The 57,671-nt window shown below is 32.7% G+C and carries 63 protein-coding genes and 1 pseudogene; 17 read left to right on the top strand and 47 right to left on the bottom strand.

Annotated features, from left to right (window positions below):
- Positions 1-194: 194 nt before the first annotated feature.
- The 17 genes from ABEY15_RS21365 to ABEY15_RS21285 all read right to left on the bottom strand — a co-directional run bounded on the left by ABEY15_RS21365 (position 195) and on the right by ABEY15_RS21285 (position 15,892).
- Complete coding sequence (locus ABEY15_RS21365) at positions 195-617, bottom strand: RrF2 family transcriptional regulator (RefSeq protein WP_084006839.1); 423 nt, start codon at positions 615-617, stop codon at positions 195-197.
- Between the two features lie 170 nt (positions 618-787).
- On the bottom strand, positions 788-1,414 hold the full coding sequence (locus ABEY15_RS21360) for a class I SAM-dependent methyltransferase (protein WP_429892072.1): 627 nt from the start codon (positions 1,412-1,414) through the stop codon (positions 788-790).
- A gap of 81 nt (positions 1,415-1,495) precedes the next feature.
- Positions 1,496-3,007, bottom strand: a complete 1,512-nt coding sequence (locus tag ABEY15_RS21355) for an MDR family MFS transporter (RefSeq protein WP_429892071.1) — start codon at positions 3,005-3,007, stop codon at positions 1,496-1,498.
- Between the two features lie 159 nt (positions 3,008-3,166).
- Positions 3,167-3,346 carry a hypothetical protein gene (locus ABEY15_RS21350; protein WP_069033425.1) on the bottom strand — a complete coding sequence of 60 codons (180 nt, stop codon included), beginning with the start codon at positions 3,344-3,346 and terminating at the stop codon, positions 3,167-3,169.
- 288 nt (positions 3,347-3,634) lie between these two features.
- Positions 3,635-4,177, bottom strand: coding sequence for a hypothetical protein (locus ABEY15_RS21345; RefSeq protein ID WP_429892070.1), 543 nt, complete (start codon positions 4,175-4,177; stop codon positions 3,635-3,637).
- Between the two features lie 4 nt (positions 4,178-4,181).
- Positions 4,182-5,618 (bottom strand): FAD-binding oxidoreductase, encoded by a 1,437-nt coding sequence (locus ABEY15_RS21340; protein ID WP_429892069.1) that lies wholly within the window; start codon positions 5,616-5,618, stop codon positions 4,182-4,184.
- A 108-nt stretch (positions 5,619-5,726) separates the two neighbouring features.
- Positions 5,727-7,142, bottom strand: coding sequence for a PH domain-containing protein (locus ABEY15_RS21335; RefSeq protein ID WP_429892068.1), 1,416 nt, complete (start codon positions 7,140-7,142; stop codon positions 5,727-5,729).
- Positions 7,135-7,614, bottom strand: coding sequence for a PH domain-containing protein (locus tag ABEY15_RS21330; RefSeq protein WP_429892066.1), 480 nt, complete (start codon positions 7,612-7,614; stop codon positions 7,135-7,137). The genes ABEY15_RS21335 and ABEY15_RS21330 overlap by 8 nt, the downstream gene beginning before the upstream one ends.
- A 221-nt stretch (positions 7,615-7,835) precedes the next feature.
- Complete coding sequence (locus tag ABEY15_RS21325) at positions 7,836-8,621, bottom strand: polysaccharide deacetylase family protein (RefSeq protein ID WP_429892065.1); 786 nt, start codon at positions 8,619-8,621, stop codon at positions 7,836-7,838.
- A 187-nt stretch (positions 8,622-8,808) separates the two neighbouring features.
- The gene (locus ABEY15_RS21320) at positions 8,809-9,303 is read right to left on the bottom strand and encodes a HugZ family protein (protein WP_429892064.1); all 495 of its coding nucleotides are present in this window, start codon (positions 9,301-9,303) and stop codon (positions 8,809-8,811) included.
- 337 nt (positions 9,304-9,640) lie between these two features.
- Positions 9,641-10,909, bottom strand: coding sequence for a peptidase (locus ABEY15_RS21315; RefSeq protein ID WP_429892063.1), 1,269 nt, complete (start codon positions 10,907-10,909; stop codon positions 9,641-9,643).
- A 6-nt stretch (positions 10,910-10,915) separates the two neighbouring features.
- Positions 10,916-11,563, bottom strand: a complete 648-nt coding sequence (locus ABEY15_RS21310; protein WP_420488139.1) for a 3-oxoacid CoA-transferase subunit B — start codon at positions 11,561-11,563, stop codon at positions 10,916-10,918.
- A gap of 11 nt (positions 11,564-11,574) precedes the next feature.
- Positions 11,575-12,204, bottom strand: a complete 630-nt coding sequence (locus ABEY15_RS21305; RefSeq protein WP_286133816.1) for a CoA transferase subunit A — start codon at positions 12,202-12,204, stop codon at positions 11,575-11,577.
- A 65-nt stretch (positions 12,205-12,269) separates the two neighbouring features.
- Entirely contained in the window at positions 12,270-13,598 is a 1,329-nt protein-coding gene (locus ABEY15_RS21300) for an aspartate aminotransferase family protein (protein WP_429892062.1), read from the bottom strand.
- Between the two features lie 230 nt (positions 13,599-13,828).
- Positions 13,829-14,002, bottom strand: coding sequence for a hypothetical protein (locus ABEY15_RS21295; protein ID WP_429892061.1), 174 nt, complete (start codon positions 14,000-14,002; stop codon positions 13,829-13,831).
- 105 nt (positions 14,003-14,107) lie between these two features.
- Positions 14,108-14,896, bottom strand: a complete 789-nt coding sequence (locus ABEY15_RS21290) for an SDR family NAD(P)-dependent oxidoreductase (protein WP_069033437.1) — start codon at positions 14,894-14,896, stop codon at positions 14,108-14,110.
- Between the two features lie 15 nt (positions 14,897-14,911).
- Complete coding sequence (locus ABEY15_RS21285; protein WP_429892060.1) at positions 14,912-15,892, bottom strand: MBL fold metallo-hydrolase; 981 nt, start codon at positions 15,890-15,892, stop codon at positions 14,912-14,914.
- A 324-nt stretch (positions 15,893-16,216) separates the two neighbouring features.
- Here ABEY15_RS21285 and proC point away from each other — a divergent pair, with 324 nt between their 5' ends.
- Together proC and ABEY15_RS21275 are read left to right on the top strand one after the other, a co-directional pair.
- On the top strand, positions 16,217-17,056 hold the full coding sequence (proC, locus tag ABEY15_RS21280) for a pyrroline-5-carboxylate reductase (protein ID WP_429892058.1): 840 nt from the start codon (positions 16,217-16,219) through the stop codon (positions 17,054-17,056).
- A gap of 78 nt (positions 17,057-17,134) precedes the next feature.
- On the top strand, positions 17,135-17,386 hold the full coding sequence (locus tag ABEY15_RS21275) for a hypothetical protein (RefSeq protein WP_097974601.1): 252 nt from the start codon (positions 17,135-17,137) through the stop codon (positions 17,384-17,386).
- 94 nt (positions 17,387-17,480) lie between these two features.
- On the opposite strand, the gene cbpA is transcribed toward ABEY15_RS21275, so the two are convergent.
- The 5 genes from cbpA to rnz form a co-directional block, all read right to left on the bottom strand.
- Positions 17,481-18,128, bottom strand: a complete 648-nt coding sequence (gene cbpA / locus ABEY15_RS21270) for a cyclic di-AMP binding protein CbpA (RefSeq protein ID WP_429892057.1) — start codon at positions 18,126-18,128, stop codon at positions 17,481-17,483.
- A 917-nt stretch (positions 18,129-19,045) separates the two neighbouring features.
- Positions 19,046-19,687, bottom strand: a complete 642-nt coding sequence (locus ABEY15_RS21265) for a PspA/IM30 family protein (protein WP_429892056.1) — start codon at positions 19,685-19,687, stop codon at positions 19,046-19,048.
- A 15-nt stretch (positions 19,688-19,702) separates the two neighbouring features.
- Positions 19,703-20,032 carry a flagellar basal body rod protein gene (locus ABEY15_RS21260; protein WP_429892055.1) on the bottom strand — a complete coding sequence of 110 codons (330 nt, stop codon included), beginning with the start codon at positions 20,030-20,032 and terminating at the stop codon, positions 19,703-19,705.
- Positions 20,033-20,190: 158 nt separating this feature from the next.
- Positions 20,191-20,943 carry a polysaccharide deacetylase family protein gene (locus ABEY15_RS21255; protein ID WP_429892054.1) on the bottom strand — a complete coding sequence of 251 codons (753 nt, stop codon included), beginning with the start codon at positions 20,941-20,943 and terminating at the stop codon, positions 20,191-20,193.
- A 113-nt stretch (positions 20,944-21,056) separates the two neighbouring features.
- On the bottom strand, positions 21,057-21,983 hold the full coding sequence (gene rnz / locus ABEY15_RS21250; RefSeq protein WP_429892053.1) for a ribonuclease Z: 927 nt from the start codon (positions 21,981-21,983) through the stop codon (positions 21,057-21,059).
- A 147-nt stretch (positions 21,984-22,130) separates the two neighbouring features.
- Between rnz and ABEY15_RS21245 the strand changes: the two genes are divergently transcribed.
- The 3 genes from ABEY15_RS21245 to ABEY15_RS21235 all read left to right on the top strand — a co-directional run bounded on the left by ABEY15_RS21245 (position 22,131) and on the right by ABEY15_RS21235 (position 24,449).
- Complete coding sequence (locus ABEY15_RS21245) at positions 22,131-23,246, top strand: BMP family lipoprotein (RefSeq protein WP_429892052.1); 1,116 nt, start codon at positions 22,131-22,133, stop codon at positions 23,244-23,246.
- A 72-nt stretch (positions 23,247-23,318) separates the two neighbouring features.
- Complete coding sequence (locus ABEY15_RS21240) at positions 23,319-23,702, top strand: hypothetical protein (protein ID WP_429892051.1); 384 nt, start codon at positions 23,319-23,321, stop codon at positions 23,700-23,702.
- A 135-nt stretch (positions 23,703-23,837) separates the two neighbouring features.
- Positions 23,838-24,449 carry a DsbA family oxidoreductase gene (locus ABEY15_RS21235; RefSeq protein ID WP_429892050.1) on the top strand — a complete coding sequence of 204 codons (612 nt, stop codon included), beginning with the start codon at positions 23,838-23,840 and terminating at the stop codon, positions 24,447-24,449.
- A 170-nt stretch (positions 24,450-24,619) separates the two neighbouring features.
- Here the strand turns inward: ABEY15_RS21235 and ABEY15_RS21230 are convergent, their stop codons facing one another.
- A complete protein-coding gene (locus tag ABEY15_RS21230) occupies positions 24,620-24,784 on the bottom strand; it encodes a hypothetical protein (RefSeq protein WP_429892049.1) in 165 nt (54 codons plus the stop codon).
- A gap of 226 nt (positions 24,785-25,010) precedes the next feature.
- Between ABEY15_RS21230 and ABEY15_RS21225 the strand changes: the two genes are divergently transcribed.
- Positions 25,011-25,952, top strand: coding sequence for a Gfo/Idh/MocA family protein (locus ABEY15_RS21225; RefSeq protein WP_429892048.1), 942 nt, complete (start codon positions 25,011-25,013; stop codon positions 25,950-25,952).
- Positions 25,953-26,012: 60 nt separating this feature from the next.
- On the opposite strand, the gene ABEY15_RS21220 is transcribed toward ABEY15_RS21225, so the two are convergent.
- The 3 genes and pseudogenes from ABEY15_RS21220 to ABEY15_RS21210 form a co-directional block, all read right to left on the bottom strand.
- Positions 26,013-26,876 carry an AraC family transcriptional regulator gene (locus ABEY15_RS21220; protein WP_429892047.1) on the bottom strand — a complete coding sequence of 288 codons (864 nt, stop codon included), beginning with the start codon at positions 26,874-26,876 and terminating at the stop codon, positions 26,013-26,015.
- Between the two features lie 265 nt (positions 26,877-27,141).
- Positions 27,142-28,257: pseudogene (locus tag ABEY15_RS21215) on the bottom strand (RNA-guided endonuclease InsQ/TnpB family protein).
- Between the two features lie 138 nt (positions 28,258-28,395).
- Positions 28,396-29,325 carry a DMT family transporter gene (locus ABEY15_RS21210; protein ID WP_429892046.1) on the bottom strand — a complete coding sequence of 310 codons (930 nt, stop codon included), beginning with the start codon at positions 29,323-29,325 and terminating at the stop codon, positions 28,396-28,398.
- 195 nt (positions 29,326-29,520) lie between these two features.
- Between ABEY15_RS21210 and ABEY15_RS21205 the strand changes: the two genes are divergently transcribed.
- Positions 29,521-30,441, top strand: coding sequence for an NAD(P)/FAD-dependent oxidoreductase (locus tag ABEY15_RS21205; protein WP_429892045.1), 921 nt, complete (start codon positions 29,521-29,523; stop codon positions 30,439-30,441).
- A gap of 156 nt (positions 30,442-30,597) precedes the next feature.
- Here the strand turns inward: ABEY15_RS21205 and ABEY15_RS21200 are convergent, their stop codons facing one another.
- From ABEY15_RS21200 to ABEY15_RS21190, 3 genes are all read right to left on the bottom strand, one after another.
- Entirely contained in the window at positions 30,598-30,975 is a 378-nt protein-coding gene (locus ABEY15_RS21200; RefSeq protein ID WP_429892044.1) for a hypothetical protein, read from the bottom strand.
- A gap of 535 nt (positions 30,976-31,510) precedes the next feature.
- Complete coding sequence (locus ABEY15_RS21195; protein ID WP_429892043.1) at positions 31,511-32,275, bottom strand: MerR family transcriptional regulator; 765 nt, start codon at positions 32,273-32,275, stop codon at positions 31,511-31,513.
- A 252-nt stretch (positions 32,276-32,527) separates the two neighbouring features.
- Complete coding sequence (locus tag ABEY15_RS21190) at positions 32,528-33,028, bottom strand: hypothetical protein (protein WP_429892042.1); 501 nt, start codon at positions 33,026-33,028, stop codon at positions 32,528-32,530.
- Positions 33,029-33,277: 249 nt separating this feature from the next.
- Here ABEY15_RS21190 and ABEY15_RS21185 point away from each other — a divergent pair, with 249 nt between their 5' ends.
- Entirely contained in the window at positions 33,278-33,703 is a 426-nt protein-coding gene (locus tag ABEY15_RS21185; protein ID WP_056475314.1) for an SET domain-containing protein, read from the top strand.
- An 18-nt stretch (positions 33,704-33,721) separates the two neighbouring features.
- Here the strand turns inward: ABEY15_RS21185 and ABEY15_RS21180 are convergent, their stop codons facing one another.
- Genes ABEY15_RS21180 through ggt form a run of 3 tightly spaced genes read right to left on the bottom strand, consistent with a single transcriptional unit; the run spans position 33,722 to position 36,465 of the window.
- On the bottom strand, positions 33,722-34,249 hold the full coding sequence (locus tag ABEY15_RS21180; RefSeq protein ID WP_429892041.1) for a chromate transporter: 528 nt from the start codon (positions 34,247-34,249) through the stop codon (positions 33,722-33,724).
- The gene (locus ABEY15_RS21175; protein ID WP_429892040.1) at positions 34,246-34,827 is read right to left on the bottom strand and encodes a chromate transporter; all 582 of its coding nucleotides are present in this window, start codon (positions 34,825-34,827) and stop codon (positions 34,246-34,248) included. The genes ABEY15_RS21180 and ABEY15_RS21175 overlap by 4 nt, the downstream gene beginning before the upstream one ends.
- Before the next feature lie 21 nt (positions 34,828-34,848).
- Positions 34,849-36,465, bottom strand: coding sequence for a gamma-glutamyltransferase (gene ggt / locus ABEY15_RS21170; protein WP_429892039.1), 1,617 nt, complete (start codon positions 36,463-36,465; stop codon positions 34,849-34,851).
- A gap of 231 nt (positions 36,466-36,696) precedes the next feature.
- On the opposite strand from ggt, the gene ABEY15_RS21165 reads away from it, so the two are divergent.
- Positions 36,697-37,377 (top strand): N-acetylmuramoyl-L-alanine amidase family protein, encoded by a 681-nt coding sequence (locus tag ABEY15_RS21165; protein WP_429892038.1) that lies wholly within the window; start codon positions 36,697-36,699, stop codon positions 37,375-37,377.
- 106 nt (positions 37,378-37,483) lie between these two features.
- On the opposite strand, the gene ABEY15_RS21160 is transcribed toward ABEY15_RS21165, so the two are convergent.
- Entirely contained in the window at positions 37,484-38,722 is a 1,239-nt protein-coding gene (locus ABEY15_RS21160; protein ID WP_429892037.1) for a DNA polymerase IV, read from the bottom strand.
- A gap of 152 nt (positions 38,723-38,874) precedes the next feature.
- On the opposite strand from ABEY15_RS21160, the gene ABEY15_RS21155 reads away from it, so the two are divergent.
- From ABEY15_RS21155 to ABEY15_RS21145, 3 genes are all read left to right on the top strand, one after another.
- Positions 38,875-39,393, top strand: a complete 519-nt coding sequence (locus ABEY15_RS21155; RefSeq protein ID WP_429892036.1) for a VOC family protein — start codon at positions 38,875-38,877, stop codon at positions 39,391-39,393.
- Between the two features lie 124 nt (positions 39,394-39,517).
- A complete protein-coding gene (locus ABEY15_RS21150; protein WP_025672250.1) occupies positions 39,518-39,895 on the top strand; it encodes a hypothetical protein in 378 nt (125 codons plus the stop codon).
- Between the two features lie 17 nt (positions 39,896-39,912).
- On the top strand, positions 39,913-40,311 hold the full coding sequence (locus tag ABEY15_RS21145; RefSeq protein WP_429892035.1) for a thiol-disulfide oxidoreductase DCC family protein: 399 nt from the start codon (positions 39,913-39,915) through the stop codon (positions 40,309-40,311).
- Positions 40,312-40,379: 68 nt separating this feature from the next.
- On the opposite strand, the gene ABEY15_RS21140 is transcribed toward ABEY15_RS21145, so the two are convergent.
- The gene (locus ABEY15_RS21140) at positions 40,380-40,544 is read right to left on the bottom strand and encodes a hypothetical protein (RefSeq protein WP_175403474.1); all 165 of its coding nucleotides are present in this window, start codon (positions 40,542-40,544) and stop codon (positions 40,380-40,382) included.
- A 271-nt stretch (positions 40,545-40,815) separates the two neighbouring features.
- On the opposite strand from ABEY15_RS21140, the gene ABEY15_RS21135 reads away from it, so the two are divergent.
- The gene (locus ABEY15_RS21135) at positions 40,816-41,100 is read left to right on the top strand and encodes a YiaA/YiaB family inner membrane protein (RefSeq protein WP_098847085.1); all 285 of its coding nucleotides are present in this window, start codon (positions 40,816-40,818) and stop codon (positions 41,098-41,100) included.
- A gap of 61 nt (positions 41,101-41,161) precedes the next feature.
- Here ABEY15_RS21135 and ABEY15_RS21130 read toward each other — a convergent pair whose 3' ends face one another.
- From ABEY15_RS21130 to ABEY15_RS21120, 3 genes are all read right to left on the bottom strand, one after another.
- Complete coding sequence (locus ABEY15_RS21130) at positions 41,162-42,502, bottom strand: glycosyltransferase family 2 protein (protein WP_429892034.1); 1,341 nt, start codon at positions 42,500-42,502, stop codon at positions 41,162-41,164.
- Positions 42,503-42,685: 183 nt separating this feature from the next.
- On the bottom strand, positions 42,686-42,880 hold the full coding sequence (locus ABEY15_RS21125) for a DNA-binding protein (protein WP_429892033.1): 195 nt from the start codon (positions 42,878-42,880) through the stop codon (positions 42,686-42,688).
- A complete protein-coding gene (locus ABEY15_RS21120) occupies positions 42,873-43,580 on the bottom strand; it encodes an alpha/beta hydrolase family protein (RefSeq protein ID WP_429892032.1) in 708 nt (235 codons plus the stop codon). Before ABEY15_RS21120 ends, ABEY15_RS21125 begins: the two co-directional genes overlap by 8 nt.
- A gap of 195 nt (positions 43,581-43,775) precedes the next feature.
- Between ABEY15_RS21120 and ABEY15_RS21115 the strand changes: the two genes are divergently transcribed.
- On the top strand, positions 43,776-44,372 hold the full coding sequence (locus ABEY15_RS21115) for a DedA family protein (RefSeq protein WP_429892031.1): 597 nt from the start codon (positions 43,776-43,778) through the stop codon (positions 44,370-44,372).
- A 368-nt stretch (positions 44,373-44,740) separates the two neighbouring features.
- Here the strand turns inward: ABEY15_RS21115 and ABEY15_RS21110 are convergent, their stop codons facing one another.
- From ABEY15_RS21110 to mce, 3 genes are read right to left on the bottom strand one after another with little or no spacing between them, the layout of a single operon-like run.
- Complete coding sequence (locus tag ABEY15_RS21110) at positions 44,741-45,859, bottom strand: M20/M25/M40 family metallo-hydrolase (protein ID WP_129688525.1); 1,119 nt, start codon at positions 45,857-45,859, stop codon at positions 44,741-44,743.
- A gap of 38 nt (positions 45,860-45,897) precedes the next feature.
- Positions 45,898-47,439, bottom strand: coding sequence for an acyl-CoA carboxylase subunit beta (locus ABEY15_RS21105; protein ID WP_429892030.1), 1,542 nt, complete (start codon positions 47,437-47,439; stop codon positions 45,898-45,900).
- Positions 47,426-47,845: a methylmalonyl-CoA epimerase gene (mce, locus tag ABEY15_RS21100; RefSeq protein WP_429892029.1), complete on the bottom strand. Its 420-nt coding sequence runs from the start codon at positions 47,843-47,845 to the stop codon at positions 47,426-47,428. Before mce ends, ABEY15_RS21105 begins: the two co-directional genes overlap by 14 nt.
- A gap of 444 nt (positions 47,846-48,289) precedes the next feature.
- Here mce and ABEY15_RS21095 point away from each other — a divergent pair, with 444 nt between their 5' ends.
- Positions 48,290-49,951 carry a M4 family metallopeptidase gene (locus ABEY15_RS21095; protein WP_429892028.1) on the top strand — a complete coding sequence of 554 codons (1,662 nt, stop codon included), beginning with the start codon at positions 48,290-48,292 and terminating at the stop codon, positions 49,949-49,951.
- A 228-nt stretch (positions 49,952-50,179) separates the two neighbouring features.
- On the top strand, positions 50,180-50,272 hold the full coding sequence (gene prli42, locus ABEY15_RS21090) for a stressosome-associated protein Prli42 (protein ID WP_156339731.1): 93 nt from the start codon (positions 50,180-50,182) through the stop codon (positions 50,270-50,272).
- A gap of 69 nt (positions 50,273-50,341) precedes the next feature.
- Here the strand turns inward: prli42 and ABEY15_RS21085 are convergent, their stop codons facing one another.
- Both ABEY15_RS21085 and ABEY15_RS21080 read right to left on the bottom strand, forming a co-directional pair.
- Positions 50,342-50,857, bottom strand: a complete 516-nt coding sequence (locus tag ABEY15_RS21085; protein WP_025671086.1) for a L,D-transpeptidase — start codon at positions 50,855-50,857, stop codon at positions 50,342-50,344.
- 7 nt (positions 50,858-50,864) lie between these two features.
- Entirely contained in the window at positions 50,865-51,830 is a 966-nt protein-coding gene (locus ABEY15_RS21080) for an aromatic acid exporter family protein (RefSeq protein ID WP_429892027.1), read from the bottom strand.
- Positions 51,831-51,978: 148 nt separating this feature from the next.
- Between ABEY15_RS21080 and ABEY15_RS21075 the strand changes: the two genes are divergently transcribed.
- Positions 51,979-52,503 (top strand): acyl-CoA thioesterase, encoded by a 525-nt coding sequence (locus ABEY15_RS21075; RefSeq protein ID WP_429892026.1) that lies wholly within the window; start codon positions 51,979-51,981, stop codon positions 52,501-52,503.
- 67 nt (positions 52,504-52,570) lie between these two features.
- Here the strand turns inward: ABEY15_RS21075 and ABEY15_RS21070 are convergent, their stop codons facing one another.
- The 5 genes from ABEY15_RS21070 to ABEY15_RS21050 form a co-directional block, all read right to left on the bottom strand.
- A complete protein-coding gene (locus ABEY15_RS21070) occupies positions 52,571-54,121 on the bottom strand; it encodes a solute symporter family protein (protein ID WP_429892025.1) in 1,551 nt (516 codons plus the stop codon).
- Positions 54,118-54,462 (bottom strand): DUF485 domain-containing protein, encoded by a 345-nt coding sequence (locus tag ABEY15_RS21065; RefSeq protein ID WP_429892024.1) that lies wholly within the window; start codon positions 54,460-54,462, stop codon positions 54,118-54,120. The genes ABEY15_RS21070 and ABEY15_RS21065 overlap by 4 nt, the downstream gene beginning before the upstream one ends.
- Before the next feature lie 342 nt (positions 54,463-54,804).
- Positions 54,805-55,527, bottom strand: a complete 723-nt coding sequence (locus tag ABEY15_RS21060) for an amino acid ABC transporter ATP-binding protein (protein WP_056475255.1) — start codon at positions 55,525-55,527, stop codon at positions 54,805-54,807.
- Positions 55,520-56,179, bottom strand: a complete 660-nt coding sequence (locus ABEY15_RS21055; protein WP_429892023.1) for an amino acid ABC transporter permease — start codon at positions 56,177-56,179, stop codon at positions 55,520-55,522. Before ABEY15_RS21055 ends, ABEY15_RS21060 begins: the two co-directional genes overlap by 8 nt.
- 79 nt (positions 56,180-56,258) lie before the next feature.
- Positions 56,259-57,599, bottom strand: a complete 1,341-nt coding sequence (locus ABEY15_RS21050) for an aspartate aminotransferase family protein (protein WP_429892022.1) — start codon at positions 57,597-57,599, stop codon at positions 56,259-56,261.
- Positions 57,600-57,671 lie beyond the last annotated feature (72 nt).

The following is a 57,671-nucleotide window of genomic DNA, read 5'->3' as shown; positions in this document are numbered from 1 at the left end:
ATCTCTCCTTAATTAACTGTATTAATCACAAATACAGTATATGACTTTAACTGTATAAAAGTCAACTACAGTTTATAAAAAAATAAAATCGAAACATTTTAGTTTCGACTAAATTAGAAAAAATACTAATAATTTGATTTTCAAACTGATTGCTAGCGTTTGGCAGACAGTCTGAAACTAGTTTCGATTTTATTTTACCCATTTTCCTTTGGTAATAAGTCTGAAATTGTTTTCTTTGCAAGACCTTCAACAAGCCAGCTTTCCATCTCATCTTTTAAATCATATAAAGCAGATCGTGTAGATGGCGTAAAACATTCCTTACTATTTACATCTAAGAAGCCTTTTGAATATGGATCTGATCTCATCGCATCATAAACATCTTTTAAAGTAATTTCATTAGCACCTCTGGCTAAATAATATCCACCATCTCGTCCTTCTTTAGCTGAAATAATGCCTGCTTTAACTAAATTGGCAAGAATTTTTCTTAAAAAAGTAGATTGTGCTTCAAGTTTTTGAGCTAATACTGCGCTTGGACAGATTCCATCTTGCTCCGCTAAAACTAATAGAGATTGCAATGCTAGTCCAAACCATTTCGTACTAGAAACCTTATCTTTCAAGATCATTCACCTCAGTTACTAGTCTAAACTATTTTTTGAAAAAGACAACCTTATCTAAATTATTGTTATACAGGGTGAAAAAAATTAAGTGAATTTAGAAAAGCCCTACACCTTTTCCTAAATTCACAATAATGATTCGTAGTTTTTAGTGACCATAAGATCTGTAAGGATTATTTCTTTTGACATTTCACCATCGTAAATTTAAACGGAGGTTTACTTTCCATATTCTTATGTGGTTCAAGAATTTCGAAAATTTCGATGAGTCCATAGTTTCCAAATTCTTGTTTGATCGAGTCAGAATCATAAAAGAACATTTTTATCCCTTCCATTATTTCGAAGTAATCTTTATCTAGCTGTTTGCCCTTTCCAAACATTGGTGCATCTTTTGAAATCGTAGTAAATATCATATAGCCATTCGGCTTTAACTGATTATAGCAATCTTTAATAAACTTCTCTCTCTCATGTTTATTCAATAAATGAATAAGTGCGTAACAAAATATACCATCATAAAGCTTTTGGTCAAAAGGCATGTCGGTTACTGAACCATGAAAAATAGTAAAATTAATTCCATTTTGTCTTGCCAATTCAATCGCTGTTTTTGATATTTCAATACCTGTTACGTTTATTCCATTGTCAGTAAAAATCTTTGCGTTTCTACCATATCCAATCCCCGGAATCAATACATCCTTAACTTTCTTTTCAAGGAAAAAGTCCTTTGTTAAAATTGCAGAGTCTGAAGGTTCAAACCCCCACATCATTTGATTTTCCATAAAACTCGATTCCCAAATTTCTGCCATATCTAAATCCCCTTTCAAAATCATTTAATCTACTTGTGTTCAAAAAAAGAAAGACCAAAGGTCTTTCTTTTTTATTTCTATTTATGACGCATTACTCTTAGCCATTTCTTTATCTGATAAACGCTCGTTACCCATTAAGAAAATTGAAATCAATGCTAATCCTACAGGAACTAATGTCCAAAGGAATGTATGAGCAATTGACGTTGAAAACACGTCAGTAATTTTTGTCAGTATTGGTGCTGGTATCAATTTGGCAGCTTCAGGAGTAAAGGCTTGATTAATATTTGAAAAATCCTTTGGTGCACCACTTTTTGCAAATGCATCAGCAATTTTATCAGTAAAAACATTTCGTTGAATAACACCAAAAACAGTAATACCAACCGTCATTCCTAAAGCACGAAGGAATGCGTTAGTTGAACTTGCTGAACCACGATTTTCATTATCAAAATGATGCATCGCAGACATACCAAGCACTGAGAATGATGCCCCTACACCTAGTCCAACGATGACCATATAAACGATTACTTGGAATTTAGTTGTATCAGGAGTTAAAGTACCTAGGCAAATAATACCTGCTAACAGAAGCACAACTGATCCGACCATAATATTACGATAACTAGTTTTATTCGCTAAAGCCCCGCCAAATGAAGCAGAAATACTAACACTTACCATCATTGGTAATAGGACTAAACCAGAATTTGTAGCTGTTCCACCTTGAACAAACTGGATAAAGATCGGAATGTAAATTGTTGCAGCGATGAATGCCGCTCCATAAAATAATCCAACAAAGTTACTAGCAGCAAAAAGACGATATTTAAACATACTAAACGAAATAATCGGTTCAGCTGCTTTACGCTCAATGAATAAGAAGATAATAAGGAAAACAGCAAATCCAGCAAATAATCCAAGAATTTGAACTGAATCCCACGCGTATTCTTTTCCACCTAGCTCAAGTGCAAACATTAAACAGACAATACTAATAACAAAAGTTGTTGCACCCCACCAGTCGATTTGTTGCTTCGTGTGATTTTTTGACTCGATATAAAAATAACTAATTAGTCCAAGTGTTAAAAGTCCAAAAGGAATATTTATATAGAAAATATATCTCCAGTTAATATAATCTGTAATATAAGCACCAATTAATGGTCCAAGAACGCTTGATAATCCAAAAACAGCACCAAAAATACCGCTCATTTTACCACGCTTTTCAACAGGAAACACATCCCAAATAATTGAAAAAGCAATTGGCATTAAAGCACTTCCGCCAATTCCTTGAATTGCACGGTAAATACTAAGCTGAATAATAGAATTTGCTGTTCCACAAAGAACTGAACCTAAAATGAATAAAATAATTCCTAACATAAAAAATCTTTTTCTACCGTACATATCAGAAAGTTTACCGAAAATTGGCATCCCAGCCATTTCTGTAACTAAGTAAGCTGATGTTACCCAAACAAATTTATCATAGCCACCTAAATCTTTTAATATTGTAGGCATCGCCGTAGAAACGATTGTGTTATCAAGGGAAGCGAAAAATATCCCAAGTAATAACGCAATCATAACAGGAACCAGTTTTGTTTCCCTTTTTTGCATAACCATCTCTCCTTTTACATTTCAAGCATAAAATTTAATTTGAATTCTGTATTCATGGCCTAACTTAAGTATCTGACTGACTTAAAAACGCTATTCTTTCGAGACGCTTAGTCTGATGAAGAGCTAACCTTTGGCGATCATTAGCACAGCAGTCAAAAATCAGTCTCTATTAATGTATAAAATAGCATTACTTAATAGACCTAAACCTATTCCAATTCCAAAACCAAGAAATCCTCCTACGATTAAATGAGATGTAAAATAACCTACACCTAAACCAATCGTTAATCCTAAAATTACAAAAGCAGCATAAAAAATTCCTACAGCTTCCTCATGTCTCATAATATATAATCATTCCTTCCATACAATTTAACTTCACATAAAGTAATGAATGTCTCCATAAATACTTTAATTAATTTAAAGTTAATATAACATTGTTTCGTTACTTAAACAATATATAAATTTAAATTTATTAATTTATTTTTATTAAAAATAGTATTTAATATGTAAATCATAGTACTTATTCATTAACTTTATTGTATAAAAAGGAATATAACAACGTTACGCACAAAAATAACCCACAAAAACAAAACATTGTTGTGTTACTCTGGATATAAATAATAAACTTCATTACTTAGGACCAGTCTGCCCCTTGCTCATTATCATTTTATAACAAAGTCCAAGTGCACTTATTAAGAAAAGCCAAGCTGCTAAATGAAACATAAATTGAATGTCAATTGATTCAAGTAATGTTCCTACACCTATAATACAAATAGCTGTTACAAAAGAAGTCCAAAATAAGTAACTCCTATAAAAATCGGATGAAGCGTTCATAAATAATTTCTTTTCAGCGATCTTGAATAACGCAGTAAATCCTCCAAATAAAACCTGCCCAATATAAACAATCTTTATATTATCGATCAAAGGCAGTGAAAAAAACAATAAACAGCAAAATATTGAATGGAATATCATTAATAAAAATGGTGAAACCAGGTCAACGAATCTGCCACCAAAGTATACAACCACACTTAAACTTAATGAAAATAGTCCATATAATAAACTAAATACGTCATACGCATCTCCTATATTCCTTAAGAAGAGAACATAATATGGAAATACTAAAGAGCTACTAAATCCAATAATACTAAGTAATGCGATTAAAAAACGGTTCATATGATTACTCCCCATAATTTTCATAAAAAGTATTCATAAATACACTATTTGGATCAAACTCTCTTTTCTTATTGAAAAAATCTTGTGCTTTTGGATATGCTGATACCATTTGTTGCTTAGACTGATATGGATAATAAGGTAAATAATAAGTCCCTCCATGCTCCAAAGTTAGATCAGTCCACTTTTGAATTACTTCTTTTGCATATTGAACAGAATCTTTATCTTTACCATGTTGAATTAAAACAACGAAAGCAAACATATCATCTTTCGCATAATTCATGACTGTTTCATCATCTTTTTCAACGTATCGAATCGTAATATTTAATATATTTAAATTTTCATATTGTAAATAATCTCTAATATCATCAATGTAACGAACAAATTCATTAACAGGTACAAAAAATTCCTGTAAAACTTGTGTATCTTGACGGTCATCGAATTCCATAAACTTACTTTCAGAACGCATGACATTATTGCGAGTTTCATAGTTTCCATTTAGGGAGTGAATAAAGCGATATTGAAAATCCCAAAAAAGATCTTTACCAATTTCCGAAGTTCTGGACATACCTAGTGCAAGCTTCGGTAAAAAAGCGGAATGATCTTCCTTCAGCTCTTGATCTGAATCGGTCATTTTACGGGATGTTGCCATATAATTAATTGCATAAACCTTGTCTAAAAAGCTATCTGGCGCTACAGAAATCCTAGCAATATGCATTCTTGCATTTGGGTTTTCTAAAACGTTCTTATTAAAATAATTTGGATACTTCTTATAGTCCATCGTTTTTGTTTCTACTTGATATAATTCATTATTTGTTAGTTGAAACTCTACTTCCAAAATAATTCCAAACAATCCATATCCACCTAATACATATGGGAATAATTCTTTATTCTCAGTGCGACTTACTTTAATTACTTTTCCTTCTGGTGTTAATAATGTAAACCAATTAACAGTACTAGCTAATGAGTGATTCCGAATGTCACGACCATGTGCGTTCACACTTAATGAACCACCTACTGAGAATATCTCTTGTGACTGAGTTACCTTTAAGGCAAGATGATAAGGATTAATCGCTTTTTGTATATCTCCCCATGTTGCACCACTTTGAACAATAACTGTCTTTTGAACAGGATCGACTTTTTCAACCTTATTAAATGTTTTTAAATCAATCACCACACCATCTTTATAATATGTATGACCTCCTTGACTATGTCGCTCGCCTGCTATTGAAACTGTCTTCCCTTGTTTTTTTGCTTCAATTACAATTTTCTTTAATTGGTCTACTTCCTTTCCTTTGACAATACGATCAATTTTAGTAGGAAGAAGATGGCCAACATCATCAATCACTCCATGCTTTAATGGTGCAGGTTTATTCCACAGCGTAAGTAAAACTGTCACAAACACGGTTAAGAGGAGTATTCCTACAAATATTCTTTTCCCCAAGTTCTTTTCCTCCTAATAGAAAAAATAAATTTAAGCGTTAAAAAAAGACGTGCTTACACTAATGTATACACGTCTTCATTTAACGATCTGTGCTTGCTCAATTTGGTTTTAACTAAACCAACCAATCATTCTATTTACGTCTTTTTCATCTAAATGTCTTACTTGATAAGTACGACCAAATTGGCTTGAAAGAATCGTAATGTATATAGATTTTAGTTTTACTCTTTTTTGAAGGAAACTTTGTTCACCGATCAATACTTGTATTCGCTCTTTTGGTAAAATGGCGGTTGTTCTTGAGAAATAACCAGACTGAATGATCACAGTTCGATCTAATAATGTATAGCCTGCATTTCTAAATCCTAATTCCCCAATAAATATACCGATTAAAACAATGCCATAAACCCAAAAGTGAATAAATGGAAGGAATACAATTCCACTAGCTATTAGAAGAAAAGTAATAATCATTCTTGAATAATACGTTTTTCGAGCTCTTTTTGGTGCTCGGTATGATATTTCATCATAGTTAATAGAAGGAATAAAATTTTTTAGGAATAAGTGAACATCCTTCGTTTTAATAAATGGATGTAGAACATGTCTACCTTGCTCCTGCTTATCCCCCATTCCAACAGCTTCGACGTAAACTGTAGAATAACCAAATAATTGGCGAATGATTCCTTCTTTGATAACTACTCCTTGAATTCGTTTTAATGAAACCGTAAATTCATTTTTTTCGAATAACCCTCTTGTAATAATAATTCGATCATCTCTTCTTTGAACAGTAAAGTTTGCAAATTTCAATATGTATCGAATGGTTGAAAATATTAGGGAAAGTAATAAACTACCTAAAAATACAATAAAAAACATCATGTAAGTAAATGTTTGTATTTGATTATATATTGCCACATAAATACTATGTGGAAGTAAATCCTCGATTTGTGAAAATAATGATGCTAAAACGGCAAAAGCTAGTCCTACTTCAAAGGAAGTGATTCCAGCTAAAAAAAGTTTTCTCGTTTCAATTGTTAAACTTATATCTACTAAAGGTACTGCTTGTACACTATTTTCCTCAGCTACAACCAAACCTACTTTTTTCTTTTTAGAGTTTAATACTTCATTTTTTAATGAAAGTGCCACTTCCTTAGGTATTGCATTTAATATACCTTCAGCTTTTTTTCCACCAGCTGTCTCAATTCGTACGCTCACCACATTAAAAAGCTGTTGAATAAATCCAGCATTAATTGAAAAAGACTGAATACGTTCTTTTTGAATAAATGTATTTTCGATTACAAATAATCCCGAACGAATTCTAAATTCATCTTCATTTATATAGTAGGTAAATCGATACCATTTTACGATTGCCGAAGCAACTGGAAAAACAATCAGAACAGCAGCAAACAAATATTGAAACATTGACCCTTTACCACCTGAAACTAAAAGTATAATAAGTGGTATTAGTACGTTTTTAATTTGCTCTAAAAATACGGTAAGTATATAAGCTGGATGTTGTCTTTTTGGCTCATACATCGTCATCACTTATCCTTGCTAAGTAGATAATTTTATCTCTGAGCTTTTCTGCGATATGGTGTTCTAAGCCTTCAATTTCATGTGTGGTAGCAGCCGTGGAAATATTCACTGTAGATAAACCGTATCGACGCAGTATTGGTCCTACTTCTGTCGTAACGTGTTGTACTCTGACCATAGGAATTACAATTCGTTTAATAACAAATATTCCTTTTTGAATTTCTAACTCATTTTCATAAATCTCATATGCGGTATATTTCAATTTAAGAGTAGGTAAAAATAAAGTTAAAAAAATAATTAACGCTATAACGACACCGATCATAATCATTAAAATAAAGAAGGGAAGTGAAAAATATCTCATAAGAAAATAATAGATAATTGGTAAAGCAACTAAAGAGATACTGCTAAGTAGCGATGTAATTCTCCATACTGACCTCATTTTAGGTGATGGTCTTTGTGATGGATTTGCTCTCATTTAATCACCTTTTCTATCTCATTAATCTATCACTTACTATATCATACCATGAGACAAACTATTCACAAACCTCCTATTTATCGACAAAGTAAAAAAAAGGTAATTTTCCCTATGATTAATGAAAAAATAATTCTTTTAACTAAGCAAATTTCTTTAAGCTGATTAATCAATAAAAAAAGGTTAACTCATAGAGTCTAACAAGACTAATGAGTAACCCTATTTCAATCGTAATAAATAGTCTCAGATTCTCTAAAATTTACAATTACCTTCGCTTGTCCTTCTACAATTTTAGCAAACTCATCCATCGTAGTGTCATACTTAATATAGATTCTAGGTAAAAGATAGACTTCATTCTTTGTACCCTTTTCTAGATAATATTTCGGATCTGTCGCTACTGCAAAAGTATAGTATTTTTTTGTTTCCTCAATTACTTTATCATTATGATAACCATAAGGATAAGAGAGAGCTATCACAGCTTTTCCAGTGATTGATTGGATCTTATCTTTGGAATCTTTCAACTCATGCTTATAGTCATCTATCTTCCTTAAATCTTGATGGGTTGCAGTGTGCGATTGGATTGAAAACATCCCTGAATCAGACATCTTTTTTAAATCCGTGCTAGAAAGACGATCCGGCCATCCAATATAGTCGGATATCGCAAAGATAGTTGCTCTTGGTGTAAACGTATCCGATTTCAATTTTTGAAAGATTTTTAACACATTTAAGTTATTTTTATAACCGTCATCAATTGTAATAAATACAGGTTTCTTTACTTTATTTCGGTCTCCCCATTGTTCAAAAGTTAAAAGCGTAAATCCATGATCACGTAAATAGATCATTTGTTTTTCAAAATTCTCTGGTGAGACAAACAAGTCTCTTACTCCGTGACCAGTAAACTCATCAATGGAATGATAAATTAAAATTGGAATTTTATCTGCAGCATGTGTTTTTTCTGGCAACTGTATCCACAAAAATAGACATAGAAAAAATAAAGAAATCTTTCTCATAAAAAATCCTCACTTTATCTTTTTTCTATTTAGTGTTCCAATTTCCATTTTAACTATCATTATTTATAGTAATTAAAGATATTTTACCTACGATTTAGTAATCATTGATTCATACATAAAAGCTTATAACTTTCCTATTAATAAATTAAAGCCCGTTACTCAAAATGTAAGTAACGGGCCTTTCTATTTAATGGTTCATTTTAGAAGGGTCAATTTGGTTGAATGTTCCTTCAATCGGATTGATATCAAAAGCCTGACCGAATCCAGCGATGTATCGACCTTCTATTGGTGTAAGCTTGAATAACGACAGATCAATTCCTCTTAAAACCTTAATCATCTGCTCTCCGTGATTTTCTACAAACTTTTCAAATATGTGCTCTTTGTCCACATTACCCACGGATTCAGGAGTACATTTATAACGAATGCGTTCTCTCGCAAATAATATTGGAGAAGTTGCTTCGTCTGCAATAATCATGATACTTATATACTTATTGTTTTCTAAATGTTGAAAATGAGCTGCGATTTTACTAATGAAAATATAGAAGTTACCTTCGTAGATGACAAAAGGTGAATAGCTAACATGCGGATCCCCTTTATGATCCATTGAACTGATCACCAACGTTTTACATTCAGATTGAAGTTTTTCATATTTTTTAAATTGAACTTCTAATTGTTTTTCCATAAGCATCTCCTTAAAGAAATTATTTTCGCTATATTTCAATGATAACAATTATCATTCTCATTATCAATACTGTTTTCAGAATATTAAATCACAATTAAAGAGCCTTAGTATTAAAGCTAAGGCTCTTCTAGATCAGAAGTTGAGAGCGCTTTCACTTCCTTTTCGACCATTCTATTGAAGAAGTGATTTGTTTAAACATATCATCCTCCTCAATCAAACGCCTCTGTTTCGTCGATTATTTACATTTTATTTAATATAAAATCTCAAATTATTTCCGTGAAAATATTTTAGGACTTCGTTTTCAGTAGTGTTCTACTTGTTCTAATAAAATACTTCATTATTCATCGACTCCACACCAATCTAGTAAAGTGTAGGCAATTACCTCCGCACAACGAAATAATTCATCTAAATCAATGTATTCATTTGGATAATGTGCAACCTTCGTTTCACCAGGTCCAAACACAATAGTAGGTATTTGTTTTATTTGTGAAAATAATCCGCCGTCCGTACCCCATGGGGAGGCTTCAATAATCGGTTCATTTTTATAAACATATTGATATGATTTCTTTAGAGATTCCATAAATGGATGCCCAAGATCGATACTACCTGGTAACCAACTTGCTCCAAAAAATTCAACCTCAACCGGATTTCCAATAAACCAATCATCAATTAATGAGAGTGTTTTAAGCCACCTCGTTATTTCAAGTTTAGCTTCTTCGATTGTTTCATTTGGTGAAACACCTAGCCTTCCCTCAAGAGTAACTAGATCTGAGACAGAGGAGGGCCAAGTACCCCCATTTATTTTTCCGATATTAATCGGAATTGGAATTGGCACATTTTTGTATAGTGGATCATCTAGTAATCTTGTATTTCGAACTTTTTCTAATTGATTTATATGATTAATAACCATTATACTTTTTTCAATTGCGCTAACGCCTTCATACCTCGTTCCACCGTGCGCAACTTTACCTTTTACTTTTATTCGAAACCAAACACTGCCTTGCTGTTTCGGAAATATTTTCATTTTAGTTGGTTCTGGAATAAGGACAGCATCTGCAACGTATCCTCGTAATATCGTTGCTAGCGTACCTGCCCCTCCGCTCTCTTCCTCAATAACACTTTCAAAATAGATGTCGCCTTTAAGTGGAATATTACATTTTTTTATTGCCTCAATCGCAAATAAAGCAGCAACATTTCCGCCCTTCATATCTGTTGTTCCCCTACCATATAAGCGATTTCCTACGAGAGCACCACTATACGGATGAAGATCCCAACTACTTATTTCACCTTCTGGAACCACATCAATATGTCCATTTAATATAATCGATCTACCATTTCCTGTTCCCTTTAAAATTGCAACGATATTCGGACTGTCTTCAAATGAAGTTCGTTCTGAAATAAAATAAGATGATTTTGTTAATTCCTCAATTGACGGCTCAAAGCGATCAATCACTAATCCAAGATTCTGTAAATAATTTGAGACAATTTTTTGTGCACCAGCTTCATTTCCTGAAACACTTTTTTCACGAACAAGATTCTGAAGTAATTCAATTGCCTTGTTCTTATTTTTATGAATATAGTCATTAATTTTAGCTTTCAAATCCAATTTTGATCACTCCCAACGATGAACAATAACATTTGGGTTCACAAATAATGGAGCACCAGTTTTCTCAATCACATCGCTGACTAAATATGGAGACATTACCTCATTTAACCAAAGCTCTCCACTTTCTTTTTTAACTTCAATTACGGCCATTTCAGTAATGATTAAATCTACGCAATTTGGAGATGTAAGAGGAAGTGTACATTCAGAGACTATTTTAGGGTCACCATTTTTATTAGTATGGTTCATTAAAACAATTACTTTTTTTGATTTTTGAGCTAAGTCCATTGCTCCCCCAATTCCTGGAACTCTTTTACCAGGAACAATCCAATTTGCTAAATCTCCATTTTTACTGACTTCGAGAGCACCTAGTACTGTTAAATCTAATAAACCTTTTCGAATAATCGCAAAGGCTATGCTACTATCAAAATAACTCGAACCTGGAATTAATGTTACAGGTAATCCTGCAGCATTACATAAATTCTCATCTTCTTCACCTTTTTGCGGAGTAGGCCCTAAACCTAACACGCCATTTTCTGCATGGAACATTACTTGGCAATCATCTGGTAAGTAGTTTGGGATCAGTGAAGGAATTCCAATCCCAAGATTCACAATCATACCGCTCTTTACTTCTTTTGCTGCACGTTTTGCCATCATTTCCCTAGGATTTATTTTTCCCAAACCCACTTCCAATTCACCCCTTCCGATTGAACGATGTGGTTTACAAAAGCGCCAGGCACGATAATTTCTTCAGGTTCTAATGCTCCTAATGGAACAATTTCATCAACTTCTGCAATTGTAATTTTTCCGGCCATTGCTACATAAGGATTCGTATTGCGAGCACTCTTATCAAAAACTAGATTCCCAAAAGGGTCTGCTTTCTTCGCATATACAATTGAAACATCTGAAATAAGAGGAGTTTCAACTAAATACTCTTTCCCAAATACATTCACTCTCTGTTTATCAACATCTATTACACTATCAATCCCAATATCCACTAAAACGCCACCTAATCCAACCCCACCCGCTCGTATCCGTTCAATAAATGTACCTTGAGGACTGAACTCTATTTCCAACGTACCATCTGTCATTTGCTTTCCAGCATTTGGATTTGATCCGATATGCGTTGTAATCATTTTTTTTACTCTTTTAGCCGTCACTAATTGTCCGATCCCAACATCAGGAAAACCCGTATCATTTCCAATTAGAGTAAGATCTTTCACACCTTTCTCTAAAATGCTCCTTATTAACGTTGGTGGGTTACCGATTCCTCCAAACCCACCGAACATCAATACCATATCATCTTTAAAATAAAGCAAAGCTTCTTCAATACTAATGATTTTCCCGAAAGTATTGATTGCCATTATTCGATCTCCTTTGCTTCTTGATTTAGCTCATTAAATACTTCCTTTAATAAAGTTAGCAATTCATTTACTTGCGCATCAGTAATGACTAAAGGTGGAGAAAGCAAGAAACTATTTTCAGATCTTCCATATGGGCCACTAACAGATGGATACAGTAATAATCCATGATTTTTAGCAATCTCAATTACACGATTTGTTACACTTTTACAATTAAAGAAATCTTCATTTATTTCTATACCAATCAGTAGCCCTTCTCCCCTGACATCGAATAGAAAAGGATACTCTTTCTGCCATTCTTTTAGTTTTAATTTAATTTTTTTACCTTGTCTTTTAGAATTTTGTACTAATCCATTTTTTTCGACATAGTTTAAAACGGCTAAAGCTATACTTGCAGAGAGAGGATTCGCACTAAACGTATGTCCACTCATAACAAGTCGACTGCCTTTCAAAATTGGTTGCATTACACGATCACTTGCGATTGCTACAGCAATTGGCGTATAACCAGCCGCCAATCCCTTACCGAGGACTAATAAATCGGGCACACAATTCCAATGGTTCATTCCGAACATTTCCCCAGTTCTACCTATTCCCGTCATTACTTCGTCCGCAATAAGTAACACATCGTGTTTATCACAAATTTCTTTAATTTTTTCATAATATCCTTTTGGAGGAGTTAACGCAGCTCCTGCCGCACCAACAATAGGTTCAACTATAAAGGCTGCTACATTTTCAGAACCTAGTTTCTGAATTGTACGATCAAGTGCAGTTGCACAAAGTAAACCACAATTTCCAGGTTCTAATTCAAATGGGCATCTTTTGCAATACGGCGCTTCAACCATTGGATAATCCTCTAGTAAACTAGTAAAACGTTTCCTCCTTAAAGGATGCCCTGACATAGACAAGGATCCGATGGTGATACCATGGTAGCTCATGCTCCTTGATATAATCTTCGTTTTCGTATGAATTCCTTTTTCTTGAAAATGCTGTATTGCCATTTTCATAGCTGTTTCAGTTGCTTCAGTACCACTATTAACAAAAAAACTCCAGCTTAAATCTCCAGGTGCTAGCTGAGCTATTTTTTCAGCTAATTGTTCTGCCGCCTCACTCGTAAACTGTGATCTGTAAACAAACGCCACTTTAGAGGCCTGTTTTACCATTTCATCAATTATTTCCTTAACACCATGCCCGATGCTTGCAGCAACTGCACCTGATGAACCATCAATATATTTCTTTCCTTGCTTGTCCCATAGGTAGATAGTTTCTCCTCGATCAATTGTTGGATAACTATCACCTACAAGTGGTTTTATTAAATAATCCCTTTTAGTCATACTATCCCACCATCTTTCACTTAGATCTCATTACTATATATATAGTTGAAAGCGAATGAAGTTAGACTAATGAAAAACAATAGGGTTTACTTCGAATAAAATAATGTTGATTACAACTGAAAAAGACCACAAAAATGTGGTCTTAACTTTTCTTTTTATAGCAAACTCACGCGTTAGCCGAATTTATATTAAGTATTTATTCTTTTATATAAATAGTATTTAAACAATCTCTATTTATTTACTGCAATGCGGAAGAGCCCAATTGCACTCACAATATTTAAAACACAAGCAAGTATTAAAAGAATCCAATTTAAAATAACTGACAATTGAATAGTTATGGAAATGGTTAATGTACTACAACCAATAATTAACATGATCATTAGTAAGGGCGAGTTTCTTAACATAAGATCCACTCCAATTTATTGGAACTTGAATAAAAAAAGCTTCGAGAAGATTCCTCTCTTAGCTTTTTTTTACATATTTTTAGCCCATTCTATGAACAGCTTCAGCTATTTTTTATTTCCGAATTTCATCATTAAATAATAACTTACTTTAGGGAATACTGAATAAACTTTTGCTCCAAATCCCATCCATGAAGGTAAATCGATTTCATGGACATTTTTTCCAATTAAAGAAATAACTTTCGAAGCAACTTTTTCAGGGTCTAGCATCATTTTCCGAACAGATTTTGCGTACGATCCTGACTCATCTGCTATATCAAAAAATGGTGTATCCATTGGACCTGGATTTATATTCGTAATATAGATACCGTCTTTTTCAACTTCTTGTCTTAGGGCATTGCTGAATCCTAACACTGCATGCTTAGAACCTGCATATGCTGCAGCCTTCGAAGTTGCAATCTTACCGGCTAAAGAAGCGATATTAATAATATGTCCCTTCCCTTTCAGCTTCATAGACGTAAGGGCAAGCTTTGAACAAATCATGACTCCAAATACATTGACATCAAACATTTGCTTCATATCTTGAAGTGACATTTGTTCAACTGTTTGAAATAGACCATACCCTGCATTATTTATTAAAACATCGATTCCATCAAATTGCTCTTCGATTTGATGAAATGCATCGTATACTGCATTTTCATCTGTCACATCTACAACAAAATAATGACATTTAACTGGAAAATCTTCTTGTATTTTTGCCTTTAAGTTTTTTAGCTCTGTTTCTCTTCTAGCAATTAAGACGATATTAGCGCCTTGTTTTGCTGCAGTTAAAGCTAAATCTTTCCCAAGACCACTAGAAGCACCTGTTATTACTACCGTTTGGTTACTTAACCTCAAAAATTCCCACCTCTATTATTGACTGACTGAATGCTCATTCGTTTTATACTCAAGTATACCATCATTTCGTTCATTTAAACTAATAAAACCTAAGTTTTCCAGGTAGTCTAATTGACCAATTGTTTCAGACAAAGTAAGTGAAAGTTGTTTTTGATAAACCTTTGGAAATAACATTTGACAAACTTCATATGCAGTTAACGGTTGTTTTTTAATCATTTCATATACTTTTTCAGCTCTAGCCTTTTGCTTTTCTAATCTACTTTTTACTAAACTTTTAATATCTGTAACTGGATCACCATGTCCAGTATATAATTTTGTAATCGGAAGTTCTGCTATTCTTTGTAAAGAGTGATTGTATTGTAGTAATGGCTTTACACGTTCGGTTTCACCATTTAATGGAGGCTCTATGATTGGGTTTGACGAAACCTTATCTAATAATAAATCTCCTCCGAATGCAATGCCATCGTCCTCACTTATTAAGGAAATATGAGAAGTTGCATGACCAGGTGTGTACAATACTTTCAACCCAAAAATACTATCAATTCGATCGCCTTCATCTATCGTATGTGTTAAAGAACGAATACTAGTATATGGCATTTTCTCTGTTGTACGTGGCATTCTTTGTACATATTCTTGTGGTACACCATATAATAGTGCATTTTCAATAAAATACTCATTATAGTAATTTAAAAATGATTCTTCCTGAGTTAAATATGGAATATTTCGTTCATGACCTAATATTTTTACATCCTCATTAAACTCCTCTAATAGTCCTGCATGGTCTGGATGATGATGAGTTAATATGACTTGTTCGATATCTTCTAATTTATATCCAATTTTATCTAATTCACTTTTAAGTGCATCTAATGTATCGGCTGTATTCGTTCCTGTATCAATTAAAGTCAATAAATCTCCTTCAACTAAAAAAACATTTACTGTATTCATTGCATAAGGTACCGGTAGTGTAATTTGGTGAATCTTATTTTCAGGGATCATACTTATTCCTCCTTATCTGAATCTTCTTACAGTTAATTCTAATATACATTTTAAAAAATACAAACAAAGATGATTAGAATTTTACATTAATGTAAAGACAGCATCTAGAAAATGCAGAGAACACTGAAATCGGAAAAGGTATTAATCGTTACAAAACTAAAAAAAATTTCCCAATTACTTCTTTTCTCTTTAAAATTTTCCCTTCAACTAAAAATTATTTAAAAATATTTTTGAAAAATTATATAAAAGTAATATGTCAACAAGGAATATAGCATTTATTTCTCTAATATAAATATCTATTACAATAGAGGTGAGGTGAATGTAATGTTTCTAGGAAAAGTTGCGTTTATTGGTGCAGGTAGTATCGCAGAAGCATTAATTGCAGGATTAATTGATAGTGGGTATATTGAGAGTGATCAAATTGCAATCACTAATAGGGAGGATTTAGAACGTTTAGATAGTTTACATACAAAATATGGTGTATTAGCTACTACTAACCGTCAGCTAGCAATCTCTGGTTCAAGTGTAGTTTTTTTAGCGATGAAACCTAAAGATGTTACAGTCGCTCTTGATCAAATTAAAAGTTTTTTCAATGAAAAACAATTAATTATTTCCTTAGTAGCAGGTGTTACAATCAATACAATTAAGCAGTTACTAGGAAATGAAAATCTGAATATTGTTCGTGCAATGCCAACTACGTCTTCACTCGTTAGAAAATCTGCTACAGCACTTGCTTATCCAGATGAAGTTCCTTTTGAAAAAGTGCAAATAGCAAAAAGATTATTTGAGCGTGTCGGTATTGTCGCTAAAGTAGAAGAAGACGAATTACATGCTATGACTGGATTATTTGGTAGTGGTCCAGCCTATATATATTATGTCATTGAACAATTTGAACGAGCTGCAATGGCACTAGGGATTCATCGTGATATTGCCAAGCCATTTATTCAACAAACTTTAATGGGTTCAATTTCAATGCTTCAAGAAACGAATAAATCTCCATTAACATTGAGAAAGAAAGTTACTAGCCCAAATGGCACTACTCAAGCTGGAATATCTGTTCTTGAAGACCGTGAAGTTGCTAATTCCTTTTTAAATTGCTTTATTGAAGCAACTGTTCGATCACGTGAGATCCAAGAGGAATATGAAAAAATTAATAAAATTTAATCAGCTTGTCATGACTCTCTTCTTTAGATAATAAAATGATACAGGTAACTGTGTTGTCCTAAGGGGGAGAGTTTTCTGATGAAAATAACAAACAGTAGAGTATTACGAGCAAGTATTAAGCGTATTCTCATCACAATTGCTTTAATCGTTACACTAGTTTTAATTGTTGGCTTTCTAACAATCAGTTATGTTGTTGGTAATTCAATGGTAGAAGCAAAGGGCAAACCACTTAGCTACCCTCAAAAAGTATCAACTCTCCTACTATTAAAATTCGATTCATTAAAGAAAAATAAAGAATCAAATCATGAAGTACATAAAAAGCTAAATTAAGGGTTTAACTAAGTCCAAGCCTGTCAAACTGGCATCTAAATGATTATAAAAAGAGCAAGGGACTGTATAATGATCCCCTTGCTCTTCTTTTTAATCATTTTTGAGTAGCATGACTTGTTGCAACTTCTTCATGCATAATATGAAACTCTTTTTTAATAATATCTTTTTTCAACTTAATATAATCGTCTTCACTAATAGTTGGTGGTAGCGTAATTAAAACTCTTCGATAAACTGAATCACTATCTAGTGTGATACAGCTCTTCAAATTAGAATATTTATTTACAAGCTTAGCTAATCTTGCTAATGCACCTTCATGTTCCATCGTACTGACAGTTAATGAATAACCGCCGTCCTTCAGTCCCCATGCTTCTTCTAATAATTCAAAAACTGTTTTATGCGTTAAAATTCCTACAAATTCATTTAGATCGTTTACTACTGCTAAATATGGAAAACGTTTAATCGTAAAGAATACTTTGAAAAATGGTGAATCCTCCTGAATTGGTGGACATTCTTTACGCACAAAATCATTTACTGTCTTGCCTTGCAAAGAATCGTTATCTACTAAATACTCAGCTAAATCAACACGATAAAGATTTCCAACATACTCTTTATCGTTTTCACTTAAAACTGGTATACATCGATACTTTGTTTTCTTTAAAAGATCCCAAGCAAACTGTGCTTCAGTTGTAACCATACAATGAACTACATCATGTTTTTTTACGATATTACCTTTAATTCTCAATCATAACCCTACTTTCAAAATTTATTTTACTAATCATTCTTAATTTTTCTCTTTTAAAAACACATATACAAAAATAAAAACTCCATCAAGTCGCATGATTTGATTAAAAGCACTGTTAATATAAATAGATTCGATTTAAGTCCCTCATCCCAAAGATTGAAACTCTAAAAACCTCCTTATACGCTCCTCAATGTAGGATCTTTTGATGTTTAATTATGAGGGAATCTTACGTTAATAAATAACAATGCTTTTAAAACAATCTCGAAGCCTTTCATAATTAATTCGCCCTTTCTCAAAATGTACCTTTTTTGTTTCATAAACTAATTCGAAATTTTCAAATAATTTTCCAATACTATTTAAGGTCACCATCATATCTATATTTTTAAAAGAGAAATTTATTCCAAAATAATCAAAGAAAAGACAAAAAATTGGAATGATGAAGAGCTTATATTGACTTTTCTTGTAATCTACTTCCTCATAACGGGCTCATGAGGTACTTATATTGCCTTTTCTTCTAATTTACTTCCTCATAACGGGTTCATGAGGTACTTATATTGCCTTTTCTTCTAATTTACTTCCTCATAACGGGTTCATGAGGTACTTATATTGCCTTTTCTACTAATCTACTTCCTCATAACGGGCTCATGAGGTACTTATATTGCCTTTTCTTCTAATTTACTTCCTCATAACGGGTTCATGAGGTACTTATTATGCCTTTTCTTGCCATTTACTTCCTCATAACGGGTTCATGAGGAGTTTAAAATGCCTTTCTTAAGAATTACTTACTCATAATATCCTGTAGCAGATATCCTCCTCACTCATCTTCTCCTCCAGTAAAAAATTGAAATTAGGTAAGTTCTTCCTATTTATATCCACAAAAAAAGAAGAGATAAGTGATCTCTTCTTCTCGAAAATGATTATGCTTCTTGCTTAACTTTATTTGTCAGTTCTTTTTTTAATAAGTCAATTTTGTAATCAAATGATTGAAGATCAAATTCTGAACGAACTCTTAGCTCTAAATCACGAATTTGTTTTTCAAAGTAGTTGAAGTCAATTGATGGCATCTTACTATTAAGTAAATGATGAGTTTCATTTATTTTTTTTGTCGCGTGAGCCATGTTTTGACGAGACATTAAGTCATATTTTTTCGTATGAAGCTCTTTTAACTTTTTTTCAATTTGATTAACTTGTTCATGCATAAAGCTAATTTCTTCTTCTGTTTTAGCGATTAATGTAACAAACTTTTCAGCTTGTTCTTTATAAAAAGCTAGATCTTCAGTTGCACGTTTGATTAGGTCTTCTGCACCAGCTTCATTTGCAACCTTTAATTGCTCTTCACGTTTTTGCACCATTTGAAGTGCTCCCTCACGTTCGACCTGAAATTTCGTACGTAATGAGTAATGCCTTTCAAGTAATCCCCTTACTTTTCCTAATTCACTTTCAGATTGTTTAATGAAGTAATTTAATTGTGAGATTGGATTTTGTTGTTCTTTCTCATCTAATATACCATGTAAATCCGCTGAGATTTGATTTTTAATACGAGTAAATAAGTTTTTCATAGTCATACACTCCTCTTATTTTATAGGGTTGAAATTTTCATCATAAATATTAAATTCATCATCTTTAAGTTTTTTTTGATTTTTATAATCTTTATATAGGTAATAAAGCAAAATTGCTGCTGCTGCACCTATTAAAGAAGGAAGACCACTTATTGCAATCGATAAACCGATTAATCCAATAATTGTCCAGATGATTTTCATTAAAATCGAATTTGTTTTCATAAACTTTTTAAAACTGAAATATGTGATTACTAATCCAAGTGCTAAAGTAATCAAGCCACCTAAATTCGCTAAAGCAACTCCAATTAATATTAGTACGAGGATAAAAGTTAAGAACTTCTTCATGACCTCGTCGCCTCCTTTCAACTTATACTCTTATCTTATACAAGTTTTTATATCGGAATAATGGCCTGAGGAATGGTTTTATATCAGACTTAAGAAGGAGAAGAGCAAGACAAACAAAAAACCAGATCAATTTGGATAATCCAATGATCTGGTTTTGGCTAAAAATTAGGAAGTTTAACTCCTGCTTTTAATTGTAATAATTGTGATACCGTTACAAACTGATAGCCTTGCTTTTGAAGAGCTGGTAAGATTTGTTTCAGTGCTTCGACAGTTTGACTACGGTCCCCTCCGTGATCATGAAAAAGAACAATATCTCCTTTTCTAGTATCTTTTAATACATTTGATACGATTTTATATACTCCAGGATTTTGCCAATCAAATGTATCCTGATGCCAAGACCACATAACGGTTAAATAGCCAAGATCATGCACAGTATTTATCGAACGCTCACTATAGTAACCAAATGGTGGTCTAAATAATACTGGTTCGACATGGGTTGCAGCAATAATTGCATCATGAGTTTTATGTAATTGATCTCTTATTTGTTCATCAGTTAAATACTGAAGTCTAGCATGCGTATATGTATGATTCGCAACTTCATGACCTTCTTTTATTTCTCTCATGACAACTTCAGGATATTTCGCAACTCTCTCACCGACTAAAAAAAATGTTGCTTTAGCATTATACTTCTTTAACAAATCTAAAACTTCTGGGGTATATTCATCATTCGGCCCATCATCAAATGTAATTGCTATTACTTTCTCTTTTACAGGTACCTCCCAAATAGCAGTACCTTGCTTTTCGTAGTAATATCGATTTTTACTTTCAGCTGATGCATTAATAGAACTGGAAAAAATAAATTGGAAACTAAAAATAAATAAAAGGATAACTTTTAACTGTTTCAAAGCCATGACCTTCCTTTTACACAGAATACTTATATCATGTCTCTAAACTATTCTTTTATGTACACTTCTCAACTTTTTAAAAGCTCTGCATCTTAACTGAAAATTTCAATCGTGAAAATTTAATCGTTTCTTATAATTTCGTATTCATCAAAATCATTCGCTATATATGTATGTTCAAAGATTTCACGTGCTTCATCTAATAATTTTTTTGAAGCTTCCCCTTGATATCTTGCACTTATATGTGTTAAATAGAGTGTTTTAAGTCCCTCACACTTAGCCACATTTGCAATTTGAGTACTTGTTGTATGGAAATAATCATATGCATGAGTTGTTTCATCGTCTGCAAAGGTTGATTCATGCACTAATACATCCATACCTCTTGCAAGCAAATTACTTTTATCAGTTATTCTAGTATCCCCTGCTATTGCTATGCGTCGACCTTTTTTTGAAGGTCCAATATAATTCTTACCATTTAAAATTCTTCCATCCTCTAAAGTTACTGTTTTCCCTTCTTTTAGGAATTTATAAACTGGCCCTGGTTTTACACCAATCTTCTTTAATTCCTCTACGTTCAATTCTCCAGGTAAATCCTTTTCAATAATTTGATAACCAAATGATTGAATTCCATGTTCAAGTTCTACTGCTTGAACAATAAATTGGTCATCTTCAAAAACGATCCCTTCAGAAGTTTCAACATAATGAATCGGATATTTCAAATAAGTACCACTAATTTTAAAGCTAGTCTCTACATAATCCTTTAATCCTTTTGGTCCATAAATTGTTAATAAATCTTCTCCACCTAAAAAAGTTCTACTACTTAATAATCCAGGCAATCCAAAGATATGATCGCCATGGCAATGAGTAATAAAAATTTTTTCGATTCGTCTTGGCCGAATTGTCGTATGTAATATTTGATGTTGTGTTGCTTCACCACAATCGAAAAGCCAAGTCGCTCCTCTTTCCTCTAAAAGCTGTAATGCAATACTTGTTACATTCCTACCTTTTGATGGCATTCCTGCTCCCGTTCCTAAAAATACAAGCTTCACGTTAATGCCTCCATCTTAATCATTTCTAATTGTTACAGTACCACTTGTATATTAAATTGCCAACACTTTAAAGAATGATTTATGAATTGATTGGGAAATTTACACAATAGAGCTTAGTTTTTTAAATATAAAATATGGAGGAAAACAATGCGAAGACGTTTTTTCCAAATCGCCACTGTCTCATTAATTGCTAGCCTAACATTAACTAGCTGTGCTAATCGAAATAATAATATAAGTGCATCGGAGAAAGAAAAAGAAAATAATTTTAAAATTGGAATTGTTATGGGTAAAACTGAAATTCACGATAAAGGATTTAACCAAGCAGTTTGGGATGGTATTAAAAAAACTGGTAAGAAACATGGTTGGAAGGAAAATAAAAATTATGTAAAAACTGATGCACCAACAGACAAAGCAGCAAAAAAAGAATTAATGAAGTATGCAAAGAAAAATTATGATTTAACATTTGGAATAGGCTATTCATTTCAAAAAGCCATCTCAGAAGTTGCTAGTAAAGAAAAAAAATCTGACTTTGTCATAATTGATGGGATTGTTGAAAGACCAAATGTCGTAAGTGTTACCTATCGTGAAGAGCAATCAGCATTCCTCGCTGGTATTGCAGCAGCGATGAACACTAAAACGCATAAGATAGGATTTATCGGTGGTACAAAAGATCCATTTATAAAAAGGTTTGAATACGGATTTAAAGCAGGTGTTATGTCTGTCGATCCAAAAATAAAAGTATTGACCGAATTTGCAAATTCATATGATAAACCTGCAGACGGAAGTAAATTAGCAAAATCCTTATACAATGATAAAGGTGTAGATATAATTTTCCAAGTAGCAGGAAAAACAGGATTAGGTGTATTTACTGAAGCTAAAAAATTAAAGAAAAATGGGAAAAAAGTTTGGGTAATTGGTGTTGACCGGGATCAATATAAACAAGGATTACCGGAAAATGTCACCCTAACATCAGCAATTAAACGAATTGATAAAGGCGTAGATGAAGTAATTACAAAAAAATTAAAAGGGAACTTTCAAGGTGGGCGCATTTTGAGATGGGGCATAAAAGAAAATGGCGTTGATCTTGCAAAAACAGATAAGAATTTAAATAAAGACACAAAAGAACAAGTTGATTTATATAAAGCAAATATAAGAACAGGGCATATCGAAGTACCAGAAACAAAAAAGGATTTTGATAATTTCTCTCCTACGAAGCCTGAAAAAGCAGAAATTAAAAAGAAAAAAGTAAAAATTGGTAAATAAAAAAATCTTGTCCAATTATATGAATATTCTGCATATAGTATAGTACCAACAAAAAAAGTTAGGTGTGATACTATGTCAATTCGAGATTTCATATTACTCTTCTATTGTTTTATCATCTTTTTATCTGTACCAATTGGGTATAGGTATGCTTCAAAGAAAACAAAAGAAACTGGACAATTTTTACCGTATTTAGTAGTATCGCTTGCCATTGTTTTAGCAGACGGAATCCTTTCTATTTTAGTTTGGTCACTATTTACATCACAAATGGATACATTCATGTATATAGGTGGATTACTTACTGGAATGATTTTCACATCAATTTGTGGTCTATTACTACTATTCGTTTTACTTTTAAGAAGAAAATATTTTTTAAACTCATTTGTTGATCTAAACACTGCTAGAATCGGAACAAATCCACCACCTGATGATCAATCTACGAATGATTTAAAGAAATAGGGCTCTCATGCTCTATTTCTTTTTTACTTGAAAATCAGTTATTCTACCTAAAAATTTCGTAATTCGAAGCTAATAAATTGAGATTTAGTTCTAATATTGTTTATACTTTCTTTAATTGATTTAGGAGGTTTCAAAATGAAAGTTACAATTTATTCGGACTATGTATGTCCATTTTGCTATTTAGGAAAAAAACCACTTGAGGACGCTATGAAAGAAGTTAGCGATGTAGAGCTTGAATGGAAACCATTCCAATTAAGACCTGAGGGAGCTGAACCTTTGAGTCCAAATAGTTCTTATATTCAACAAGGATGGAAATTCGGTGTTCAACCACTTGCACAAAAACTTGGTGTAGAGATGATTTTACCAACTATGGATCCCCATCCTTCAACTAAAAAAGCTCATAGAGGCTTTCTATTCGCAGAAGAAAATGGAAAAGGTGCTGAATATGCTCAAGCAGTTTTAGCAGACTTTTGGACAGAAGGTAAAGAAATTGGTGATGTAAACGTACTTGCAGATATCGCTGAAAAACTTGGCCTAAACCGTGCTCAATTCATAGAAGCTGTTTCAAATACAAAGTATGACTCATCAATCCAAAACCCTAATTTTATTAATGCAGTACCAACATTTATAATTGGTGATCAAGTTTTACAAGGTGTTCAAAGTAAAGAAGCATTTATTCAAGCATTAAACAACCAAAAACTTGTTGAGCAGTCTTCATTAAGCTGCGACATTGATGGAAACTGTTAATAATCTTTATAATTAATAAGGATGTCCCATAAGTTTGTTTTATTTACTAACTTATGGGACATCTTTTTTAATTTTAATAAATCAACTGAGATAAACAATTTTTTGATTCTTATTTTGTTAATAGTTCTTCGATTTATTCTCAATCAAGAACAAGTAATCACAAATAACAATCATTTCCCAGCTATATTAACTTTACTCCAATCAATCACAAACGGATTACTAGTTAAATTTTTTCTTACTTCAGTTACAGTACTCATTTGCTTTTTTATAACTTCTGATTGAATTAATTTTTCTCCATCCCCACTACCATCATAATACAAAGGCTTCTTCTCCATGATGTCACCTCCATTACTTATCATTGAATTATATTCTCTTTCTGTGTCGAAAACCCCTTTTTGAATTTGGTAATTCACAAAACTTTTTACTCAAAAATTGTTTTCCTATGAGCAATTTGTAGGGCTTCAAATTTTTTCAGTTAAGAACATCGTATCTATTTCTTTAATTTTTAAATTTTTCTTACTATAATTACAATATAAATCTACTTTGAAAGGTGTTTTTCTCATGATAAAAGTTGGTATTATTGGTCTTGGCGCAATTGGCCAAAGATTAATTCCTTTATTTTCAAACCACCAAGAAACAAAAATAGTAGCAATATGTGACACATTAGAAAAAAGAGTTCAAGAAACGAGTAGCCAATTAGAATCAGTTTTAACTTTTACAAATCATCTTGAGATGCTTGAAAATGCTGAACTTGATCTCGTTTATGTTACTGTACCTCCAAAATACCATTATTCAGTAGTAAGTGATGTAATCGCAAAAGGAATTAATGTCCTTTGTGAAAAGCCTTTGGCAAACTCAACAGAGGAAGCTCTAGGACTTTATACTCAAGCAAAAGAAAAAGGTATTTTTCACGCTATGAACTTTCCATTAAACTACAATGTTGGTAGTAAGTCTTTTGCTAGCCTTATTAAATCCGGATATGTTGGCGACTTAAGAAGAATCGAATTAAAGATGCGTTTTCCAAATTGGCCGAGACTATGGCAACAAAATGAATGGGTTGCTACAAAAGAACAAGGAGGTTATGTATTAGAGGTTGGTGTGCATTATATTCAACAAATTCAAAAGATTTTTGGTAACATGAAAGTCAATACGAAACTTATGCAATATCCCGCTGACCCTCTTTCTTCCGAAAATGGAATTATCGCTTTTTTAGAATTAGAGGATGGCACTCCTGTATTAATAGATGGCTTAAGCCAAATTGCAGGTGAAGAAGAAATTAAATTTACGGCATACGGTTCAAAAGGAACTCTTTCTTTAGTAAATTGGGCTAATTTAGAAGGAGGAAAAATCGGCGAGCCAATTCAACAAATTGAAGCCGATCAAACTTTAGCTGATTCATTAATTGACAATTTAGTAAAGGCTCTAAAAGGTCAAGAAGCTACAATTATAGATTTCTCTGAAGGCTACAAGGCACAAGTAGTTTTAGAAGCATTAAGAGGATAAATTTATACATAAAGATAAAAGGTGCTCTCTTAATTGAGAAGCACCTTTAAAAAATTGATATTATTTTACCGGAATCCAAATTTCAGTATAATAATCTTCACTAAATGGATTTCCTTCTGGATAAAGTTCAAATTCTGGGATTCCTGCATGTGAATAGCCGCTTGAAGGAAACCACTCCGAAAAAATCTTCTTCCATGCCGATTGCATTGCGTGCGGCATTGCTCCGTGAACACCAAATACAGCCCATTTTGATGAAGGAATGTCATGATGATAAAAACCTTCTGGTACATCTCCTTCGTATTCGGTTGCAACCCAATATTCTAGCAGATTTTTTGATTTTTGCTCGTCGCTCATCATACACACACCTAAAACACCTTTAATGTCACCGTTGTTAATTTCGTACAAGCGATCACTCGTACCATTTTGATTAACCTCTTCCCACATTTTAGGAATCAATTGCTGTTGTTGATCATTCAAATAAGAAAACTCTTTTTTCACGCCAACTACTTGAAAAGCACTTTTTTCAACAATATTAAATTGCATTGGTTCTGCTCCCTTCAAACTCACCTGAATAACGAGGCGGTTATATGATTTTAGATTTCCAATAAATTTTCTTGCTTCACTTGGTGTTACGCCATGCTGTCTTCTAAACGCTTTTGCAAAAGCCTCAGGAGAGTCATACCTATATCTCAAGGCAATGTCAATTATTTTATGATCAGTAGTTGTTAATTCATTGGCGGCTAGCGTCAATCTTCTTCGTCTTATATATTCAGCTATATTAATATCAGTTAAAATTGAAAATGTTCGCTGAAAATGAAAAACAGATGAATTAGCTTGTTTAGAAATTTCTTCAATCGTTAACTCGTTTAATAAATTGTCTTCAATATAATCAATTGCCTTTTGTAAAGATTCAACCCAAGCCATATGACTCCTCCCTTAATTACATCCTAACAAGTTAAATTTATTGAGTCCTGTCTTTTTATGCTCTTTAGTGACAGATAATCGTCAATTAGCCGTTGCCAAAAACTTATAAAAATCAATAAAAAACTATTATTTTTATAGATTTCGTTTATTTCCCTTTTCTACGTGTCCGATTTTGCCTAGTTAGGCTACTTTCGTTTGGTATAACACTCCAAGGGCGTAAATTCGGATACAACGAATCCTACATATCAGTAATGACGTCTAGGTATCAGTTTACTAATTTATATCGTGACAAGTTGATTGCTGCGTTTAAATCTCGATCGATTTCATGACCGCATTCACATTTGTATAATCGGTCTGATAGTTTTAAATCATTTTTCTTATTTCCACAACTTGAACACGTTTTAGAAGATGGGTACCATTGATCAGCTTCAACAAATTCAATCCCATATTTTTCACATTTATATTGAATTTGGAATTTGAATTTAAATAAACACTGCTTCGCGATTGCTTTTGACAGGTGCTTATTCTTCATCATTCCCTTGATATTTATAGCTTCCATTACGATGCGATAAGGTTTGGTTTTCACGATTTCGCTCGTGGATTGATGAAGATGATTTAGTCTGATATTTGTCAACCTTCTATGGAGGTGTTGTATCTTTTTTTCGATTTTTATAATGTTGCTTGTTTTGACGAAACGGTTACCCTCCTTATTCATTTCATATTTACGAGAAACTCGACGCTGCAACCTACGCAGATGTTTCTCTGCACTTTTAACAGTATCTGTTTTGTTTATATTGTTCTTCTTGGTGCCATCTGAACAAACGGCTAATTTTTTTATCCCTACGTCAATACCCAGTGAGACGTTTGTATGTTCAACTGTTGCTTTAATTTCTTCAATCCCTACAGATATATACCATTATTTTCCATCGTTACTAATTCTAGGATTATAGTATTTTTCATCCGGTATCAATTCAGAAGTTACAACCCAACCGACCTTTTCAATCAACACTTTCTTTCCTTTTACTTTCAACTTCACATTATCGTTATAAAAGGATGGTTTTGATTTTCTTTTACTTTTGAATCGTGGTTGATCTGCTAACCCTTTAAAGAACTTTTCATACGCATGACAAAGATCTTTTATCGCTTGTTTTGTAATATTATTCGATACTTCATACAACCTTGAAAATTCATCAATTTGTTTCAAACCAGTCAATTCTTTTCTTAACAGGCCATCAGAAATAAACTTCCCACTGTTTTTATAGCTTTCTTTCTGTTTGGACAAAGCCCAGTTATAAGCCCATCTGGCAGTTCCCACTGATTTCCATAATTGTGTTTCTTGTTCTTTAGTTGGTCTTAATCTTATCCTTTTTGCAAGTATCAATGTTTTATTCATATGATTAAGAGTTTGTTCAGTTCCACCGATCGAATCAACTTTCAAATTACTCACCTCATGTATTCTATATAAACACAATGAGTGATTTGCATTTAGAACAAATTGTGATATTTTTATAAATTTAATTTAACAGTTGTTAGCCTCTTTTCGATCAGCCATTGATAGAATGACAATCGTACTTATAATACATAGGCTACCTATCCAGTCTATCATTTCAAAATTTACTCTTAACCAAATGACTGACAGTACAGCTGCTGATAGTGGTTCCACACATGCAAGTAAGCTAGATTCGGAAGCATTAATATACTTTAAACTCTCTAAGTAGCAATAAAAGGCTATTAACGTTCCAAATAGAACAATAAAAATTACTGCGAAATATGCACTCATCGACCAATGACCTTGGAAATTAAAAGGTGAATGTATGAAGCTAAAACAAATTCCACCGATTAGCATTCCCCAACCTACTACGATTGTCGACCCAAATTTTTTTAAAAGATTTTGAGGCTGTAAAGAATAAAATGCCAAAGCAAAAGCTGAAGCAAGCCCCCAAAATAATGCCCAACCAGTAATAGACAATCCTTTAATCGTTCCATGTGTTACCAATAAAAATGTCCCTGCAAGCGCTAAAATGACAGCCAGTACTTCTTTTCTAGTTGGTACTTTTTTGAAACGCATTGCTAAATAGACTGTAATCATGACAGGTGCCAAATATTGTAAAATTGTCGCTGTAGCAGCATTTGAAGCTTTTATTGCGGCAAAGTATGTATATTGAACTGCTAACATTCCAAGAATACTAAATAACAATAAACTTAAGACATCCTTCTTATCCTTCCAAATTTCTACTATATTTCTTTTTTCTTTCAGACTAGCAAAAATTAATAGGATGAATCCTGAAAACAATAATCGAATAACGACTAACCATTCTGGACTAAAATGATTTCTTTGAAAGACAAATTGTGCAACAGTTCCAGATATGCCCCATAATATTGCTGCAGTTAATACGAGAATAATTCCCTTCGTTCTAAAATTTGTTAAGGCAATCTTATCTGAACTCATTCTTACTCCCTCCACAAAAAACAACAAATTAAAATAAGTTAATAGAAAAATCGTACATAAATATTCAGAATTTATCAATCAAAAATCTCTTAATTTTCAGCAATTAGATTAATTGAAAAATTATGATTAGAAATTGCTTAATTGGAAAAATTGAACATATACGATTTTGTATTAAATGATTTAGGAGACAAGTCTATGAATGAGTTATATGAATGTATCATAGTAGGGGGAGGTTTCGCAGGTTTACAGGCATCAATTCAGCTTGGTCGGTACCAAAGGAATGTACTCGTAATTGACTCAAATTATGGGCGCTCAACATTATGTAAAACATATCGTAATATATTAGGTTGGCCGAATAGTATAAGTGGACAAGAGCTTAGACAACTAGGAAGAAAACATGCTGAAGTTTATGGTGTATCATTCACCCAAGATAATGTAATAAGTATACAAAACGTAAACAATCAATTCTTAATAGAGACGAAAGCAGGAAAATCTTATTCTGCTAAAACAGTCTTACTAGCAACTGGACTAATTGATCGAATTCCTCAAATTAAAAATCTAGTCGATTGTCTTGGATCGACAATTTATGTTTGTCCAGACTGTGATGGATATGAAATTTTAAATAAAAGTGTTTTAATACTTGGATCCGGTAATATTGGTGCAAATCTCGCCATAACATTAGCTTATTGGTCAAAACAAATTACATATATTAATCACGAAGGACATGACCTTGATTCCAAATTAAATGACCAACTACAGAAAATTGGAATTCACTATCGAAAAGAAAATATTAAAGAAGTACTCAAAGAAAACGATTCCACTTTTAAAGGTATTTGTTTACAAAGTGGTGATATAATTTATGGGGACCGCGCTTTTATTGGTTTTGGTGGAAATGAAGTACAAAATAATCTTGCTATCCAATTAGGAGTAAATCTTTTAAATAATAAGCATGTTATTGTAGACCCACGGACAAAGGAGACGAATGTTCCAAATGTATGGGCAGCCGGCGATTTAGTAGCCCATTCCCAACAAGTCACAATAGCAATGGGCGATGGTACCCAAGCCGCTGTTTGGATTCAAAAAAGATTATTAGAAATGAGTGTAAAAGATTCATAAATAAAGCGATTTGATCCCCCATCTCTTTATACAACATAAGCTAAAAATTTCCTACACACCTTATCCATCACTAACAAACTTACAAATTAAGTTTAACTAAAAAAGTATTACATCATTTAATGAAGTAATACTTTTTTGCTGTTTCAACAAATGGTTTTAGAAAAATACTTTTATTAATGTATACATAGTGAAGATTGCTAAAATAAACACTAAAATTGGTATTAATATTCGTATGAAAGTTGAGGGCATTCGATATCTTCTATAAGTATCCTCAATACAAATAATACATAGTAAATAGATTAATCCTGATATGATTGCTCTAGCTAAATCAAAATTCCCAAGTGATTTAATGGTGTGATTAACATGCTGAAATATATAAAATTGTACAAGATTAAAAATTAAAAATAATAAAAAATAATAAAATACACTTAATAAATAAGTACTAAATTTTATTTTTTCACGCTCAATATTTTGACGTTTTCTAATAAAGCGCTTCTTATGTCGCTCTTTCCTCGGTATAAATTGTTCGTCCATTTTAGTACATCCTTAGTTTAAAAATTGAATTATTTAAATCAAATTCTTACCTATATTGTACATAAACATTCCATTATTTAAAAATTTATAATACTTCACTACAAAATTTACATCAAACTAAATAATCATAAAAATAATTATACCAAATTTCATTGAATACATTTACTATTTTTTTCCAAAAAAATATAAAAAAAGTGTACTTGGAATGAATCTAAGTACACTTTTTGGTTGAGCCTTATTTACAATACAGAATGCTGTTTTCCATGGGACATGAGAGTTGAGCCATTTCGCTGTTTTGACAAGCGCAAATAGGATCTCAGACTTCCTCATGAACCACTCATGAAGAACCTTTTACTTCTTTTTGCTGTTTTACTTCCTCATAAACCTCTCATGAGGAACCTTTTTCCTTCTTTTTGCTGTTTTACTTCCTCATGAGCCTCTCATGAGGAACCTTTTTTCTATTTTTGCTGTTTTACTTCCTCATGAACCTCTCATGAGGCTAAGAACTTATCAAAGTACACGCACTATCTCAGATTTATTTTTTATGTTGCGTGTAAATATGAATTGCATCTCTTAAAAATTCAGCAGTTCCAGGTTGTTCTTTATCGTAATGTGCTCTAAAGCGTTCATCGTCTACATACATTTGGGCTAAGCCCGCGTGCGCTTCCTTACTATATTTGCTCCAATAAAATGTTAACCATTGTTTATGCAAATCAGCTGCTTTTTGTGCAATTTCACTTGATGGATCACCTGTTTTATATGCTTCAGCTAATGTTTTTGCTAATTCTTCAGCAAGTCGCGTTACTTCTTTATGATCTTCTTCTGTCATATTCATTACTTTTTGATTTGCTTTATTAACAGCTTCATCTCCATATTTTTCACGTGCTTCTTTTCCATATTTCTTTTCATTTTCTTCAATCATATCTTTCTTAAAGCCTTCAAATTTTTCTTTATTTGACATTGTAATTCTCCCCTCTGTTAGAGCAATTGACTTTTCAACGTTTGAAATTAATAAATCCAATTGCTTTCTTTTATCAAGAAGCCGCTCACGATGCTCGTTTAACGCCTTGGCACTATTAAAATCAGGTGATGTAATAATTTCTTTAATGTTTTCTAAATTCATACCTAGTTCTCTATAAAATAAGATTTGTTGTAAGCGATCTACTTCCGCTTGACCATAAATCCGATATCCCGATGAGTTAATTCTTGCCGGCTTAAGAATCCCAATCTCATCATAATATCTTAAAGTCCTTGTGCTGATTCCTGCTAGAAGTCCAAGCTTTTGTACTGTGTATTCCATTGCGACTACCTCCTGACATCTTTACAATACACCTTTACGCAACGTTAAAGTCAATTCTATAATTTATATTTTTTAAGATTTATTTCGGAGTAAGCTACATGTCTCACAAAAAGCAAGCAAACTGGTCAAAAAAAAATTGCTTGATATTCTCTACATTTAATTCCTACCGATCGTTTGGCAACATTCATTACAAGACATAAAAAAATCCCCTCTGCAATAGGGGATTACATCTGTAGACAAACTACAAAATAATTATTTACCTGTAAATACTTTCATACCATTCATACCATCAAATGGTTTTCCACCAGGAGCGTGCAAATGACGGACTGCAAGTTTAAATCGCTTATTTGAAGGTATTTCTTGTTTAAAGGTTAACAAGAATGAATTGTTATCTCCTTGTACCTTTGTAATTGTAACTTGATTATTCGATAAAGCATTCCTTGCATTAAATTGACTTTTGCTTCCAAGTGATGCAATTCCGGTCGGGATTTTATCAGATAAACTTTGAATCCAATAAAATGATGCTTTTGTTCCTAAATTAAGATCAACTTCTGAATCAAAAGTTACTAGAATCTGATTTGTTGAAACCTGGAAAATATCAGCTAGATAAGGAATTTTGTATACAGTTTGGTTTGGCTTATATCCTTCAATTCGCAGAAATTCCTTTTTGCTAGTTGCATTTACCTGCTTAATTCCTGGAAGAATAGAAGACATTACAATCAATAAAATCATAATCTTATAAAGAAATTTCATTATAATCTGCCTCCCTATATATATATAACAATTTTATAATTTGATGTTTTGGCAACATTTATACTTAGATTTTTTTAATTTTATCAGTTTTTAATCTAATAGTAGACTTGTCCTAGTTTTACTACTTCTTTCGATCGAAAAAGAAACGCACTTTTATGTGAATAACGCTAATTAGATAAAAAAATTGATTTATATCTAAAATAGTGGCAAACTATCTATAAGACTTAAGAGAGAATTATAGGTGTAATTATGATTGAAATTAAAACTTCTACGTTGAGTGACGGTGAATTTAATCGAGGTGTCTTTGCAACACGTGATATTGCAAAAGGTGAACTGATACACGAGGCGCCAGTTATTTCTTACCCGAACGAAGAACATGAACATATCGAAAAAACTTTATTAGCAGACTATGCATTTGAATATGGTATTAATCATTCAGCTATTCTTTTAGGATACGGAATGCTATTCAACCATTCTTATGATGCAAATGCAACTTACGATATTAACTTTGATAATCACACATTTGATTTTTTCGCTTACAAAGACATTAAAGCTGGCGAAGAAATTTTGATTAATTATAATGGTGAAGTAGATAATATGGATCCACTTTGGTTTAATAAAGATTATGAAGAAGTTATGAGCAAGGAAAAGGAAAAAGAAAAAGAAACCAATTAATTGGTTTCTTTTTTATTTTTAAAGATTAATGGCACCATAAATTAATGCACCAAGTACTACAAAAGCCGGATGAATCTTAAATTTTTCCATTAAGAAAAATGTACAAACTGCAATAAAAATAACTTGGTATGCTCCAATATCGTGAAACGAATCAGAAAAAGATTGATATGTAAGTAGGCCTAAAAGGACAACAATTGTCGGTTTTACATATGCCGTCATTCTCTTCACTCGAATTGAGTCACGATTTTTATAAAGCACCCCAATTAATAGAATCATTAGCAATAAAGAAGGGAATACCGTTGCAAAGACTGCTATAAAGGAACCAAAGATTCCTCCAATTTTATATCCAATATAACCAGCCATTTTTGTTGCGATAGGCCCTGGTAAGGCATTCCCCATTGCAAACGCTTCATGAAACTCTTGTTGAGTTAACCAATGTTTTTGTGTAACAACTTCATTTTGAATTAATGGGATTGTAGCCGGCCCACCACCATAGCCTAAAAGATTTGTTATAAGAAATGAAAGAAATAATTTCCAATATATCATTCGTTTGTACTCCCCTTCCTCGTCTGATGGTCATTTGAGGAAGTTGCTTTTACTGGCTGGAAGATTGCAAATATTAGTAAACCACCAATTATAATTGCTGGGTGTATGTGTAAAAATTGAATTAGAAACAAACCGACAACTAAATGAATTAATATTGTTGGAGTTTTCAATCCTTTTTTTGAACTTTGATAAAATTGCCATGTTAATACACCTAACATTACCCCTACAACAGGTACAATTGATTCCTTCATCCCATTAACCCATTTAATATCTTTAAAAGACGATAATGATGTTAAAAGTATAATCATTAAAAGGATTGTCGGTAAGGTCGTTGCAATGATTGCATTAAGCATTCCAATTATGCCACCAATACGATAACCGATATAACCTGCTAATTTTGTATTGATTGGACCTGGGAGCATATTTCCTATTGCTAAAATTTCAGAAAACTCTTCGTCTTTCATCCATTTATACGTATCAACGACTTCTTTATAAACTAGAGGAATCGTAGAAGGTCCACCACCATATCCTAAAATACTACTTCGAAAAAACGCGATGAATATTTCTAATTGTTTCATTAAATCAATTCCTTTTCATATTTACCAACTTGCTATACAACCGTCCGTTCTTGATTCTGTACCACCCATTAAAACGCCAGAATCATCATTTCTCCAAATAATTTGGCCTCTCCCGAAACTTCCAGTATCCTTTGCAACCTTAATTTCATGACCTTTTGCCTGTAACTCTTCTATAATCTCTTGAGGAAAACTAGGTTCAACCTCAATACTTTTCCCTTCAATCCATTGCCATCTAGGAGCATCTAAAGCTTCTTGTGGATTTAAATGAAAATCGATGCTATTCATGATTACTTGAACATGGCCTTGAGGCTGCATATAACCACCCATTACACCGAATGGTCCAATTGCTTTATTATTTTTTGTTAAAAATGCCGGAATAATCGTATGGTATGATTTTTTTCCACCGATTAAAGCGTTGGCATGTTCTTCATTTAAGCTAAAATCACAACCCCTATTTTGCATTCCAATTCCAGTTCCAGGAATAACTATACCTGACCCAAAACCCATATAATTACTTTGAATAAAGGAGACCATATTTCCATCTCCATCAGCTGTTGCTAAATAAACAGTGCCTCCACTAGGCGGTCTTCCTGGTAATGGTGTATGAGCAGTTTCCGTGATCCCTAAAAAGCGTTCTTTTCCATATTGATCACTTAATAGACTTTCAACCGAAGTCTTCATAAACTTTCGATCTGTCACATATTCCCTTCCGCAAGCAAAAGCTAACTTCATTGCTTCAAATTGTTTATGATATGTAGTTACGTTCTCTTTGTCATCAAACTGGTCATTTTTCAACATATTTAAAGCCATCAGTGCGACAATTCCTTGACCATTAGGTGGAATTTCCCACACATCATAGCCTCTGTAATTTATACTTATTGGATTTACCCATTCCGGTTTAAATGACTCTAAATCTTCTTTTGTTAAAAAACCACCATATTGTTTTGAAGAAGCAATAATTTTATCTGCAATTTCACCTTTATAAAAATCTTTTCCATTTGTTTCGGCTATTTTTTCTAAAGTTATTGCATGATCCAGTGACGACCAAATCTCTCCTACTTCAGGAGCTCTTCCATTTGGAGCAAACGTATCAAACCAAGCAACAAACTCCTCAGAGTTTAACTCCTTTTTGTATATTTCATAAGCCTTTTTCCAAAACTTACCTAATGTTGGTGAAATCGGAAAACCTTCACGAGCATATTCAATTGCGGGTTGTAGCACTTCCTTTAATGAAAGTCTCCCAAACCGATTCGATAATTCTACCCAAGCAGCAGGAGCACCAGGAACAGTTATTGGTATCCAACCATGCTTAGGCATTTTTTCATAACCTAAATCTTTTACTTTTTCAATCGATATATTTTTAGGTGCTGGTCCACTTGAATCTAAACCGTATAACTTTTCGTTCATCCAAACTAATGCAAAAGCATCTCCACCAATACCGTTTGAAGTAGGCTCTACTACTGTAAGGCAAGCAGCTGTAGCGATTGCAGCATCTACTGCATTACCACCCTTTTTTAACATATCTAGGCCCGCTTGTGCAGCCAATGGTTGAGAAGTAGCGACCATTCCATTTCTAGCATACACCACATTACGATGTGATGAATAAACATGTTCATTCGCTTTCATTTTTGTATACATACACTTTCCTCCTTGGCTGTTGGCAATAGTTACATTGGATAACAAAATAACTTAATCTTTACATTCGACAAAATTTTAGTATTCCCCTACTTAACTATCAATCTAAATAAAAGAATCTATTAGAAATGAATGCCTAATTCAACTAAATGTCTAAAATTTGCATTAGATGCTTGTCCATTTCAACTAAAGGCTACTTTGAATACATTATCATTAGGAGGGGATTTAAAAAAAATGTTGAAACTTTATTTAGATCCAGGGCATGGTGGCTCTGATTCAGGTGCAGTAGGAAATGGATTAAAGGAAAAAGACCTAACTTTGGATATCGCATTAAGAATTAGAGATTTATTGAATAACTATAATGACGTTGAAGTTAGAATGAGCAGATCTACCGACACTGATCGTTCTTTATCCGAACGTACTAACGATGCAAACTCATGGGGTGCTAGCTACTTTTTATCTGTTCATATCAATTCATTTAATACATCAGCGTCTGGCTACGAGGATTATATATACGATGGTTTGTCAGATACGTCTACTTCAGCACAATATCAAAACGATTTACATCCAGAAATCGTAAAGGTAAATGGTCTAACTGATCGTGGTAAGAAAAAAGCTAATTTTCATGTATTACGTGAATCAAATATGCCAGCGATTTTGACTGAAAATGGTTTCATTGATAATGCAAGTGATGCTGCAAAACTAAAAGACCCAAATTGGCGTCAAAAAGTAGCTCAAGGACATATAAATGGATTAGTAAAAGCATTTAACTTAACAGCTAAGGCTAAGTCTGAAATGCATAGAGTAATCGTAGACGGAGTACAAGTCGGTGCATATCAAGATGATCAAAATGTACTGAATGCAGTAGAACAATATCTTCCAACAGCAACTAAAATTATTATCGAGAAAGTTTAAAGGGTTATATTAACTATTTGAAGACTGTCTAATTAATAGACCGTCTTTTTTCGTTAAAAACGAGGGCAACAAAAAAAGGACCTTCGATTGAAAGCCCAGCAGCTGTTTACTCTGTAGATTTCAATATATCTAATATATTGTTTGAGTCAATTTTCTTTTTTTGTCTCCCCAAACTAATAACTTGTTCTCCATATTTATTTTGCAATTTATGTAATGTTTCAAACAATGGTTCTTGTTTGGCATCCTTTTCAAAAGAAAATAGGTCCAATTGCTTTGATATTTCATCTTTTGGATTTAATTGTGATGCAGTCACTCCGATTAAACGTAATGGTTCTCCGTTCCAATTCCTTTTCCATAGATCAAATGCCTCTTTAAAGATTTCATTAGCTTGTTGTACAGGTGTAGAAAGTTTTTTACTTCGATTAATTGTTTTTCGGTCACTAAATCGAAGTGTAATTGTCACAGTGTCAGCAACTAAACCCTTCTTAATTAATCGTTCAGCAACCCGTTTAGATAGAGCTTCAAATTTTTCTGCAATCATTGGTTCCTCAAAAACATCAAATGAAAATGTCGTTGATTGGCCAATTGTCTTATGTGAAAGCATTCGACTAGGATCGACTTCTCTCTCATCTATTCCATTGGCCTTATTTCTTAAAGATTTACCGTTTACACCTAATAATTCATGTACTTGTTTTTCATTACTTTTTGCCAAATCTTCTATTGTAATAATGCCAATTTCATTTAATTTTTCTTCAGTTCTCTTACCAACACCGTGCATCTCTCCTACTTTTCTAGGCCATAAAATAGTAGGAACATCCCTCTTACGAAGAACAGTAATTCCAAGTGGTTTTTTCATATCTGAAGCTGTTTTTGCAAGAAATTTATTTGGACCAATACCGATACTGCATGGCATATCAAGATCTTCTAACAACATTGACTGAATCAATTCAGCTATTTTAATTGGATGACCTAGTTTTTCATCACAATCAGTTATATCAATATATCCTTCATCAATTGATGCCACTTCAATTTTAGGACTTATTGCACCTAATTTTTCAAATATTTGCCTTGAGACTTTTCGGTAAGCTTCAAAATTTGGAGTTTTCACAATCATCTCAGGACATTTTTTTCGGGCCTCCCATAGTGGCATTGTTGCCCGAATTCCATATGCTCGAGCTTCATAACTTGCAGTTACGATAATTCCCCTGCGCTCTTTTTCATTGCCAGCGACAACTACTGGTTTACCTTTTAATGATGGATCATTCGCTATTTCAACTGAAGCAAAAAATGAATTCATATCAACATGTAAAATGACTCTTCCGCTCTTTGGTGCCCATTGATTCATTGAGACACCTCCTATGCTAGTATAATATCAATTTTTTATATTTCCTATTTACGTGTATTAATGTCGAATAAAGTTAAAACTTATAAAGTTTGAATCATATCTATACTAATATCTAATTATTATAAACGTTTTTGTAATAAAGGAGAAAAGCTATGCAATGTAAAATACAAAAAATATCTACGAATTTATGGTTTGATACACAAGCCGAAGAAGCCGTAAATTATTACACTTCTATATTTAAGAATTCAAAAATTGAAAGAATTACACGTTATGGAAAAGAAAGACATGATCCAAGCACTATGGAAGAAGGAAGTGTTTTGACCATCCAATTTAGTTTAGAAGGGCTAGATTTTGTTGCGTTAAACGGTGGGCCTCACTTTAAATTTACAGAAGCAATTTCATTCATCGTTCATTGTGACTCCCAAGAAGAAATAGATTATTATTGGGAAAAATTATCAAAGGATGGAGATAAAAATGCACAAGCATGTGGTTGGTTAAAAGATCAATTTGGCGTTTCATGGCAAATTGTTCCGACCATTTTACCTGAACTATTAAATGACTCCAAACCAGAAAAATCTGAACGAGTAATGAAAGCAGTTCTCCAAACTAAGAATAAAATCAATATAAACAATTTAATTGAAGCTTTTGAAGGAAACCCCTCTTCTAATTAGAAAAGGGGTTTTAATAATAAATTACATTACCCTAAGGTGCCTATTTACTTCTCATAAAGTCCAAAAAGAGATAAAATAAACCTATCTAAATTGTATTTTTTGAAATTAATGGAGGTATTTTCTTTTGAGTAACGAAAATCAATCAATGTATGATTATATAGGGAAAGAAAAATTAGAAGAGCTAGTTGATACTTTTTATTCTTATGTTTCAAAACATGAGAGACTTTCACCAATATTTCCTGGTGACTGGGAGGAAACGGCACGTAAGCAAAAACTATTTTTAACACAGTTTTTAGGTGGACCACAATATTATAGTATGGAACGTGGTCATCCAAGAATGCGCGCGCGTCATTTGCCTTTTCCAATTACAATTGAATTAGCTCATGACTGGTTGGATTGTATGGGAAAAGCGATGGATGATGTCGATTTAGATGAAGAAATTAAAGAACCATTATTACAACATTTAAGAAATGTTGCTTACCATATGGTGAACCAAGAATAATCTTTAGGGGATATTTTATGAGTGAGAGGCCAATTATTTTATTTGATGGTGAATGTATTTTATGCAATGGAGTTGTTCAATTTATTATTAAACATGACCAAAAAGGTTATTTTCATTTTGCCGCACTACAATCCACATTTGGCGAAAAGCTTAAGAAGAATCACCCCGAACTTGGTTCAATTGATTCAATTATTCTTGTACAAAATGGAAAAATAATAATTGAATCTTCAGCTGCACTTTCTATTGCAAAAAATTTAGAAGGTTGGCCAAAATTTTTCTATGCCTTTATAATAATCCCAACAACGATACGTGACTATTTATATAGACTAATCGCAAGAAATCGTTTTAAATTCTTTGGAAAAAACGAATCGTGTATGATTCCATCAAAAGAAATAAGGGATCGATTTTATTTATAAAAGTCCTCTTCAATTCAAGAACCACAAGGTTATCATTTCATCCTTGTGGTTCTTTTTTAGTCCCCGAATTAACTTTTTATTAGAAATCTTGTTAAAGCGAGCCCTAAAAATCCAACACCCATTCCAATTAACCAACCTGAGTGTGGTTCATGTAATAAACTTCCAATTCCTCCACCTAGAAACATACAACCAACAAAAACGATTCCTCCAATACCAGCACCTCTATTACTCAATATGTGACCATCCTCTCCAAATAAATATTTCCTATCTATTTGTGATTAGATATCTTTTTGTATTTCTCTATTTTTTATTTAGCTTTTTCCTAAAAAATTCCAGTAATATTTTCCAATTTACTAATTTATTTGAATTTTATTACTATTTAGCAACAAATTTTATATAAAAATAACAGACGTTAAGAATTTTTTTGAAATCATTTATATCTTCTTAATAGCATTTTTTAACGTCAAATAATTTTGTAAAATCTTATCCGGAGCGTGATTAAATTTGCAGAAGCACAGACGTAGAAACACACCAGCATTTACTGTTTTAGCTTACTTTACATTAGTTGCAGGAGTATTTTTATTTTGTATTGGACTTTACAATGCAGATATGGAATTAAACGAAAAAGGTTATTATATTGCAGTTATGCTATTAGTAGCAGTAGGCTCAATTTTAACCCAGAAGGTTGTTCGTGATAATGCCGAAGATGATGATATTATCGCGGATCAAGAAGTTCAATTAAAGATGAAGTTAGATAGCTCAACAAAGAAAGAAACAAATAATTTATAAAAACAAAAAGGGGATCACAAAAAGTACTTTGTGATCCCCATTCTTTATGAGAATAAAGTTTTTATTCCCAAACTCGTTTTAATTTAAAGAATTCTTGAATATAGCCATAAAGTGAAACTGGCGACATAATCATTTGATAGCATAATAGGAAGAATAGAAATCCTATACGATTATTTCTTATTCTTAAATTTAAATTACGGAAAACATAGTTTTTCTGGTAAAAATAAAGGATTGAATAGCTAATAAATGTTAATGGGAGAACTAATAAAGTCATTGGGCCAACAATAATGTTAATTCCAAAAAACGCTAAAATCAATCCAGGAATCCAACATAAAGTGTAAATAAGGTCTAAGTAAACCATCATGAGATTAATACCAGTTAAATACTTTGTATAAACTTGTGGTTGTTGCCAAGGTTTTATTTCAATTAGTCCTTCAACCATACCTCTTGCCCATCTTGATCTTTGTTTAGCAAAATGACCAAAGGTTGTAGGTGCATCAGTAAAAGCTACTGCTAATGGTTCAAAGTATACCTTCCATTGCTTTTGTAAAAGTCTCCATGTTAAAACGATATCTTCTCCAATTGCATCTGGCCAACCATTAACTTCCTTTACACAATCAGTTTTATATAAACTAAACGCCCCTTGTGCGACAAGAGTTCCTTGATATAATCCCTGAAGTCTTTTTATGGAAGCAATTCCTAAGAAATAGTCCCACTCTTGAATCTTAGTCCAGAATGTTTCACGACTATTACGAACTAACATTGAGCCAGCAACAGCACAAACATCAGAAGGGCTACTTTTTATTCTTGAAACTAAGTATCTTACTGCAGAAGGGTGAATTAATGTATCTGCATCTAATGTAATGACATATGTTGTTTTCACATACTCCAAGCCTAAATTAAGTGCATGAAACTTACCTGGCTTTGGTTGATGTAATAAAGTAATATTTGAATTTAACTCTTTTTTCGCCCTCATTACTTCACGATCTGTACCATCAGTTGAATTATTATTAATTACGATAACATTTATTTCACCAGTATAATCTTGATCTGAAATATATTTTAACGTATTAAAAATAGCACCTTCTTCATTATAAGCAGCCACTAATACAGTTACCGAATCACTTGGAAATTCATTTTTAAAATTCGGTTGTTTATCGAGTAGTAAACTTATGACTAAAAAAGTACTCATATAGCCCGGTATATAGGCAATACCACCTATTATGATGATTGCTACTGGCGTAGTAACAACGTCAGATAGGTCCTTTACCCAAGGAATTGATAAATAAATTGAAAAAAGTAACCAAGAAAATGAAATAAAATGGCTAAACCAAAATTTTTTATTTACAGTTAAATAATATCGGTTTCCTTTTTTTTGTATAGGAGACAAGTTGGGTTTCAATAGCCTTCCTCCTTTTTTGAAATATAAACGATAAAATTAATTATATCACTATAATTTATAATAATATCCTGGCAACTTTTAGTAAAAATAAATTAATCAAAGATATTTTATAACAACTTCATTACTTAATAATCACAAAATAAAAAAGAACTGAAATTCTATCAGTTCTTGCACTAGCCAATATTATTTTTTAAAAGATAATCCTTTCTCTTCCAATGCATTTTTAATTGTCGTAATCGCCTTAGGTCCCATTCCATGTAATTTTAATACTTCCGCTTCACTCAATTGTGTGAATTGCTCCAAATGTAAGTAACCTGCTGAAGTTAATGCTCTAATAGCAGGTTTAGCTAATCCATTTGGTAGTGAATTTTCACTCATATAAAATCCCCTCCTTTTTAAAATTTTTATCAAGCCAATTGATTATGTCTTTTTTCATACTACCTGTGATCGAATGATTTACATCCTTATATTTAAGAAAATCAATATAATAATTATGTTTTGCTGTTAAAAAATCGACTTGCCCTCCAATTGGAATAACTAGATCCTGTTCGCCGTGTAAGAATAAAACAGGCTTACTGATCGTACTATCCTTAAATTTAGGATCATATTTTTTAAACCTTTCCAATTCCCTTTCATTTAATGGTTCTCTTCTATCTTTTTTACGAAAATCCTTCTCAGAATAAATATAAGAACTTGATCCATTAATAGTAATTAATCCGGCATAACTATTATTTGAAAAAAACATTCCACTTGCAATAAAACCACCCATTGAACTACCGAACAGAATTGTATTTCCTTTTTGTAAACAAAGCTGATTTATAATTTCATCTTCTTCATCAATTGATTCAAATATCGTTTTCCAAAAATATGTTTGTAAAATCTCTTGATCAAAATGGTTATTTAGAACTTGTCTCGAATCATGGTATTTAATTTCGGGAATAACAACTTTAAATCCTAATTCAGATAGCTCTTTACCAAATTGTATTTGCGATTCTATCGTTGAACCCCAACCATGAAACATTATGATTGTTTCTTTCCTATTAAATAAATTTGGGGTTAATTCATAATAATTAATCATTTTTCCCACCTAAATTTCTTTATTTTCTATAGTAATATTAAATCATTCTAATAATTGCAAAATTATTTGAATTTTGAATTGCCATATTTAAGAAAATGCTATAAAATATTTTTGTTTGTATACAATGATATTATCTTTAAAATAAATTTTTGCCTATTTACTTTACGCGGAAAAAATCGAGGATGTGTATGATCAATGGTTCAACATTTAAACTTAATAATTAGTCACTATGGTTATTTAGGCATCATTTTAGCATTAATAGGAGGAATTATTGGATTACCACTACCAGATGAAATTCTTTTAGTATACATAGGTTATAATGTATTTCTAGGTAGATTGTTATATTTACCTTCAATAGCTTGTGCGATTATTGGAATCATTTGTGGAATCTCAATAAGTTATTTACTTGGATACATATTTGGTTTACCTTTACTTAATAAATATGGACCAAAAGTTCATATTACAGAGAAAAAAATTGAAATGACAAAAAGCTTATTTACAAAATTTGGACCATATATTCTTATAATAGGATTTTTTATTCCCGGAGTCAGGCATTTAACTGCTTATTTTGCTGCCATTAATAAATATTCTTATAGAAAATTTGCAACCTTTGCATTTATTGGAGCAATCCTTTGGGGATTTACTTTTATAACATTAGGAAAAATTTTTGGTGAAGAATGGGATAAAGTGGCGTCTATTTTTGCAAAGTATAGTTTAGTCATATTTCCATCTGCCTTATTGATTACGATTGTATTCTTTTTCCTATATAGAAAACGTTTAACTACAAATTAGAGTTAGTTTTTAAACTTCTTAACTCTTAAAAAAGACGAGGCATTGTGTTTCGTCTTTTTTTTGTTGGAAAATGAGTATATCAATTATCCGTGAATATTGGCCTGCAAAAAAAATCTAAAAATCGCAAATAAAATTAAAAATTACCCATACCTGTTTAAATATTATTGCTAAAAACCGTATCCTTTCAACTTGAAAAAAGCTTCTAATCCACTATAAAAATAACGAGCATATCATATAAAAATGAATAGAGCTATTGAGATACCCCTCTCATTACACGCTAGTACTTTCATTTATTATTTTTAAAATTAAAAAGAGGGCGCTTATTTATCAGTTATTCTGATAGATAAGACAGCCCTTTTTTTAATTAATTATTTAGCAACTTCTTCTACAATTGCAATGACCATTTCAGCAGTTTTTACTAACTCTTTAATTGGCATTCTTTCATTTGTAGTGTGGATTTCTTCATAACCGATTGCTAAGTTTACAATTGGGAAACCGTGACCTGCGAATACGTTCGCGTCAGATCCTCCACCACTTTGTTTTAATGCAGGAGTACGTCCAATTTTTTCTGCTGCACGTTTTGCAACTTCAACAACGTGGTCTCCTTCACCAAATTTAAATCCTGGGTACATAATTTGAACTTCTACTTCAGCACGTCCACCCATTTCAGTAGCTGCTTCTTCAAAAGCAGCTTTCATTTTAGCTACTTGAGCTTCCATTTTTTCACCGATTAATGAACGAGCTTCAGCTAAAATATTCACTTGATCGCATACGATATTTGTTGCACTTCCACCTTCGAAACGTCCGATATTAGCAGTCGTTTCTTCGTCGATTCGACCAAGTGGCATTCTTGCAATTGCTTTAGAAGCAATCGTAATCGCTGAAACGCCTTTTTCAGGTGCAACACCTGCATGTGCTGTTTTACCATAAATAGTAGCAATTACTTTAGCTTGAGTTGGAGCTGCTACGATAATATTACCTACTTCTTCATCGCTATCTAATGCATATCCAAATTTAGTAGTGATTAATTTTGGATCCATTGCTTTAGCACCATGTAATCCAGATTCTTCACCAACTGAGATAATGAATTGGATTTCACCATGCTCAATATTTTGTTCTTTAATGATTTTTACAGCTTCTAAAAATGCTGCGATACCAGCTTTATCATCTGCACCTAGAATTGTAGTTCCGTCAGTAACGATATATCCATCTTTGATTGATGGCTTGATTCCTTTACCCGGAGTTACTGTATCCATATGACAAGAGAAGAAAATACCGTCAACGCCTTCTTTAGTAGCAGGAATTGTAGCAACAATATTTCCAGCACCGTGACCTGTAACACCCATCGTGTCGTCTTCAAAAACATTCATTCCAAGGGCTTCTAATTTTTGTTTTAAAACCTTTGCAATTTCAGCTTCAAACTTAGTTTCAGAGTCTACTTGTACTAATTCTAAAAATTCTTCGACTATACGTTGTTCATTAATCATTTGTGTCATGCCTCCATATTGAATATGTAAAAAAATGTCTACAAAGGTATATTACCATGTTTTTTTGCTGGGCGCTTTTCATTTTTATTTTTTAATACATCTAATGATTGAATAAGCTTTTTTCTAGTCATCCTTGGATCAATAACATCGTCAACTAAACCGTATTTTGCAGCAACGTAAGGATTAGAAAATTTCTCTTTATATTGATCCATCCATTCTGATCTTAACTCATCTGGTCGATTACTTTGAGAGATTTCTTTCCCGTATAAGATATTTACAGCACCTGCAGCACCCATTACAGCGATTTCAGCGTTTGGCCATGCAAATACTAAATCCGCTCCAATCGATTTACTATTTAATGCAACATATGCTCCACCAAATGCTTTTCTCGTAATGACTGTAACTTTTGGAACTGTTGCCTCAGAATACGCATATAAAAGCTTAGCACCATGCCTTATTATACCTCCATGCTCCTGTTTTACACCAGGGAAAAACCCTGTCACATCAACAAACGTGATGATTGGTATATTAAAACTATCACAAAAACGAATAAATCTAGCCCCTTTATCAGCAGAATGTAAATCTAGTCCTCCAGCCATAAATTTTGGTTGATTACAAACGAGACCTACTACTTCACCATTTAATCTAGCAAATCCTACAACTAAATTTTTAGCGAAATCTTTTTGGACCTCAAAAAAGGAATCATCATCTACAATCATTTCTATTATTTTTTTGACATCATAAGGTCGACTACTTTCATCAGGAATTAGCTCCATTAAATCATCTATATCCTTTTCAGTTTTCATTTTAGTAGGTGCTTTTTCTTCCCAATGAGCCGGTAAATACTCCATTAAATTTCTAACGAGCTTAAGGGCTTCTTCTTCCGACTCAGCTTGGAAATGAGCATTTCCACTTATCTCATTATGGACTTTAGCTCCACCTAAATCCTCTGCAGTGATTTTTTCACCTGTTACACTTTCGATTACCTTTGGTCCAGTAATAAACATTTGGCTAGTTCCATTGACCATGATAACGAAGTCAGTAATTGCTGGTGAATAGACTGCACCACCTGCACAAGGCCCCATAATAACTGAAATTTGTGGTACGACCCCAGAATAAATCGTATTTCGATAAAAAACATGTCCATAACCATCTAAAGAAAGGACACCTTCTTGGATTCTCGCACCACCGGAATCATTTAAACCAATAATCGGAGCCTTACACTGTACTGCCATGTCCATTAATTGACTTATTTTTTTCGCATGCATTTCACCTAAAGCACCGCCGAACACAGTAAAATCTTGCGAAAAAACAAAGACCGTTCGATCGTTAATTTTGCCATAACCTGTGACAACTCCATCACATGCACCATTTTGTTCATCCATTCCAAAATCTGAACAACGATGCTGGACAAAACTAAATAACTCAACAAAACTCCCTTCATCTAATAGCATGTCTATTCTTTCCCGTGCTGTAAACTTCCCACGTTCATGTTGTTTCTCAATCCGTTCAAATCCTCCACCTTGCTCTATTTCAGATTTCTTTTCATATAGTTTATAAAGATCATCATACTTGCTCATTAAACTCCCCCCTTTTTTGAACAATTTCGATTAATACTCCGAATTGTTTAGGGTGTATAAAGGCAACTTTTGAACCCTCACTCCCATTACGTGGTGAATGATGAATTAAATTAAATTGGCGTTTTTTTAGTTCTAATAGTGAATTTTCGATGTCATCTACTTGAAAAGCAATATGGTGCAAGCCTTCACCTTTTTTTTCAATATATTTATGTACAGGATTCGTGGATGTAAGTGGTTGGATTAATTCGATGTTAATTTTATTTGTTTTAAAAAATGCGACTTCTACTCCTTGGTCTTCAACTATTTCTCGATATGAGTATGATAAACCTAAATCACTTTCATACTTTTTAATACTATCGTTTAAATTTTTTACACAGATTGCCATATGATCTATATTTGTGAACATTTTTTTGCCCTCTCCTTCAAATCAATGCTTTTTTAGAAGCATATGAGATTTTTTATGTACTGTAATCTGTTCAAAAGTACATAAGCTATTATTTAAACAATATTCAAGAAAGTGGACAAACATGATTAAAAACCAAAGCAGTATACAACCGTATTTTAAGAGATAGCATTGAAAATGGAGCTATGATTTTGAATCATAGAACAATTAAACTTAACACCAAAATTACAAGCAATTAAAAAAAGTTCGACGGCATTCCCCTCACTTTTCTCTTTTCATAAAACAATATGACTATTTATCAATTGAGTGGTTAAATAGACTCGATATAAAAGACTTATTTTTCCAAAAAAAGTGCAATTATTGCAGTTTTTTGTAGTTTGTAATCCTACTAGATTACATGATAATATTAGCTCGTTATCACTATTTGTTAACTAGGGAGGAATTTAAGTGAACAAAAAAGTTTTAGCAGTAGGGTTATCTTTAGGATTAGCAGCAAGTAGTTTTTCAGTAACAAATACATATGCTGCACCAAAAAATGTGTTATCTATCTACAAGTACAATGAATCTGTAGGATCACCTGAATTTGTTTCAGGTCAGCTGACAAAGTCATCAACTCAAAATCCTGAGAGCATTGTACTAGGTTATGTCAATGCTAACAAAGATAAATTTAAACTCGGTTCGAAATCCTCAGAAGAATCATTCATCGTTAAGTCTAGCAATAAAGATCTGTTAGGTACCGCTCTTCGACTACAACAAGTATATAATGGTGTACCTGTTTGGGGTTCTACTCAAACAGCATTAGTTGCAGACGATGGTGTTCTAACAGCTTTCTCTGGTACGGTAGCTCCTAATTTAGATACGAAAAAAGGATTGAAATCTGAAAAGAAAATCAATGCCAACAAATCAATTAAAATTGCAGAAGCCGACCTTGGTTATACTCCTATCTATGAAAAAGACCCTACAGCAAATCTAGTAGTTTACACAAATGGTGATGAAGCTAGTTACGCTTACCTTGTAAACTTAAACTTCCTTTCTCCTAAACCTGGAAACTTTAATTATTTCATTGATGCATCAACAGGAAAAATATTAAATAGCTATAATAATTTAGATGAAGCAGATAGTAGTGCCCCTGCTGCAAAACCAGGTGGTACAACAAGTAGTACGAATACAACTGGAACAGGAGTTGGCGTGCTAGGTGATTCAAAAACACTAAATATGACCTTATCGGGTTCAACTTATTATTTACAAGATAATACAAGAGCCCAAGGTGGTATTTTCACTTATGATGCAGCAAATCGACAACGTCTTGCTGGTACACTTTGGACAAGTCCGGATAACCTTTTAAATAGCACTTATGATGCTGCTGCAGTTGATGCACATTATTTTGCTGGATTAACATTTGATTATTATAAAGCTGTTTTTAATCGTAATTCCTATGATAATAAAGGCGGTGCACTAAAATCGAGTGTCCATTATGGCCGTAATTACAACAATGCGTTTTGGAACGGTACACAAATGGTTTATGGCGATGGTGACGGTACGACATTTATTCCATTATCAGGGGGTATTGACGTAGTAGCACATGAGTTAACTCACGCAGTAACGGAAACTAGCTCAAATTTAACTTATCAGAATGAATCTGGTGCACTAAACGAAGCAATTTCTGATATTTTTGGTACTTTAATAGAGTTCTATAATAATAAAAATCCTGATTACGAGATTGGTGAAGATATTTATACGCCAAAAATTGCAGGTGATGCACTTCGTTCGATGAGTAATCCAACTAAATATGGAGATCCAGATAACTATGCAAATCGTTACACTGGAACATCTGACAATGGAGGAGTTCATACAAATAGCGGTATTATTAATAAAGCTGCTTATTTAATTGCTCAAGGTGGAACTGCTTACGGCGTGACTGTTACAGGAATCGGAAATGATAAACTAGCTCAAATTTTCTATCGTGCAAATACTGTTTACTTAACAGCTTCCTCTACTTTCAGTCAAGCACGTGCAGCATGTGTGAAAGCAGCTTCTGACCTTTTCGGTACTAGCTCCACTGAAGTAACTACAGTAAATAAAGCATTTGATGCCGTTGGAGTTAAGTAAAATTTTAATTATATTTTGAGTAAAAAAGGGATGTCTCGTAAGCTAAAATGCTTATGAGACTCTTTTTTTATTTAAATAAAAGACAGCGTATTTATTAGGCAAGGGAATTACGATAAAAGAAGCTTAGACTGTAAAAAATATCCTACATATGCTAAAATAGGACAACACTTGTATGATTCTAATAAATAATTAATAAATTGTAATTCTTTAATCTAAGGTGGTAATCACATGAGGAAAAAAACACAAAAAGTAGTCGTTATGATTATGTTAATTTCAATGCTTGCTACTACTTTACTTGCAGGGATCGCTGCAATGTTATAAAAGATCAAATAATATGAAAAAGAGGATTCATCATCAAGATCTTGAGATTTTGATGGTGAATCCTCTTTATTATCTAATCGCACCTTGTTCACGAGCTAGTTGTTCGAATGAACTTGATGATGTTGTGATTAACACTTTCGTTCCATATGGGATTTTATCAAAAAGTTCGTTCACATCATTTGTGTACATTCTTACACATCCATTTGATATATATTTACCAATTGTTGAAGGGTCATTATTTCCATGAATACCATAAATGGAACCATCAGTACCTAATGCGTCAAATCCAATCCATCTAGTTCCTAGAGGATTTTTAGGATCCCCTCCTGGAATATTCTTTTTGCGCCAATATGGATTTTTGGCTTTATATGTAATATTAAAAATACCTTCAGGAGTTAAATCTGCTGTTTTTCCGGTAGCAATTCGATAAATCCTTAGGACTTTACCATCTTCTATATATGCCAAATTATTTACTTCTTTATTAATAATAATAAATGGTTCTCCTACCCTTGGATTTTGTCCAAGTGGCCATACTGGACCAATTACTAAAAGTAGTGATAGAACTAATTTAAGCAAATAAAGCAACTCCTTTTTAATTTCCCTTAACGTATTTTCCCTTAAACTTTGATTTCATAATCAAAAAACTTTCCATTTCATTGATGATGGTTAAAACCGCTGCCCTGGTTTCAAAATCATCAGATGTTTGTGGTAGTGGCATAGCACGAAACATATGATAGATTTCTTCTAACTGATGTAAGCATATAACACCACTTATAATTGGATTTATTGAAAAGCTTAAATCATTAAAAAATTTGGATAAAATATGAGATTGTTCGTTACTTACTTTAATGTCACAAACCGTGTCAATAATACGGTGAATTATTTCAAGTTGTCTCTCTCTTAATAAAAAATATTCATAATCTTCATCATTCGAAGATTTAAAATAATGATTATCGATTTCTAATTTAGAAATTCTTTTTGCTTCTTGAAGCAATTTTACTGTTTCATCATATTCTTCTAAAAAACATTTATTAGCTGGTTCTTTTAAATAAATAGAAATCTTCTCAAAAATAAAACAAAATTTAGAATCAATTTGTACTTTAAAGTTTTTTATTTGATCATCTAAACTAGGCATATATAAATTACAAAGTAAAGCTACACCAATTCCTATTACAATTACAGTTAACTCATCTACTATTATTGGAACTGTAATTTTTTTTAATCCATATAGATGTAGCATGATAACCGCACTAGAAATGACTCCTTCTTGAATTTTAAGTTTTACTAAGCTTGGAATAAAAAATAAAAGTAATATTCCAATCGCTAATGGTGTATAACCAAAAATATGAAAGAAAAAAATACAAAAAAGGATGATTAGCACGCATGCAGAAAATCTTCTCAATGCTGTATCTAATGAACGTTTTTTGGTAGTTTGTATACATAATATTGTTAATGTTCCAGCAGACGAGTAAAAATGAACTCCCACCGATTGTGCGATAAAAATTGCAACCGCACTCCCTAACGCCGTTTTAACAATCCTTGAACCAATTCTATACATAATATCACCTAGTATTTATGTTTTACTTTATGTAGTATTTGATTCAGTGAATAGGATAATATTTCTAATGAAAATTTCATCTCATATTTACGCTTAATAAAAAATAGATTGGTAAAAATATCATTATTCTAATAAAAGGTGTGAATTTATGAGTTCAAAATATTGCCATGAATCACGTTCAGCATTAACTGTTCGAGTTTTCCCTACTGACTTAAACAATCACCAAACTTTATTTGGTGGAAAAATTCTTGCTGACATGGATATGACTGCTTCAATTACTGCTTCTAAGCATTCAAGATTGAAATGTGTAACTGCTTCGATCGACCATGTAGACTTCTTACATCCTGTTACAGAAGAGGATTGTATCTCTTATGAATCCTTTGTCGTCGTTACAGGAACTTCATCTATGGTAATTTTCGTAAAAGCGATTGCAGAAAACTTGATTACAGGCAATCGCCGCGTCGCAGCTGCTTCATTTTTAACATTTGTTGGAATGAAAGATAATAAAACGGTACCAGTTCCATCTATCATTCTTGAAACCGAAGAAGAACGAGAACTCGCTGAAATAGCAAAAGTAAGAATAGAAAATCGTAAAAATAATAAATTAATCAGTAAAAACATTGAATCGATTATCTCTACGAAACCTTTAAAATTAAAACAAAGTGATGAGTAATTTAATTTGTTTCCTAAATAAAAAAGAAACTGAGAAATTTTCTTCAGTTTCTTTTTTCTAATTATGATTAATGCGTAGAAATACCAGATACACCATGGCCAGTATTAGACTTCACAAGAATTTCATCAAATTTAGCTTCATTTTCTTTCTTATTTGAAAGAATTGTACCTAAATAAGCAGCTATGAATCCTAAAGGTATCGATATAATCCCCGGATTCGTTAAATTAATTAATGGATCTCCAACAAAAATGGCTTTTCCTTCAATTGGACTCCAAATATTTGGACTTATTGCTACTAGTATGATTGCAGATATTAATCCAGTTAACATACCAGTAATTGCGCCAGTCGTATTAAAACGTTTCCAATAGATTGTAAAGAGTATGACTGGTAAGTTCGCGCTTGCAGCAACAGCAAATGCTAAGGATACTAAAAAGGCAACATTTAATGTTTGTGCAAATATCGCAAGTAAGATTGAGATTAAAGCAACTCCAATTGAAGCATATCTGGCCATTGAAACTTGCTCTTTTTCAGTTGCTTTACCTTGTTTTAAGATTTCATTGTAAAAATCATGTGCAAAGGCAGATGCAGCAGTTAAAACAAGCCCTGCTACTACTGCAAGTATAGTTGCAAATGCTACAGCTGAAACAAAAGCAAATAAAAAGTTACCACCTAATACTTCAGCTAAAAGTGGCGCTGCCATATTTCCTGCTGGATTTGCTTTAATAATCTCAGAATTCCCAACGAATGCAGCTGCCCCAAACCCAAGGAAAATCGTCATGATATAAAATGCTCCGATTAACCAAGTTGCATAAACGACTGATTTTCGTGCCGTTTTCGCATCACGCACTGTAAAGAAGCGGACCAGTATATGAGGTAATCCGGCTGTTCCAAGAACAAGTGCTAAATTAAGTGAAATTGTATCTAGTCCATTTGTGTATTTTACACCTGGATTTAAAAACGAGTCCTTTAGAGGAGTTGCCGTTCTCATTTGACTAAACATTTCATTAATGTTGAAATTAAATTTAGCAAAAACGATGATTGAAATGACTAATGTTCCAATCATAAGAAGGATTGCCTTTACGATTTGAACCCAACTAGTAGCCCTCATACCTCCAAATATTACATAAACAGTCATTAATATACCTACTATTAAAACAGCAGTCGTATAATCAATTCCTAGTAATAATTTAATCAGTGCACCAGCACCAACTAGTTGTGCAATCATATAAAAGATTGAAATCGTCATTGTATTTAACGCAGCTACCCCTCTTACTTTTCTTTGATCAAATCGCGCTGCAATCATATCTGCTAACGTGTATTTTCCAAGATTTCGTAAAGGCTCTGCTACTAAATATAAAACAACTAAATATGCAACTAAAAATCCGATGCTATAGAAAAATCCATCGAATCCAGTTAAAGCGATCGCACCTGCAATTCCTAAAAAGGATGCTGCTGACATATAGTCACCTGCAATTGCAAATCCATTTTGCCATCCAGTCAATCCACCGCCTGCTGTATAAAAGTCTTTCGCATCTTTTGTTTTTTTAGAGGCGTAATATGTAATAACTAGCGTTCCTAGTACGATAATTAAAAACAATGTAAATGCAGTCGTATTCAAATGTCCTCCCCTCCTTTATTTAACTTTTCCAATACTCCATCAGCCATTTTGTCAAAGGATTCAGCTTTCTTACTGTAAATCATACATAATACCCATGTCATAACAAATTGAGCAAATGCAAACACCCAAGCCCATGTTACCTCTCCAAATGCTTTTGTATTAAGTGCTTTAGAATAAGAAGTCATTAAAGGTAATGCAATGTAAAAACAAAAAAAGAATAAAGACATTGGTAGAATAAACTTTCTTTTTGCTTTCAGTAACTGTTTAAACTCATGAGATTTTGCAACTTCCGAGTATTTGCTTTGACTTATACTCGTACTAGAGTTTTGGTCCAATTCCATCATCATACGCTCCTTTCAAGTTTTTATTTCTTGAAAAATTAAAGATATTATTGCAATTAAAAATGAAAGAATATTCAAAAACTAAGATAATTGTATTTCATTTAGAAACACTTTAATAAATGTTTTCGATAGACAAGAATTAACAAGTTCTAATGATTAACATTTTTTTTGTAAAATTTGAGAATTAGCTGAAGTTGAAATACAAGAAACACCCGCTGACTTACAAACCTAAAACATATTTAGACATTTTCAAAGTAAATCAATGAATTTTTTGTCAGTAAAAAAAAATCCCTCTTTTCAGATGAAAAGTAGGGATTCTTCACATTTAAATGATTATATGACTTATAAAACTTTCTCAAGGAATAACTTAGCACGATTTGTTTTTGGTTTTGTGAATAATTCGATCGGAGTTGCATCCTCAACTAGATTTCCTTCGTCTAAGAATAGAATTCGATCTGCAACTTCCTTTGCAAAACCCATTTCATGTGTAACGATGACCATTGTCATACCAGTATGAGCTAATGATTTCATTACTTCAAGTACTTCTTTTACCATCTCTGGATCTAAAGCTGATGTTGGTTCATCAAATAACATTACTTTAGGTTCCATTGCAAGTGCTCTTGCTATAGCGACACGTTGTTTTTGACCACCTGAAAGTTTAGGAGGATATACGTTTGCTTTTTCAAGAAGTCCAACTTTTTCAAGAAGTGCCTTTGCATTTTCTTCTGCTTTAGCCTTACTCATACCTTTTACATTAATCGGAGCATACGTAATATTTTCTAAAACTGTCATGTGTGGGAACAAATGAAAATGCTGGAATACCATACCTACTTCTTCACGAATTTTCATTATATTACTTTTAGGATTTGTAATTTCAATATCATCCATCCAAATTTCACCATTTGAAGGAGTTTCTAATAAATTCATACAACGTAAAAATGTAGATTTTCCAGAACCAGATGGGCCAATTACAGCAACAACAGATCCTTGCTCAATTATAGTCGTGATTCCTTTTAATACATGAACATTTCCAAAACTTTTATTTAAATTAGTAATTCTAATCATTTGTACGCATTCTCCTTTCAACAGATTTACCTAGAAGTGATAGGATCATAATGATAATATAATAGATTGCAGCTACAAAAATAAGTGGCTCCATAAATGAGTAAGTTTCCCCACCTACTAAGAATGCTCTTCTCATTAAATCAGATGCACCAATTACTGTTACCATTGCTGATTCCTTCGTTAATGTAATAAACTCATTCATCAAAGCTGGTAAAATATTTTTAAATGCTTGAGGTAAAATAATTTTTGACATCATTTTACGGTAAGGGATTCCTAAAGCTGAAGCAGCTTCTTGTTGACCTTTATCTACTGCTAGTATACCTGCACGGATGATCTCTGATACATAAGCTCCTGAATTCAAACCAAAAGCCAATACCGCTGCTGGAAACTTTTCGATATCGAAACCAACTAATTGTGGTAAACCATAATAAATGATCATTAATTGCAAAACCATCGGTGTTCCACGAAAAATTGAAGTATAAAAATCAGCTATTACAACTAACCATTTTGCACGGCTAATTTTCATTAATGCAAGTAATATTGCTAAAACAAGACCTAATAAAATTGAACAAACTACTACTAATAGTGTTAATTTTAATCCGGCCAATATATATGGAATTGAAGGGACAATTTGAGAAAAATCTAAGTTCATATTGTAGTACTCCTTTACTATTTGTCTTTTAAATTGCAAAGTTTATTCGACAAAGTCTGTTTAGATAAAGAGCACTGGTTTAGAAACCAATGCCCTTTGTTTCATATAATTCATATCCAATGGATTGCTCATATTCAGTTAATGCTTCATCTAAGATTGCTAACCCATCATCGATTTGATTCTTCGTAACTGTTAATGGTGGAATCATTCGAATTACTTCACTGTTATTACCACAGAAGTAGAATAAAACACCTTTTTCCAAAGCAAGATCAAGAATTTTAAATAAACCATCACCGTTTGGTTCTTTTGTAGCTGGATTAATGATTTCAATGCCGATCATTAAACCAATTGAGCGAATGCTTCCAATTACCGGATGCTTTTCTTTTAATGCATTCAGTTTTTCTACTGCGTAAGCCCCTACTTCTTTCGTATTTTCTAAAAGCTTTTCTTCTTTAATAATTTCTAAAACAGCCAGTGCAGCTGAACAAGCTATTGGATTTCCTCCGAATGTTGTTCCATGACTACCTAGTGGCCACTGTTTCATTAGTTCATTTGATGCTACAGTCGCACTTAAAGGAATACCATTTGCAATACCTTTTGCTATTGCCATAATATCTGGCGTTACATCAAAAGTATGTGCAGCAAACCAATCTCCTGTACGGCCAAATCCAGTTTGAACTTCATCAAAAATTAGTAAGATATTATTTTTATCACAGATTTCTCGTATTTTTTTTAACCATGCCTTAGGTGGTACTACATAGCCACCTTCACCTAGAATTGGCTCTACAATAACTGCAGCTACTTCTTCTGGAGTTACTTGATGATTAAATAAACGTTTAAAATCTTTTTCTAATTGCTCTACTACATATTGTTCTTCATCGTAACCTTCAGGGCATTCTGAAACATTTGCATAAGGTATTTGATAAGAGCCTGTTGGTTGTAAAAATTTTCGATACTTACTTTTTGAAGTCGTAACGCTTAATGCTCCCATAGAACGGCCATGGAAACAACCAATAAATGAAACAATATATGGACGTTTAGTAGCATGTTTAGCTAGCTTAATAGCACCTTCAATCGCTTCAGTCCCACTATTACCAAAAAAGAAAGTATCTAAGTTACCAGGAAGAATTTCAGCCAACTCATCTGCTAGCTTTAAAATCGATTCGTAAATAATAACACCCGACGGACCATGGGCTAAAGAATCAGCGCCATCTTTAATTGCCTGTACCACTTTTGGATGACGATGCCCAACATTTGTAGTAGCAATGCCAGATGTAAAGTCTAAGTACTCTTTACCATCTACACCATAGTAGTAACAACCTTCTTCCTTTACAACCGGTAAGTTAGGATGATCCTTTGCCATGCTTGGTGCAAGACGTAAAGGCATTTTTTCTAATAAGTGACTCCAATCTCTCTCCATCAATAATTCCTCCCCTGATTACAACAAAAACTTATCATTTCTATATCTTTCGCCATACCCTATAGGTTTATC

Origin of the sequence: Gottfriedia acidiceleris (assembly GCF_050457485.1) — a bacterium.
Lineage (GTDB): Bacteria > Bacillota > Bacilli > Bacillales > Bacillaceae_G > Gottfriedia > Gottfriedia acidiceleris_D.
This window is presented reverse-complemented; position numbering and strand designations above follow the sequence as displayed.

What these genes read in the sequence shown, in the direction of transcription:
- ABEY15_RS21350 (WP_069033425.1), bottom strand. Translation starts at nt 3,346, where the DNA reads ATGAGACATGAGGAAGCTGTAGGAATTTTTTATGCTGCTTTTGTAATT.
- ABEY15_RS21320 (WP_429892064.1), bottom strand. Translation starts at nt 9,303, where the DNA reads ATGGAAAAACAATTAGAAGTTCAATTTAAAAAATATGAAAAACTTCAA.
- ABEY15_RS21110 (WP_129688525.1), bottom strand. Translation starts at nt 45,859, where the DNA reads ATGATTAATGAACAACGTATAGTCGAAGAATTTTTAGAATTAGTACAA.
- ABEY15_RS21285 (WP_429892060.1), bottom strand. Translation starts at nt 15,892, where the DNA reads ATGATCCCTGAAAATAAGATTCACCAAATTACACTACCGGTACCTTAT.
- ABEY15_RS21230 (WP_429892049.1), bottom strand. Translation starts at nt 24,784, where the DNA reads ATGGAGAAGAAGCCTTTGTATTATGATGGTAGTGGGGATGGAGAAAAA.
- ABEY15_RS21075 (WP_429892026.1), top strand. Translation starts at nt 51,979, where the DNA reads ATGAGTTCAAAATATTGCCATGAATCACGTTCAGCATTAACTGTTCGA.
- ggt (WP_429892039.1), bottom strand. Translation starts at nt 36,465, where the DNA reads ATGTATACAAAAATGAAAGCGAATGAACATGTTTATTCATCACATCGT.
- ABEY15_RS21305 (WP_286133816.1), bottom strand. Translation starts at nt 12,204, where the DNA reads ATGGTATTGATGTTCGGTGGGTTTGGAGGAATCGGTAACCCACCAACG.
- proC (WP_429892058.1), top strand. Translation starts at nt 16,217, where the DNA reads ATGTTTCTAGGAAAAGTTGCGTTTATTGGTGCAGGTAGTATCGCAGAA.
- ABEY15_RS21065 (WP_429892024.1), bottom strand. Translation starts at nt 54,462, where the DNA reads ATGGAATTGGACCAAAACTCTAGTACGAGTATAAGTCAAAGCAAATAC.
- ABEY15_RS21195 (WP_429892043.1), bottom strand. Translation starts at nt 32,275, where the DNA reads ATGGAATACACAGTACAAAAGCTTGGACTTCTAGCAGGAATCAGCACA.
- mce (WP_429892029.1), bottom strand. Translation starts at nt 47,845, where the DNA reads ATGTTCACAAATATAGATCATATGGCAATCTGTGTAAAAAATTTAAAC.
- prli42 (WP_156339731.1), top strand. Translation starts at nt 50,180, where the DNA reads ATGAGGAAAAAAACACAAAAAGTAGTCGTTATGATTATGTTAATTTCA.
- ABEY15_RS21115 (WP_429892031.1), top strand. Translation starts at nt 43,776, where the DNA reads ATGGTTCAACATTTAAACTTAATAATTAGTCACTATGGTTATTTAGGC.
- ABEY15_RS21185 (WP_056475314.1), top strand. Translation starts at nt 33,278, where the DNA reads ATGATTGAAATTAAAACTTCTACGTTGAGTGACGGTGAATTTAATCGA.
- ABEY15_RS21175 (WP_429892040.1), bottom strand. Translation starts at nt 34,827, where the DNA reads ATGAAACAATTAGAAATATTCATCGCGTTTTTTCGAAGTAGTATTTTA.
- ABEY15_RS21210 (WP_429892046.1), bottom strand. Translation starts at nt 29,325, where the DNA reads ATGAGTTCAGATAAGATTGCCTTAACAAATTTTAGAACGAAGGGAATT.
- ABEY15_RS21200 (WP_429892044.1), bottom strand. Translation starts at nt 30,975, where the DNA reads ATGGACGAACAATTTATACCGAGGAAAGAGCGACATAAGAAGCGCTTT.
- ABEY15_RS21240 (WP_429892051.1), top strand. Translation starts at nt 23,319, where the DNA reads ATGTCAATTCGAGATTTCATATTACTCTTCTATTGTTTTATCATCTTT.
- ABEY15_RS21125 (WP_429892033.1), bottom strand. Translation starts at nt 42,880, where the DNA reads ATGAGTGAAAATTCACTACCAAATGGATTAGCTAAACCTGCTATTAGA.
- ABEY15_RS21190 (WP_429892042.1), bottom strand. Translation starts at nt 33,028, where the DNA reads ATGAAATTTCTTTATAAGATTATGATTTTATTGATTGTAATGTCTTCT.
- ABEY15_RS21345 (WP_429892070.1), bottom strand. Translation starts at nt 4,177, where the DNA reads ATGAACCGTTTTTTAATCGCATTACTTAGTATTATTGGATTTAGTAGC.
- ABEY15_RS21300 (WP_429892062.1), bottom strand. Translation starts at nt 13,598, where the DNA reads ATGACTAAAAGGGATTATTTAATAAAACCACTTGTAGGTGATAGTTAT.
- ABEY15_RS21310 (WP_420488139.1), bottom strand. Translation starts at nt 11,563, where the DNA reads ATGATGGCAAAACGTGCAGCAAAAGAAGTAAAGAGCGGTATGATTGTG.
- ABEY15_RS21275 (WP_097974601.1), top strand. Translation starts at nt 17,135, where the DNA reads ATGAAAATAACAAACAGTAGAGTATTACGAGCAAGTATTAAGCGTATT.
- ABEY15_RS21260 (WP_429892055.1), bottom strand. Translation starts at nt 20,032, where the DNA reads ATGAAGAAGTTCTTAACTTTTATCCTCGTACTAATATTAATTGGAGTT.
- ABEY15_RS21225 (WP_429892048.1), top strand. Translation starts at nt 25,011, where the DNA reads ATGATAAAAGTTGGTATTATTGGTCTTGGCGCAATTGGCCAAAGATTA.
- ABEY15_RS21060 (WP_056475255.1), bottom strand. Translation starts at nt 55,527, where the DNA reads ATGATTAGAATTACTAATTTAAATAAAAGTTTTGGAAATGTTCATGTA.
- ABEY15_RS21325 (WP_429892065.1), bottom strand. Translation starts at nt 8,621, where the DNA reads ATGAGAAAGATTTCTTTATTTTTTCTATGTCTATTTTTGTGGATACAG.
- ABEY15_RS21080 (WP_429892027.1), bottom strand. Translation starts at nt 51,830, where the DNA reads ATGTATAGAATTGGTTCAAGGATTGTTAAAACGGCGTTAGGGAGTGCG.
- ABEY15_RS21295 (WP_429892061.1), bottom strand. Translation starts at nt 14,002, where the DNA reads ATGTTAAGAAACTCGCCCTTACTAATGATCATGTTAATTATTGGTTGT.
- ABEY15_RS21160 (WP_429892037.1), bottom strand. Translation starts at nt 38,722, where the DNA reads ATGAATCAATGGGCACCAAAGAGCGGAAGAGTCATTTTACATGTTGAT.
- ABEY15_RS21330 (WP_429892066.1), bottom strand. Translation starts at nt 7,614, where the DNA reads ATGAGAGCAAATCCATCACAAAGACCATCACCTAAAATGAGGTCAGTA.
- ABEY15_RS21050 (WP_429892022.1), bottom strand. Translation starts at nt 57,599, where the DNA reads ATGGAGAGAGATTGGAGTCACTTATTAGAAAAAATGCCTTTACGTCTT.
- ABEY15_RS21220 (WP_429892047.1), bottom strand. Translation starts at nt 26,876, where the DNA reads ATGGCTTGGGTTGAATCTTTACAAAAGGCAATTGATTATATTGAAGAC.
- ABEY15_RS21360 (WP_429892072.1), bottom strand. Translation starts at nt 1,414, where the DNA reads ATGGCAGAAATTTGGGAATCGAGTTTTATGGAAAATCAAATGATGTGG.
- ABEY15_RS21235 (WP_429892050.1), top strand. Translation starts at nt 23,838, where the DNA reads ATGAAAGTTACAATTTATTCGGACTATGTATGTCCATTTTGCTATTTA.
- ABEY15_RS21105 (WP_429892030.1), bottom strand. Translation starts at nt 47,439, where the DNA reads ATGAGCAAGTATGATGATCTTTATAAACTATATGAAAAGAAATCTGAA.
- ABEY15_RS21180 (WP_429892041.1), bottom strand. Translation starts at nt 34,249, where the DNA reads ATGATATATTGGAAATTATTTCTTTCATTTCTTATAACAAATCTTTTA.
- ABEY15_RS21145 (WP_429892035.1), top strand. Translation starts at nt 39,913, where the DNA reads ATGAGTGAGAGGCCAATTATTTTATTTGATGGTGAATGTATTTTATGC.
- ABEY15_RS21265 (WP_429892056.1), bottom strand. Translation starts at nt 19,687, where the DNA reads ATGAAAAACTTATTTACTCGTATTAAAAATCAAATCTCAGCGGATTTA.
- ABEY15_RS21120 (WP_429892032.1), bottom strand. Translation starts at nt 43,580, where the DNA reads ATGATTAATTATTATGAATTAACCCCAAATTTATTTAATAGGAAAGAA.
- ABEY15_RS21205 (WP_429892045.1), top strand. Translation starts at nt 29,521, where the DNA reads ATGAATGAGTTATATGAATGTATCATAGTAGGGGGAGGTTTCGCAGGT.
- ABEY15_RS21335 (WP_429892068.1), bottom strand. Translation starts at nt 7,142, where the DNA reads ATGTATGAGCCAAAAAGACAACATCCAGCTTATATACTTACCGTATTT.
- ABEY15_RS21165 (WP_429892038.1), top strand. Translation starts at nt 36,697, where the DNA reads ATGTTGAAACTTTATTTAGATCCAGGGCATGGTGGCTCTGATTCAGGT.
- ABEY15_RS21245 (WP_429892052.1), top strand. Translation starts at nt 22,131, where the DNA reads ATGCGAAGACGTTTTTTCCAAATCGCCACTGTCTCATTAATTGCTAGC.
- ABEY15_RS21355 (WP_429892071.1), bottom strand. Translation starts at nt 3,007, where the DNA reads ATGCAAAAAAGGGAAACAAAACTGGTTCCTGTTATGATTGCGTTATTA.
- ABEY15_RS21055 (WP_429892023.1), bottom strand. Translation starts at nt 56,179, where the DNA reads ATGAACTTAGATTTTTCTCAAATTGTCCCTTCAATTCCATATATATTG.
- ABEY15_RS21255 (WP_429892054.1), bottom strand. Translation starts at nt 20,943, where the DNA reads ATGGCTTTGAAACAGTTAAAAGTTATCCTTTTATTTATTTTTAGTTTC.
- ABEY15_RS21155 (WP_429892036.1), top strand. Translation starts at nt 38,875, where the DNA reads ATGCAATGTAAAATACAAAAAATATCTACGAATTTATGGTTTGATACA.